We start from the raw sequence: 57112 nt of genomic DNA, 5'->3' as shown, positions 1-57112 counted from the left end.
TTTCCATGCCGCCTCCGGCGGGAGTATTGGGCCAAGATGAAACGAGGGGGGCGCGTCATGGCGACCGGGATCAATATCCGCACATATTTCGAGGGCCGCTGGCATGAGGGCAGCGTGCCGCTGATGCGGTCGGCCGATCATGGTATGTGGCTGGGCAGCGCGGTGTTCGATGGCGCGCGTCTGGCGCATGGGCTGGTGCCGGATCTGGACCTGCACTGCGCGCGCATCAACGCCTCGGCCCGCGCGCTGATGCTGGAGCCGACGGTTGACGCGGGTGACATGGTGCAGATCATTCGCGACGGCCTGCGCGCCTATGCGCCGGGTGCGGCGGTCTATATCCGGCCGATGTATTGGGGGCAGGATACCGGGTATATGGCGATCGTGCCGAACGCGGCGTCGACCGGGTTCGCCATTTGCCTGGAGGAGATCCCGATGCCCTCGGCGGATGCGTCGACCACGCTGACGCGCACCCGGTTTCGGCGCCCGGTGATGGCAGATGCCGTGGTGAACGCCAAGGCCGCCTGCCTTTATCCCAACAACGCCCGGATGCTGGCCGAGGCGCGGGCCAAGGGATTTGGCAATGCGCTGTGTGCCGATGCGCTGGGCAATGTGGCCGAAAGCGGGACGGCCAACGCCTTCCTGGTAAAGGATGGCGAGGTGTTCACGCCCGTGCCGAACGGCACCTTCCTGGCCGGGATCACGCGGGGGCGGCATATCATGAACATGCGCGCGGCCGGGATGACGGTGCATGAGACGGTGCTGAGCTTTGATGATTTCCATGACGCGGACGAGGTGTTCCTGACCGGCAACATGGCCAAGGTCACGCCGGTCACGGCGTTCGACGAGACCACCTATGAGGTTGGCCCCGTGACCAAGCGCGTGCGGGAAATGTATTGGGATTGGGCGGCGTCCAGCCCTCTTTAGGCCAGCACGGCCTGCCATGGGATGCGCCGGGCCTTGCGAGGGGCCCGGCGTTTTCGTTTCAGAGCGCCGCGCGCTCGGTCGGGGTCATGCGCAGCATCGGCAGCTGGCGCAGCACAACCGGCGAGATCAGGGCAAGGCCCACCAGCGTCGCGTAGAGGTTCGGCGCGACCAGCAGGATCGCCGCGACCGCCAGCAAAGCGCGCTCATAGGCGCGCATCGGACCGATCAGCCAGTCGGCAAAGGCCGCCGACAGCATCCAGATCCCCGCCATCGCGCCGCTGACGCCGATGATGAACTGCGTCCATGTGAAGCCATCGACCACCAGCAGCAGTGACGGCGAGAAGACGAAGACGAACGGCACCAGCGCCTTGCCCATTCCAAGGCGGAACGCGGTGTTGCCCGTCTTGAACGCATTGGAATCCGCGATGCCCGCTGCGGCATAGGCGGCCAGCGCCACGGGCGGCGTGATGTCGGCCATGACGCCGTAATAGAAGACGAAGAAATGCGCGACCAGCGGCTGCACCCCAAGCATCCCCAGGATCGGCGCCGCAACGGCGATCATGATCAGATAGTTGGCCGTCGTCGGGATGCCGCAGCCCATCAGGATGCAGACCACCGCCGTCATGATCAGCGTGAACATCAGCGTGAGGGCCGAGACCGACATGACCTCGAACGGCAGGAACGACAGGAAATCCCAGACATTCCCGGCCCAGTCCGCGGCGATGGATGTCACCATGTAGGCGATCTTGAAACCGACGCCCGTCAGGGTGACGACGCCGATGATGACGCCGACAAGGGCCGCCGCCGCCGTCACCGCCAGCGAGAACTTGGCGCCGGTGACGAAGCTGTCCCACAGCTCGGACATGGACTGTTTCGCGGCGGCCATGATGTCGGATCCGTGGCGCAGCAGGTTCTGGATCACCAGCACGATGATGCAGGACAGGATGCCGTAGAACGCCGCAAGGTAGGGCGTCTTGCCCGACAGCAGCGTCGCCACCAGCACGAAAAGCGGCAGGGTGGTCAGCCAGCCGGCCTTGAACACGGCCCATGCGACGGGCAGCTCGTCCTTGGTCATGCCGCGCAGGCCCCGGCGACGCGCCTCAAGATGGACCTGCACAAGCACGCCGAAGAAGTGCATGAACGCCGGGACCAGCGCCGCGGTCAGGATCGTGGTCAGCGGCACGCCGAGATATTCGATCATCAGGAAGGCGACCGCGCCCATCACCGGCGGAGTGATCTGCCCGCCGGTGGACGATGCCGCCTCGACCGCCGCGGCGAAATGGCGGGGGTATCCGATGCGGATCATCGCCGGAATGGTCAGCGAGCCGGTGGTCACGGTGTTGGCAATCGACGAGCCCGAGATCGAGCCGAGCATCGCCGAGGACACAACCGACACCTTGGCCGGCCCGCCCGCAAAGCGGCCCGCAAGCGCCGAGGCGAGGTCGATGAAGAGTTGGCCCAGCCCGATGCGCGTGGCCATGACGCCGAACAGCACGAAATGGAACACGTAGGTTGCAATCACGCCCAGCGCGGTGCCGTAGATGCCCTGGGACGTCAGGTAAAGATGGTTGACGATGTTGGTCCAGCTGGCGCCGGGATGGGTCAGAACGCCGGGCATGGACTGACCGAAATAGGCGTAGGCCATGAAGAGGATCGCGATCACCGGCAGGGGCCAGCCCATCGCACGGCGCGTGCCCTCCATCAGCACGACGATCAGGATGGTGCCCATGAGCACGTCGATGAAAAGCGGATTGCCGACACGGAACGCCAGATCGTTGAAAACCCACGGCACATAAAGCGCCGAAATGACGCCCGCGATCGCCAGCACCCAGTCATAGATCGGCACGCCCATCGGCGTCAGGACCGTGTTGCGCGGCTCGGGGCGGGCACCGAATATCGTGAACGAGAAAAAGATCAGCCCCAGCGTGAATGCCAGATGCGCGCCGCGGTGCAGGGTGGCCTGCGGGATACCGTATCCGGCGGTGTAGAAATGATAGCACGACAGCACGAACAGAACGCCGCTGACAGCCCAGGCCATGCCGGGCAAAAGCGGCCGGAAACGAACCTCCGGGTCGTATTTCTCTTCCAGAGCCTTCATTTCCGCGTCGGTCAGTTCCTTGACCCGTTCGGATTCGGTTGTCTGGGACATCTTGCCTCGCTGCCGTCATGGGGGATCGGAAAAACCGGCCCGCGCATGGCGGGCCGGTCGGTGGTCTGATTACTCGATCAGGCCCTTTTCACGATAGAACTTCTCGGCACCGGGGTGCAGCGGGATGCCGACGCCGTCCAGCGCCGTCTCGAGGGTGATGGCCTGGCCCTTCTGGTGGCCCGAATCCAGCAGCTTGCGCGTGCTGTCATTCCACAGCGCGGCGGTGATGCCATAGATCAGGTCTTCGGGCTGATCGGCGCTGGTCACCCACTGGGCGCCGACCGACAGCGTGCTGACATCGTCTGCAACGCCTTCATAGGTGCCGCCGGGCACGGTGTTCTGGGCGAAGAACGTGTAGTCGCCGATCACGGCCTCGGCCTCGGCGCCGGAGATCGGGACCAGCGTGATGTCTTCCTGGCTGGCCAGTTCGGCGATCGCGCCCGCGGGGAAGCCGCCGACAAAGAAGAACGCGTCCATCGCGCCATCGCGCATGCGCTCGGCCGCCTGATCGGGCTTGAGGAACGATGCGTCGATGTCATCCTCGCCAAGACCGTAGGCGCCCAGGATGATGCGCGCGTCCACCAGCGTGCCGGAGCCCGGCTCGTCCAGCGATACCTTCTTGCCCTTCAGGTCCGCCACGGACGCGATGCCCGAAGAGGCGGACGCGACCAGGTGGATCGTTTCGGGATAGAGATTCGCGATCGCGCGCAGCTTCTCGACGGGCTCGCGGCCCTCCCAGATGCCGGTGCCGGTCTGCGCCCATGTGGCGACGTCGGATTGCGAGAAACCCGATTCCAGCGTGCCGCCGGCAATCGCGTTGATGTTGGCGACCGAGCCGTTGGCCGACAGCGCCGAGGCGATCAGGCCGGGGTGGCCGCAGGATCCGCCCTCGTCGCAGGGGCGCGAGCCGGGGGGCGCCGAGATGGCGTTCGCGATCAGGCCACCGATGGGATAATAGGTGCCGGCGGTGCCGCCCGTGCCGATGCGGAAAAATTGCGGTTCCTGCGCCGTGGCGGCGGAGCCGACCGCGATCATCGCGGCGCCGACCGTTGCGGCGCGGATGAAGCGTGCAAAACTCTTTTTCATCAGGGTTCCTCCTTGAACTCTTTGGTGATGTGAGACGAGACTAAACAACACCAAGCCTTTCAATGCAATGCGCAAGCGCGGCGCGCCTTGCCCGCCCGCCGCCGCGCGCAACGAAAAACCCCGCGGGCCGATGCGCGGCTCGCGGGGTGATTTTTTGCCTTATGGCTCGGTCAGGGTCAGCCGCGCGCGGCCACCGCATCCTCGACCGTGCGCAGCCCGGTGCGGGGCGATTGCACCAGCACCGCCATGTTGCCCGGCTTGTGCTGGTTGCGCAGCATTTTCATGTGCGCCTGCGGGATTTCGGCCCATGGGAACACTTCGGACATGCAGGGATCAAGGCGCCGCTCGACCATCAGGTTGTTGGCGGCGCTGGCCTGCTTCAGGTGGGCGAAATGCGACCCCTGAAGGCGCTTCTGATGCATCCACATATAGCGCACGTCGAAGGTGCAGTTGAATCCGGTGGTGCCGGCGCAGATCACGACCATGCCGCCCTTTTTGCACACCAGCGCCGAGACAGGGAAAGTCGCCTCGCCGGGATGTTCGAACACCATGTCGACATTGTTGCCCTTGCCGGTGATCTCCCAGATCGCCTTGCCGAACTTGCGCGCCTCTTTCAGCCACGCGTTGTATTCGTCGGTATTGACCTTGGGCAGCTGGCCCCAGCAGTTGAAATCCTTGCGGTTGATCGCGCCCTTGGCGCCCAGATCCATGACGAACTGGCGCTTGTCCTCCTCGGAGATGACCGCGATCGCGTTGGCGCCCGCCGTGTTGATCAGCTGGATCGCGTAGGAGCCGAGGCCCCCCGACGCGCCCCAGACCAGCACGTTCTGGCCCGGCTTCAGGTCATGCGGCTCGTGCCCGAACAGCATACGATAGGCGGTGGCCAGTGTCAGGGTGTAGCAGGCCGATTCCTCCCAAGTCAGATGCTTGGGGCGCGGCATCAGCTGCTGCGCCTGCACGTTGGTGAACTGGGCAAAGCTGCCATCGGGCGTCTCATAGCCCCAGATCCGCTGCGAGGTCGAGAACATCGGGTCGCCGCCGTTGCACTCCTCGTCGTCGCCGTCGTCCTGGTTGCAGTGGATCACCACCTCGTCGCCCACCTTCCAGCGGCGCACCTTGTCGCCCACGGCCCAGACGATGCCGGCCGCATCCGAGCCTGCGATGTGATACTCGGCCTTGTGCACGTCAAACGGGCTGATCGGCTGGCCAAGGCCCGCCCAGACGCCGTTATAGTTGACGCCTGCGGCCATCACCAGAACCAGCACCTCGTTGCTGTCCAGCACCGGAACGTCGACGACCTCTTGCTCAAAGGATTTGTCCGGCTCGCCGTGGCGTTCGCGGCGGATGGTCCATGCGTACATTTGCTTGGGGACGAATCCCATCGGGGGCATCTCGCCCACCTCGTAGAGGTCCTTTTCGGGTGCGTCGTAGCGCGCGATGCCTGTGTCCATGTCGGTGTCCAAAGCCATGAGGGGCCTCCCTTCGCATATCATTGCCGCGATGCAGAATCGCAAATTTCACCACTTGGAATACGCATCAACGCGCAATAATGCAATGCCCGGAACATAAATTTTGTAACTTTATGACCCAGCAGGCGCAGAAATTTCCTGTGCACCCGCAGCATTCTGCGTGCCTGCATCCTCCGGCGCACCGCCGGGCAGAAGATGCGCGATCGAGTTGGCGTAAAACGTCAGCAGCGCCGCGCCGTCAGGGGCGATCTGCCAGCCGCCCGCAGCCTGCAATATTGCGCCGCGCTTGGCCAGTGCCGCGCAGGCCCGCGCGATGCCGGCGGCGGGATCGGCCACGACGCTGCCGCGTTCGGACTGCGCCATGTCGGCGGCGGCGCGGCCAAGGGCGGCCTCGTCCAGCGGCGTGCCGCTGCGCAGGATCAGGCGCGCCACCATGGGCACGTAAAGCAACGGCATCGCATCCTCGATCCGGCCCATCAGGTCGCGGCCCAGATCGCCCAGCGACGGCGCGTCGCCATAATCGCTCAGCCGCACGGGCTGTGCGAATGCGACGGCGGCATCGCCGAACCCGGCAAACCGGCCGCGCAGGCGCCGCCAGACGATCCGCACCGCCGAGCGCATGATGACCGACGCACGCGCATGAAACCGGCGGTCGCCGCGCGCGCCCGCGGCAATCAGCACGCGGTCCTCCAGCACCCGGTCGTAATTTATCGCCACCGGCACAAAGACCACGTCGCGCCCGCCGGGCTTCCACCCTTCGACCACATAGGACAGCAGGCCCAGCTTGGCCGGCTTGACGATGCCATCCACCGTCAGCCCGCCCTCGGGGAAAATCGCCTGCGTCACGCCGCCCGTCGTCGCCATCTGCACATACCGCGCCAGCACCGCGCGATAGAGCCCCCCGCGCGACCGGCGGCGGATGAAATAGGCGCCCATCGCCTTGATCAGACGGCTCAGCGGCCAGACCCGCGCCCATTCGCCCACCGCATAGCTGAGCGCCGAGGATTGCGCGGCCAGCATCGTGACCAGCACGTAATCCATGTTGCTGCGGTGGTTCATGATGAAGATCAGCGTCGCATCCTTGTCGATGCCCTCGATGATCTCGGCGTTATGCGGCCCCGTGCGCACATCATAAAGCAGGTTGGCCAGCCATTTGGCCACCCGCGTGCCGAAGCTGAAATAGGCAAACGCGCTGAAGCTGGGCACGATCTCGCGCGCATAGCTGCGGGCCTTTTCGAACGCGACGTCCTCGCGCACCTTATGCTTGGCGGCATAATCGACGATGGCCTGCGTCACGTCGGGATCATACACCAGCCGCTGGATCATGTCGTGACGCCGGGCCAGCTTGAACGGCTCGATCGGGCGGGTGAGGCGGGTGTTGAGCCGCGCCACAGCCCGCTCCAGTCGGCGGCGAAAGAACCAGCGCACCGAGGGAAACAGGAAATGCGAGGCAAAGGTGACGGCGGCAAAGGCCAGCAGCAAGAGCAGCAGCCACAAGGGCATGTGAACGGTGGACGTCATCGCGGCACGTCCGGTACGGCGCCCCGCGCGAGGGCAAGAGGGCGCCGCATATCCGTCATTTCGCCTTCATCGAATCCAGCAGGGCGGCCAGTGGCCTCTGGTCCACCTCGATCAGTCCGCGGCGGGGCCGGTCCAGATCAATGATCATGAAGACCAGCAGCACGATCAGCCCCAGCATCAGGTAAACGGGCGTTGCCGGCCTCGCCGCGGCAAGCCCCGATGAAAAGCCCAGCATCGCCCCCGACAGGATGAACGTGCCGAACAGCATGAACAGCACGATTTCCGGCACATGCCGTTCAATCGCCGCATCTCGCGCGCCCAGCGCGTCGATCATGTCGTTCAGCGATGCGGCATAGCTGACGGCGGCGGGCCCGCCCTTGTCCGCCGCATGCGCCGCGGCCTGCTCCCAAAGCTCGCCAAAGGCGCCCTCGGCGTTGGCAATCAGACGCTTGCGGCGCTGGTGCTGATCGGCCGAAACCTCGGCAGCCTCCAGCCGCAGGCGGGTATAGCGGCGCAGATCGTCCTTTGCGGCGGCGCGCAGGTCGTCGGGCAGGTAATCGGCGCGCAGCCATGCGGTGCCGATGGCGTTCGCCTCGCTGACCACGGCGGTGGAACGCGAATCATGCCGCGACAGACCCAGCGAAAAGGTGAAGCCCAGCAGCAGCGCCAGCAGGCCCAGCATCGACCCCTGAACGGCGGTCGTCTGGCTGCGCCCCTCCTCGGTCCTGTTGCGCTGGTTGCGGGTTCCGATCAGGTAGGCGCCGAACATGGCAAGCAGCATCGCGGCCAGCAGGCCCAGTGCAATGACGGCAGAAGGGATATCGTAGAGCAATTCGCGCGGTCCTGACATTCGGCCCCTCATGGCAAAGGCGCCACGGGCACCTTGGGTGTGTGGTTTTCACGGCTTTTACGGCAAGCGGGGGGGCGGGACCAGCGTCAAGAGGGCCGCGCGCGCGTTGGTGGAACGATGCGGCATCGATGCAATAGACGAGGGCGGCACCGCGCCGCCCTGCAAATGTCATGCGTTTACTTCGGCAGGCAGAAAAGCTCGCCCTGTTCGGTGGTCAGCGCGGCATAGTAGCCGCCCGATGCGTTCTCGCAAACGGCGGTGCCGCGTGGAAATTCGGTCTTGGCGGCGCGGCTTTCGCGTGCGGCGTTCACGGCCGCTGCGCCGCCCCTGACGGCCAGCTTGCCCGCGCCGATCACGGCCTTGCCGGCGGTCTTGGCGACGAATACCGTGCCGTCAAACGTGTTGTCGGCGATGTTCTCGCGCGAACAGGCTTGCAGTGCGAGGCCCGAGCAGACCAGCACGAGAAGAGACTTGCGAATAGAAATACCCATATCAGCATCCTTTCCAGAAGCAGGGTTTCGAATGGCGTGAATTTGTATGCGCGCGGCCACCGGACAAGATGCGTCGCATCGAAATGTCGGCAGCGGGCCTGTTAGCGCTAAAATTGCCACAGGCAGGGCCAGCCGCCGCAAAATGCCGCGATGCAGCGAATTGACAATGGCTCAATCTTTCGCCTATCCAAGCATTAGCGCAATAATGTTACCACCCGACCGCATGAGGCCGCCCCGATGTCACAACCGCAAAAAGACCGCCCCTGGCTGATCCGCACCTATGCCGGCCATTCGACGGCGACGGCCTCCAACGCGCTTTACCGAGCGAATCTGGCCAAGGGGCAGACCGGCCTGTCAGTGGCTTTCGATCTGCCGACGCAGACGGGGTATGACAGCGATCACGTGCTGGCGCGCGGCGAGGTCGGCAAGGTCGGCGTGCCGATCTGCCATCTGGGCGACATGCGGCAACTGTTCGCGGACATCCCGCTGGAGCAGATGAACACCTCGATGACGATCAACGCGACGGCGCCATGGCTGCTGGCGCTTTATATCGCCGTGGCCGAGGAGCAGGGCGTTGACCCGAAGGCATTGCAGGGCACCGTGCAGAACGATCTGATCAAGGAATACCTGTCGCGCGGCACCTATATCTGCCCGCCGAAACCGTCGCTGAAGATGATCGGCGACGTGGCCGAATACTGCTACAAGAACATCCCCAAATGGAACCCGATGAACGTGTGTTCCTACCACCTGCAAGAGGCCGGTGCGACGCCGGAGCAAGAGCTGTCCTTTGCCCTTGCCACCGCCATCGCCGTGCTGGACGAATTGCGCCCCCGCGTCCCCGAGGCCGATTTCCCGGTTCTGGCCGGGCGTATCAGCTTCTTCGTCAATGCCGGTATCCGGTTCGTGACCGAGATGTGCAAGATGCGTGCCTTCGTCGATCTGTGGGACGAGATCGTGCATGAACGTTATGGCATCGAAGACCCGAAGGCGCGGCGTTTCCGCTATGGCGTGCAGGTCAACTCATTGGGTCTGACCGAGCAGCAGCCGGAAAACAACGTCTATCGCATCCTGATCGAAATGCTGGCCGTGACCCTCAGCAAAAAAGCCCGCGCCCGCGCCGTGCAGCTGCCCGCCTGGAACGAGGCGCTGGGCCTGCCCCGCCCCTGGGATCAGCAATGGTCGATGCGCATGCAGCAGATCCTGGCCTATGAGACCGACCTTCTGGAATTCGACGATCTTTTCGACGGCAACCCGGCGGTCGATCGCAAGGTCGAGGCGCTGAAGGAAGGCGCGCGGCATGAACTGGCGACGCTGGAAAGCATGGGCGGGGCCATCGGCGCCATCGACTACATGAAGGCGCGGCTGGTCGACAGCAACGCCGAGCGCCTGAACCGGATCGAGCGGAACGAGACGGTCGTCGTCGGCGTCAACAAGTTCACCACCGGCGAGCCGTCGCCGCTGATGGACGAGGAGGGCGGCATCATGACCGTCGATCCCGCCGTCGAGGCCGAGCAGATTGGCCGCCTGAATGACTGGAAGGCCGCGCGCGATGCCGCCGCCGTCAGGGATGCGCTGGCCGAGCTGCGAACCGCGGCGACCGAGGGGCGCAACATCATGCCCGCCTCGATCAAGGCCGCGCGTGCGGGCGTCACCACCGGCGAATGGGCGCAGCAGATGCGCGCCGTGCATGGCGAATATCGCGGGCCGACCGGCGTATCCTCCAGCCCCTCGAACAAGACCGAAGGGCTGGAGGAGATCCGCGAAGAGGTGAACGCCGTCAGCACGCAGCTGGGGCGGCGCCTGAAATTCCTCGTCGGCAAGCCGGGGCTGGACGGCCATTCCAACGGGGCCGAGCAGATCGCCTTTCGCGCGCGCGATTGCGGCATGGACATCGACTATCAGGGCATCCGCCTGACGCCGGAGGAACTGGTGCGCGCGGCGCTCGATGACGAGGCGCATGTCGTGGGCCTGTCGATCCTGTCGGGCAGCCACATCCCGCTGGTCGAAGAGTTGATGCAGCGGATGAAGGATGCGGGCCTTACCCATATCCCCGTCATCGTCGGCGGCATCATCCCCGAGGAGGACGCCAAACGCCTGCGCGCGATGGGCGTGGCCCGCGTCTACACCCCCAAGGATTTCGAGCTGAACACGATCATGCGCGACATCGTCCGGCTGGTCGATCCCGGCCCCGTCGCCGCCGAATAGCGGCAGGCAGGGGCTGGCGCGGGCGGGCGGCGCGGCCCTATCATTGCATCCGAATCACCGCAAGAGGCCCGCCATGTCCCAGCCCGTCACGATCCGCCCTCTGAGTCCACATGACGAGGCTGCGTGGCGCCGCCTTTGGACAGGATATCTGGAGTACTACGAAACCTCGGTGTCCGAGGAGGTCTATCAGACCACGTTCCAGCGCCTGCTGAGCGCCGATCACCCCAAGCAGAACGGCCTGATCGCGCTGCACGGGGACCAGCCCGTGGGGCTGGTGCATTACATCTATCATCCGCATAACTGGAAGATCGAGGATGTGTGCTATCTTCAGGATCTTTATGCCGATCCTGCGGCCCGTGGCACCGGCGTGGGGCGCGCGCTGATTGAAGCGGTCTACAAGGCGGCTGACGCGGATGGCTGCCCGTCGGTTTACTGGATGACGCAGGATTTCAATCAGACGGCCCGCAGGCTCTATGACCGTATCGCCACGCTGACGCCCTTCATCAAGTATAGCCGCTAGGCCGCGTGCATGGCGAACCGAGGCATTTGACAGCCGCCGACGGAGAATCACTTTTCACCGCTGCGGACCGCCTTAGATTGCACGCCATGCCCTACGAGTGGACCCCTCCCTCCAGCGGTACGACACCGCAGCGCCTTGACCTCTGGCCGCACCGGTCGCTTCCGCGGCGAGGGTTCGCGTGGGTGATCCTTGCCACCAGTCTTTTCATATCGCTGCCGCTGTTTCCCCTTCTGGGGACTGCCGTGCTCTGGGGTCTGCTTCCGTTTCTTGCGGGCGCGGTGGTGCTGCTGTGGTGGGCGTTGGAGCGCAGCTATGCCACCGGCAACCTGCATGAGGCGCTGGTCATCGGCCCCGACGAGGTGACGCTGACCCGGACCGACCCGCGCGGCGACGTGCAAAGCTGGGATTGCAACAGCTATTGGGCGCAGGCGCAAATGTATCCGACGGGCGGGCCGGTGGCCTATTACATCACCCTGCGCGGCGCCGGGCGAGAGGTCGAGCTCGGCGCGTTCCTGTCCGAGGACGAACGCAAGGCCCTCTATGGCGAGCTGCGCGACGCGCTGGGCATGGCACGCGCCAAGAATTGAGCGGGCCGCGAGCGGCTCGCCGGGAGTTCGAGTATCTGAGCCAAGATGAAAAAGGGGGCTGGGCGCGGGGCAGCCGATGCTACGCAAGCCGGTCCTTGATGCGTGGACCGACCTCGCCGAAATCCATCTGGCCGGTGTATTTTGCCTTGAGCACGCCCATGATCTTGCCCATGTCGCGGATCGACGTCGCGCCGGTATCGGCGATGGCCTGATCGATCGCGGCCTCGACCTCGTCATCGGGCAACTGGCGGGGCAGGAATTCGGCGATGATGGCAACCTCGGCCTGCTCACGCTCGGCCAGGTCGATGCGCCCGCCCTCTTCGTAGGCGCGCACCGATTCCTGGCGCTGCTTGGTCATCTTGCCCAGAATGGCCAGCACGTCATCATCGCTCAGCCCCCCGTCGCCGCCCTTGCCGCGGCCGGCAATCTCCTGGTCCTTGATGGCGGCGTTGATCAGGCGCAGCGTCGCCAGACGCTCGGAATCGCGGTCGCGCATGGCCTGTTTCAGGGCTGCTTCGATCCGGTCGCGCAATGTCGTTTCCATGTCCGTCCTCACAACAGATGCCCGCGCCGTCACTGCGGCGCCGGGTCCAGCCTTCGGTCCCTATAGAATGCGGAGCCCGCTGGCAACCGACGCGCCCGGTGCCGCAGCGTCAGGCACCGCCGCGCGGGCCGTGCTTGGCCCTTGACCCCCTTCAGGCGCGCCCTTAGGTTCGCGCAGATTTTGCCCCCGCATCCCCAGCCCTTCGGAGAGCCGCCATGCCCCATGAGCCCCAGCCCCGCCCCACCGCCTGCCTCGCGCTGGCCGATGGCACGCTGATCTACGGCCGCGGATTCGGCGCCGCGGGTCAGGTGGTGGCCGAGCTGTGCTTCAACACCGCGATGACGGGCTATCAGGAGATCATGACCGACCCCAGCTATGCGGGCCAGGTGGTCACCTTTACCTTTCCGCATATCGGCAACACCGGCACCAATGACGAGGACGACGAGACCGCCGATCCCGTCGCGGCCGGGATGGTGGTCAAGTGGGATCCGACCGAGCCGAGCAGCTGGCGCAGCACGCAAACGCTGCAGGACTGGCTGGCACGGCACGGGCGCATCGCGATCGGCGGCGTCGACACCCGCCGCCTGACCCGCGCGATTCGCCAGCAGGGCGCGCCGCATGTCGCGCTGGCCCATGATCCGGACGGCAATTTCGACACGGGCGCCCTGATCGCCGCGGCGAGCGGATTTGCCGGGCTGGAGGGTCTGGACTTGGCGCGCGATGTCACCTGCGCGCAATCCTATCGCTGGGACGAAATGCGCTGGGCCTGGCCGGACGGCTATCCGCGCCAAACGAATGCGCGCCACAAGGTGGTTGCGATCGACTATGGCGCCAAGCGCAACATCCTGCGCTGCCTTGCCTCGGCGGGCTGCGATGTGACGGTGCTGCCGGCCACGGCCACCGCCGAGGAGGTACTGGCACATAAACCGGACGGCGTGTTCCTGTCCAACGGCCCCGGCGATCCGGCGGCAACGGGCGCCTATGCCGTGCCGGTCATCCAGGATCTGCTGAACGCGGACCTGCCGATCTTCGGCATTTGCCTCGGCCACCAGATGCTTGCCCTCGCGCTGGGCGCCAGGACGGTCAAGATGAGCCATGGCCACCACGGCGCCAACCACCCGGTCAAGGATTACACCACCGGAAAGGTTGAAATTACCTCGATGAATCATGGGTTTGCCGTGGACGGGCAGAGCCTGCCCGATGGGGTGGAGGAGACACATGTGTCGCTCTTCGATGGGTCCAATTGCGGCATAGCGCTGAAGGACCGGCCGGTGTTCTCGGTTCAGCATCACCCCGAGGCCAGCCCGGGCCCCCATGACAGTTTTTATCTCTTTGAACGCTTTTCCACGTTCATGGATCAAAAAACTCCCGTTTCATAACAATCCGTTAACCTTTTCTTCACGTTCTGTTAACCGTTATGAACGAAACTTTTCGCCGGGACAGAAGGCGAAAGGTAACGTATGGGCATGTCGGAGCTGCGGCAGCTGGACGCGCAGGTTTGGGAAACCGCTCGTCCGCGTGCGAACATGGTGCACACGTCCAAGCTCTGCGATCTGGGGCGCCATCTGGTTCAGGCGGGCGCGATTTCGCGCTCCGATGCCGAGCTGGCGCAGATCGTGCAGGAACATTGCGATGCGCCGCTGGACCGCGTTCTGCTGGCCGAAGGGCTGATCGATGCGCCGACGATTCTGCAGGCGCAATCCGCGCGCGCGGGGCTGCGGCTGGCCAGCACCGAAGAACTGGCGCGAGGCGCCGATTTGCCTGCGGGTGTCGACGCCCGCCATCTGATCAAGGCCGCTGCCGCGCCGCTGCGCGGCAAAGACGGCCAGCTGCGGCTGGCGGTCGATAGCGCCGACACCGCGCAGGTCGGCGATGCGCTGCCGGCCGAGTTGACGGCTCTTCCCCGGATCATCGCGCGCCGCCGCGACATTCAGGCCAGCATCGCCGATAACGCGCGCGCGCGCCTGACCGCCGATGCGCAGTCGCGCACCCCGGAATCCGAAAGCTGCCGGACCTGGCGCGCATCGCCTGCGCGGCGCATCGCAGCGGTGCTGGCGGTGATGGCGGCCTTCGTCGCGCTGACGGTGATCTATCCGGCCCCGGTCTTTGCCATGTTCATCGGCTGGGCCACCCTGACGCTGATAATCTCGACGCTGTTCAAGATGGCGGCTGTCTGCGCGCGCATCGCCACCGGCGCGCCGGAGAGCGTGCAGCCACCGATGCAGATAGGCGCGAAACTGCCCAAGGTGTCGGTGCTGGTGCCATTGTTCCGCGAAACCGAGATCGCCCATGCGCTGATCACGCGGCTGACGCGGCTGACCTATCCCAAATGCCTGCTGGACATCATTCTGGTGCTGGAGGAGAACGACGACACCACCCGCCAGACGCTGGCCGAGATCGATCTGCCGCCATGGATGCGGGCGGTGGTTGTCCCGGACGGCCAGCCGCGCACGAAACCGCGCGCGATGAACTATGCGCTGGATTTCTGCGAGGGCGACATCGTGGGCATCTTCGATGCCGAGGACGCGCCCGATCCGGACCAGATCACGCAGATCGCGCGCCGTTTTCAGGCCGCGCCGCCCGATGTGGCGTGCCTTCAGGGCATTCTCGACTATTACAACTCGCGCCAGAACTGGCTGGCGCGGTGTTTCACCATCGAATACGCCACCTGGTTCCGCGTCATGCTGCCGGGGCTGGCGCGACTGGGGTTTGCCATACCGCTGGGCGGCACCACGCTTTATTTCAAGCGCGATGTGCTGGAGCGGCTTGGCGGCTGGGACGCGCATAATGTCACCGAGGATGCCGATCTGGGCTTTCGGCTGGCGCGGCATGGCTATCGCACCGAGATGATCGGCACCGTCACCGGAGAAGAGGCGAATTGCCGCCCCTGGCCGTGGATCAAGCAGCGCTCGCGCTGGCTGAAGGGATACATGACGACATATCTGGTGCATATGCGCAGGCCGCGAGTGCTGTACCGCCAACTGGGCGCGTGGCGCTTCATCGGGTTTCAGGCGCATTTTCTCACCGCCCTGTCGCAATTTATCCTGGCGCCGTTCCTGTGGTCATTCTGGCTGGTGCTGCTTGGTCTGCCCCATCCGCTGGACACGCTGCTGCCGCAGACGGCCCTGCTGTGGTTCGGACAGCTTTTTCTGGCGGCCGAGGTTCTGAACATCAGCTTTTACATGATCGGCGTGTCCGGTCGGCGGCACCGACATCTTTTGCCATGGGCACCGACGATGCATTTCTACACGCCCTTGGGCACCATCGCGGCGGGCAAGGCCCTTTATGAGATGATCGTGGCGCCGTTCTACTGGGACAAGACCAGCCATGGACACTCGCTGCAAAAAGGCGCGGCGCAGGTCGCGGGCCTGCCGCCAATCAAAGGATCGCGGTAACCTCGCCTGATTCCAGCTTCAGACGGGTCACGAACGCCTTTGATATATGCGCCTTGAGCGCGTCATGAGCGGCGGTTGCGTCATTGGCCTCGATCGCGGCGACGATCGCGTCATGCTCGGCAATGGCCACTTCGCCGCGGCCCTCGGCGGCCAGCGACGTGGTGGCCATCAACGCCATCGAGCGATGCACAAGGTCCAGCTGCTGCACCAGAAACCGGTTGTGGGAGGCCAGATGTATCTGCTTGTGAAAGCGGCGATTGGCGCGCGCCATCAGGTCGGGACGGCCGATCAGGGCGCGATCCTGCTCGACCATGTCGCGCAGGACGGCGACCTCTTCGGGCGTGGCGTGGCGCGCGGCAAGGCCGGCGGCCAGCCCCTCCAGCTCGGCGCGCACGACATAAAGCTCGGCGCGCTGATTGTGATCCAGTGAGGCCACGATCAGGCTGCGCCCGTCTCGCGCCAGCAGGGATTGCGTCTCAAGCCGCTGCAACGCCTCGCGGATGGGGGTGCGGGACACGCCGAACCGCTCGGCCAGATCGCTTTCGACAAGCCGATCGCCGGGCTTGAAGATGCCCATGTCGATCGCCTCGAGGATCAGCGAATAGGCGTCGGAAGGGGCGGGTTTCATGGCAGCATGTCCGTTTTCCTGAATGTCGCGCAGACCGTAGGGGCGCGCGCCCGGCCAATCAAGCCCGCGTATATTGACACCGGCGCCCCGCAGCCTACCCTGAGATCATGCCAAAGCAGGATTTCAGCCATGTGGATACGTGGGTCTTTGATCTGGACAACACGCTCTATCCACCCGAACTGCGCCTCTTCGATCAGATCGAGGTGAAGATGACGCAATTCGTCATGGACACGCTTGCCGTGGACCGGACCGAAGCGGACAGGTTGCGCAAGCAGTACTGGCACGAACACGGCACCACGCTGGCCGGATTGATGCGCGTGCACGGAATGGCACCCGACGCTTATCTGGAGGCCGTGCACGACATTGACATGAGCGTTCTGACCGCCGATCCGGATCTGCGCGCGCGCATCAACGCCCTGCCCGGCCGCAAGATCATCTATACCAACGGCACGGCGCCCTATGCCGTCCGCGTTGCCGCCGCGCGCGGTCTGGACGGCATATTCGATGCCGTCTACGGCGTGGAGCATGCGGGATATGCGCCCAAACCTGACGAGGCCGCCTTTCGCGCCGTTTTCACGGCGGACGGTCTGACCGGCGCCCGTGCGGCCATGTTCGAGGATGACGAGCGCAACCTCGCCGTGCCGCACGCGATGGGTCTGCGCACCGTCCACGTGGCGCCCCAGCGGCGGAGTGCGGCGCATATCCACCACCATACCGATGATCTGTCCGGTTTTCTTGCGGGGCTGATCTGACGGCCTGCGACACTTCGCGCAGGTCTTGGCGGGTGAAACAACTGCGCCGGGCGGCTATCTAGGCCCTACCCGACGCCCAATGAAGGACAGCTCAGATGACGCAAGACGCCGCGGCCACCGACACCCATGACGACGCCCGACCCAGCGCCGAGACAGGCTCGTCCGAAAACGCCGTCGCCACACGGATCCTGCTGACGATCCTCGTTGCGCTGGTGCTCTGGGGACTGTGCGTTTTCTTCTGGGGCGTGCCGGGCCTTTACCTGCCTGCGCTGGCGCTGGTCCCGGTGGTGTGGATCGCGCTGATTGCGATCACCATCGGCCGCTAGGCGCAACTGGCGCGCGGCTCGGCATGGGACTATGTTGGCCCGGACGATACCAAGGCGATGACAAGGCGACCGAGCGACATGGCTGATTTCGACATCCTGATTTCGGGCGGCGGCGTGGCCGGGCTGACCGCGGCGTGCATTTTCGGCAATGCGGGGTTCTCCGTCCTCTGCGTGGACCCTGCCGCCCCCATCACCGACCGCGAGGCCGAGGGTTCGGACCTGCGCAGCACGGCGTTCCTGCAACCCGCGCAAGCGCTGCTCCAGCGCGCCGGTCTGTGGGACCGCCTTGCGCCCCATGCCATGCCGCTGGAGACGATGCGCATCATCGACGCGGGCGGCGCCGATGGCGCGGCGCGGTTGACCAAATCCTTTGCCGCAAGCGAGCTGTCACAGCTGCCCTTCGGCTGGAACCTGCCCAACTGGCTGCTGCGCCGCGAGATGCTGGCCCGGATCGACGAATTGCCCGGCGTCGAGTTTCGCCCCGGCACCGGCACGGCGGGCCTGCTGACGCGCGATGATGAGGCCATCATCACGCTGTCCGGCGGCGCCCGCGCCACCGCGCGTCTGGTCATCGCCGCGGATGGGCGCAACTCGCCGATCCGCCACGCGGCGGGCATCGGCGTGCGCACCACGCGATATGGGCAAAAGGCGCTGGCCTTTGCCGTGACGCACCCGATCCCGCATGAAAACGTCTCGACCGAAATTCACCGCAGCGGCGGCCCTTTCACCCTGGTTCCCCTGCCCGATCACGAGGGCATGCCCTCGTCTGCCATCGTGTGGATGGAGCGCGGGGCCGAGGCGTTGCGCCTTGCCGCGCTGGAGGAGGCGCCGTTCGAGGCGGCGATGAACGCGCGCAGCTGCCACATCCTCGGGCCGCTGAAACTGGCCAGTCGGCGCACGGTCTGGCCCATCATCACCCAGCGCGCCGAGCGCATGAGCGCGCAGCGCGTCGCGCTGATCGCCGAGGCCGCCCATGTGGTTCCGCCCATCGGCGCGCAGGGTCTGAACATGAGCCTTGCGGACATCGCCGCGCTGCTGGATCTGGCCGAAAAATCGCGCGAAACGCTGGGAAGCGGCGCGATGCTGGACGCCTATAGCCGCGCGCGCCACGCTGATATCGTCATGCGCACGACGGGCATCGACCTGCTCAACCGCGCGTCGATGGCGGGCGCCCAGCCCCTGCGCGATGCGCGCGCGATGGGGCTGAACGCGCTCTATGCCTTTGCGCCGGTGCGCCGCGGCCTGATGCGGCTGGGCCTTGGCGCACGCGGCTGAAGCGGCGCAGCTTAAAGCACCTTGTCCAGCACGCCTTCCAGACGCGCCAGCGCGCCATCGACGTCATAGAGCTTGTCCAGACCGAACAGGCCCAGCCGGAACGTGGTGAACCCTTCGGGCTCGCCCACCTGAAGCGGCACGCCGGCGGCGATCTGCATGCCTGCGGCGGCAAATTTCTTGCCGTTCTGGATGTCGGGGTCGTCCGTATAGCTGACTACGACGCCCGGCGCGCCAAAGCCTTCGGCGGCCACCGATTGCACGCCGCGCGCCTTCAGCATCGCGCGCACCCCGTCGCCCAGCGCCCACTGCGCCTCGCGCAGCCGCTCGAACCCGTAATCCCTGGTCTCCAGCATGGTGTCGCGGAACGCGCGCAGCGCATCGGTGGGCATGGTGGCATGATAGGCATGACCGCCATTCTCGTAAGCCTGCATGATCTGACGCCATTTTTTCAGATCAATGGCGAAGCTGTTCGACTGCGTTCCCTCCATCCGGTCCTCCGCGCGCTGAGACAGCATCACCATTCCGGCCGAAGGCGAGGCCGACCAGCCCTTTTGCGGGGCCGATATCAGGACATCGACGCCGGTCGCCCTCATGTCCACCCAGGCGCAGCCCGACGCGATGCAATCCAGCACGAGCAGCGCGCCCACCTCATGCGCGGCTTCGGCCATCGCTTTCAGATAGTCATCTGGCAGGATGATGCCTGCCGATGTCTCCACATGCGGGGCGAACACCACGTCGGGCTTGTCCTCGCGGATCTTTGCCGTCACCTCCTCGATCGGCGCGGGGGCGAAGGGCGCGCGCGCCGCGTTGCCGGACTGGCGCGCCATGCAGACGGTCTGATCGGCGGTGAATTTGCCCGCATCGAAGATCTGCGTCCAGCGGTAGGAAAACCACCCGTTGCGCACGATCAGCGCATGCGCGTCATTGCCGAACTGCCGCGCGACCGCTTCCATCGCATAGCTGCCACCACCGGGCACAAGGGCGACGGCATCGGCGTTGTAGACGTCCTTGAGCATGCCGGAGATGTCACGCATCACCTGCTGAAAGGCCGCTGACATATGGTTCAGCGAGCGGTCGGTGAACACCACCGAATATTCCAGCAGGCCATCGGGATCGACAGTATCGAGAAGGGCATTCATGAGACATCTCCGGGATTGGGTTTGCCAACTGTTAGCGCGCAACAATTGCAAAGGCAACGCATACATAGGCATACGATTATTACCCGATCGGGCCCGGCCTGCGCTCTTCGCTCAGCAGCACGTTTGCCTCGACATCGCCGACGCCGGGCAGCGTCATGATCCGGCGCCGCAGGACGCGCTCGAAATCGCTGATGTCGCGGGCCACCACCCGCAGGCGATAGTCAAAAACGCCCAGGATATGCTCGACCGACTGCACCTCGGGGATGGCTGAAACCGCGCGCTCGAAATCCTCCAGGCTGACGCGCCCCTTGGTGGCCAGCTTCACCCCCAGAAAGACGCTGACGCCAAAGCCCAGCCGCTCGCGGTCCAGATCCAGCCGCTGCCCCTTGATCACGCCGGTGTCATAAAGCCGCCGCACCCGCCGCCACGTGGCCGGCTGCGACAGCCCCAGCTTGCGCCCCAGCGCAGAGGCGCTTTGCGTCGCATCCTCCACCAGTTCGCGCAGGATCAGCCTGTCGGTCTCGTCCAGTTCGATCACAGCGGCAGCCCCTCGTCCGACTTGATCCGCGCCATATGCATCAGCGCCTCGATCTCGGTGATATGCGGCAGGGTCAGGATCGCGCTGCGATAGATATGCTGGTAGTGCGCCATGTCCCGCGCGATGACATAAAGGCGCAGGTCCACCCGGCCCAGAAAGGTCTGGATCTCGATCACTTCCGGCACCTCGCGCGCCGCCGCGGTGAACTCGTCAAAGGCGCGCGGATTGGTCTTGTCCAGCTGCGCCCGCAGACTGACCTCCACCTCGTATCCCAGCCGCGCCCAGTCGATCACGGCACGGTTGCCAAGGATGACTCCGCCCGTCCGCAACCGCTCCAGCCGCCGCGCGCAGGTGTTGGCGGTCACCCCCGCGGCATCGGCCAGATCCGTCAGGCCCAGCGCCGGATCATGCTGATAATGGCGCAAGATGCGGCGATCCGTATCGTCCAGCATGATTTTCTCACGTATTATTCATCTTGGTTATAAATACTCAAAATATCCGCGCCATCAACGTGGTTTTGTATTTCCTCTCGGCCACGAACCTGTAGTTTCCGCATCAACACAGCAACGAAAGGACACCATAATGCGCGTTTATTACGACCGCGATTGCGACATCAACCTGATCAAGGACAAGAAAGTGGCCATCCTCGGCTATGGCAGCCAGGGCCACGCCCACGCGCTGAACCTGCGCGATTCGGGTGCGAAGAACCTCGTCGTCGCCCTGCGCGAAGGTTCCAAGTCGGCCAAGAAGGCCGAAGGCGAGGGGCTCAAGGTCATGGGTATTGCCGAGGCTGCCGCCTGGGCCGACCTGATCATGTTCACCATGCCCGACGAATTGCAGGCCGAGACCTACAAGAAATACGTGCATGACAACATTCGCGAAGGCGCCGCCATCGCGTTCGCCCACGGCCTGAACGTGCATTTCGGCCTGATCGAGCCGAAAGAGGGCATCGACGTCATCATGATGGCGCCCAAGGGCCCCGGTCACACCGTGCGCGGCGAATACGTCAAGGGCGGCGGCGTGCCCTGCCTCGTGGCTGTTGACACAGATGCATCCGGCAAGGCGCTGGAACTGGGCCTGTCCTATTGCTCCGCCATCGGCGGTGGCCGCTCGGGCATCATCGAGACGAACTTCCGCGAGGAATGCGAGACGGACCTCTTCGGCGAACAGGCCGTTCTGTGCGGCGGTCTGGTCGAGTTGATCCGAATGGGGTTCGAGACGCTGGTCGAGGCGGGATATGCGCCCGAAATGGCCTATTTCGAGTGCCTGCACGAGGTCAAGCTGATCGTCGACCTGATCTATGAGGGCGGCATCGCCAACATGAACTATTCGATCTCGAACACGGCCGAGTATGGCGAATATGTCTCCGGCCCGCGCGTCTTGCCTTACGAGCAGACCAAGAAGGAAATGAAGGCGATCCTGCACGACATCCAGTCGGGCAAGTTCGTGCGTGACTTCATGCAGGAAAACGCGGTCGGCCAGCCGTTCTTCAAGGGCACGCGCCGGATGAATGACGAGCACCAGATCGAGGAAGTCGGCAAGAAGCTGCGCGGCATGATGCCGTGGATCTCCGCGGGCAAGCTGGTTGATCAGGACAAGAACTGATCGCGGCGTCATAACCTTTCAAAGGGGGCATCCATAGGGGTGCCCTCTTTCATGTCCGAGCAAGGCATCCGCCATGACACCCATCAGCCCGATCAACTGGGTCCGCCTATTCATATTGGGCGCCATGCTGGGCGCTGCGTTCATGTTCACCAAGCTGGCGCTGGAGGGGGTCGGCCCGCGGCTCGTGGTTGCCGCGCGCCTCGGTCTTGGCGCGGCGCTGCTGCTGGGCATCGCCTATGCGCGCGGCACCGGCCTGCCGCCGATGCGCGGCAAGAGGGCGGGAATCGTCTGGGCCTTTGCGCTTGGCATGGGGATCTTTACCAACGCCTTGCCGTTCTTCCTGCTCAGCTGGAGCCAGCAGTTCGTTGCGTCGGGCTTTGCCGGGGTCTGCATGGCGGTGGTGCCGCTCCTGATCCTGCCGCTCGCGCATTTCCTGGTGCCGGGCGAGCGGATGAACCTGCGGCGGCTCATCGGCTTCATGATCGGCACGGCGGGGGTCATCGTGCTGATCGGCCCCTCGGCCTTTGCGGCCACCGGGGCCGAATTCGAGCTGACGGCGCGCATAGGCTGTATCGCGGCCGCGTTCTGCTATGCCATCGGCGCCATTCTCACGCGGCTGTGCCCTGACGTGGACATGATATCCCTGGCAGCCGCCGCGCTGACCATCGGCGCGGTGCTGTTCGTGCCTTATGCGCTGGCGGTTGATGGCATCCCCGCCAGCGTGCCCGCCACCAGCCTGCTGGCGCTGCTCTATCTTGGCACGCTGCCCACCGGCATGGCGCAACTGCTGCTGGTCAAGGTCATTCGCAGCGCCGGGCCTGTCTTCATGTCATTGCTGAACTACCAAGTGCCGCTGTGGTCAATGATGCTGGGCATCGCGTTTCTGGGCGAAGAGCTGCCGCCGAATATCTATTGGGCGCTGCTGCTGATCCTCTTTGGTCTCGCGCTCAGCCAGGCAAGCGCGCTGCGGCGTCTGTTCTCAGGCCGCCGCCGGGCCTGAGGCGAGCGTCAGGCGCGCCCCGACGTCGCCGCCTGCCATAACGCGATGGCCGAGCGTGTCGCGGCCACGTCATGCGCGCGGATGATCTGCACGCCCTGCGCGATGCCCGCCAGCGCCACGGCGACCGAGCCGGGCATGCGCGCCGCGGCCTCCGGCGCCGCGCCGATGGTGCCGATGAACTTCTTGCGCGACGCGCCCAGAAGGACAGGACAGCCGAGGCCGTGAAAGATGCTGAGCCGACTCAGCAGCGTCAGGTTATGCGCCTGCGTCTTGCCAAAGCCGATACCGGGATCGACGATGATCCGCGCCCGGTCCACCCCTTGCGCGACCAGCGCATCGACGCGCTCCGCGAGGAAATCGAAGACATCCAGCGTGACGTCGTCATAGACCGGATTTTCCTGCATCGTCTGTGGATCGCCCTGCGCGTGCATCACACAGACAGGCGCGCGCGCATCTGCGCAGAGCGGCGCCAGATCGGGATCATAGGTAAAGCCCGAAACATCGTTGACCAGATCCGCCCCCGCCTTCATCGCCGCGCGGGCCACCGGGGCCTTGCGCGTGTCGATGGACATCGGCGTCTGAAGCCTTGCGCGGATGGCCGCGATGACAGGCGCGGTGCGCTCGATCTCCTCTTCCACCGGGACCGGCAGCGATCCGGGGCGCGTGGATTCGCCGCCCACGTCGATCATGTCCACCCCTGCGCCCGCCATCGCATGCGCTTGGGCAAGCGCAGCCTGCGGCGCGTTGAACTTGCCGCCGTCGGAAAAGCTGTCGGGCGTCACGTTGAGAATACCCATGACGCGCGGTGCATCCATGACAAGGCCCGCAACCGGCGCGCGCGGCGCGGTCAGCCGGGCGCGAATGTCGTCGGGGATGTCGCTGGCCGGGACAATGTCGCCGGCGCCATCGCGCGTGATCCGCTCGGCGCGGTCGAACCATGTCCAGCCGCCCGCCAGCGGCAGCGCGCCCGCCGGGCGGCAGGGGTCCGTCTGCGCAATCGGGCGATAATAGACGCGGCCCATCCTACAGCCCCGATTGCGCGATGTCCTGCGTCAGGATCGGCACGCGCGCCCCGTTTTCGGGCGGCGCCTCGCCGATCAGCAGCAGATCGGACGCGTCCATATGCCCGGCGAACCACGCGGCCAATGCAACAGGCTTGTCCGGTCCGACGGTCGGCCCGTCGACGGCGTCCAGCACGATCTTGGACGGCGCCCAGACGCTGATCCGGCCGTGGCGCATGGCCCAGTCCAGCTCGGTCCGCGTATCGACCACGACAAAACGGTCGTCGCGTCCGGCCAGAACCCATGCGTTCTGCTCAATGGCCAGCAGATCAACGCGGCGCTGGGTCATGCGGTGGCCGGTCTGCGGCGGCATCACATCGGCGCGCCCGACACACAGGATCACCGGCTCGGCCCGCTGCTCCAGCTGGTCCAGCCAGCGGATGAGATTGGCCGATTTCACCGCCGCGTTGCTCAGATACACCACATGCGGGCGCGGGGCGGTCGCGTCATGCGCCGCGGCGGGTTTCGTCGCCAGATCATCGACCGAGCGGACGATCTCGACCCCCAGCGCACCGGGGCCGCGATCCAGCTTTTCGATCCGCACAAAAGCACGCACGGCCTGCGGTTCGGCGAGGATCCGTTCGGCCACGTTCTCGGCCAGCGTTTCCAGAAGGTTCAGACGCTCCTCGGCCAGTTCGGCGGCGATCGCCTCGGTCACGCGGTCATAGCTGAGGATGCGGTCAACGTCATCGTCCAGATCCTCGGCCACGGGGCGCACCTCGACCACGACGTTGAAACAGATCCGCTGCGTGATGCCCCTCTCGGCCTGAAAGGCGCCGATCTCGACCTCGACGATGTGATCGCGCAGCGAAATGCGGTCCAGCGGACCATCGGGCGCGGTCGCCTCGGCACGGGCGTCCGGATGCCCGAAGGCCAGTGAGATTTCATCGCTCATGGCGTGCCCCTGATGACTGCGCGGCGCGGACGGTTCCGCATCTGCGGCGGCTTAGCATGGTGGTGGGCGCTGCACAAATCCGCAAAGCGGTGCTGAGCGTCAGTTCTGCGACAGGCGCGTCGGTTGCTTGTAGAAATAATGGGTGCCGATCGTCGCCGTGCGCGGGAAGCTGCGCGCCCATCCGGGGCTGACGGATTTGGTGTGATAATGCGTCGCGCCATCGGTCAGTGGGCGGCTGGCGCCGCTGACCATGATATCGGCGATCTTGCCGACACGCTCGAACGCGCGCGGCTCGGCGATGACCTCGGCGCGGCCATCGCAGGTATAGGTGAACTGGCAGGCGTATTTCTGACCCGTGCCTTGCCGGATGACGCCACAGACGGTGTTGGGATAGCGCGGGCTGTCGACGCGGTTCAGAATCACTTCGGCCACCGCGAACTGGCCTTTGACGGTCTCGCCGCGCGCCTCGAAATACAGCGCCTCGGACAGGCAGCGCCAATCGTCGCCGCCCTTCGCGGGGCCTTGCGCATCGAGCCATTCGCGCGTGTATCCCAGCGTCGCGGCCGGCGCCTTGAGATAGCTGGCAACGCGCGTCTGGGACATGGCGTTCAGGCCGCGCCGCTCCTGGCCCAGCAGCTTGGTGATGGCGGTGTCGGCCCCTGCGGGCATCGCCGCGGTCACGGCCAGGGCGAGCGAAGATGCGATACAGCGAAAACGGCGCGTCATGTGTCCACCTGCGAATGGCGAGGGGCCACGCCCCCCAGGATCAGGGCGACATATAGTTTTCGTGCCGTATCGTCCAGTCCGTGCCGATTTCTGCCCATTTTGTGACGTATTCCGCCTATGGCTGCCGCGCGAATCCGGGCGCAAGCACCCTGCATATAGTGGCGCGGCGGCGCGCGGTCAGCCGATCTTGTCCCTCACCGCCAGCTGTGCGGCAGCTAGTCGCGCCACCGGAACGCGGAAGGGGGAACAGGACACATAATCGAATCCCGCGGCCCGGCAGAAGGCTATCGATTCGGGGTTGCCGCCATGTTCACCGCAGATCGACAGGGTGATGCCGGGGCTGGCTTCGCGCGCGCGCTCGGCGCCGATGCTCAGCAGTTCAGCCACGCCGTCCAGATCCAGTGTGTGAAACGGATCCTCGGGGTAAACGCCCTGCTTGACATAATCGGACATGAACCGGCCCGCGTCGTCGCGGCTGAGCCCGTAAGTCATCTGCGTCAGATCGTTGGTGCCGAAGCTGAGGAACGACACCTGCGGCGCGATGTCCCCGGCGCGCAGCGCGGCGCGCGGCGTTTCGACCATCACGCCAAGGAGATAGGCGAAATCCTGGCCGGTCTGGCTGCGCACCGTGGCCGCGACGGAATCGACGCGCGCCTTGACCAGCTCGACCTCGCGGCTGGCAGACACCAGCGGGATCATGATTTCGGGCACGATCTGCACACCCTCACCCGCGACCTTGATGGTCGCCTCGAATATGGCGCGCACCTGCATTTCGTAGATTTCGGGCACCGTGATGCCCAGCCGCACGCCGCGCATGCCCAACATGGGGTTATATTCCGACAGCGCCTCGACCCGCCGGGTGACGGTGCTCAGCGGCAAATCCAGCGCCTCGGCCAGCGCGCGGTGGCCGGCGCGGTCGGAGGGCAGGAATTCATGCAAGGGCGGATCGAACAGGCGGATGCAGACAGGTTGGTCCTGCATGATGCGGAACAGATCGGCGAAATCGTCGCGCTGCATGGGCAAGAGCCGCTCCAGCGCCGCGGCGCGGTCAGGGCTGGAGCCTGCAAAGATCATCTCGCGCATGACGCGCAGGCGGCCTTCTTCGAAAAACATATGCTCGGTGCGGCACAGGCCGATGCCATGGGCGTTGAAATTGCGCGCCATCTTGGCGTCCATGGGCGTGTCGGCATTGGCGCGCACGGCAATGTCGCGCACATCGTCGGCCCAGCCCATCAGCACCTGAAAACTGTCATCATGGCCGGCATCCAGCAGCGGCGCCTGCCCGAACAGAACCTCGCCATTGGTGCCGTCGATGGTGATCTGGTCGCCCTCCTTCAGCACCCTTCCATCCGGCGCCGTCAGCTTGCGCGCCGATGTCTGGAACCGGATCGAGGATGCGCCGACCACGCAAGGCAGGCCGATGCCGCGCCCGATCACGGCCGCGTGGCTGGTCATGCCGCCGCGCTCGGTCAGAACGGCCACGGCGGCATGCATGCCGCGGATATCCTCGGGGCTGGTCTCGCGCCGGACCAGAACGCAGGCCTCGCCGCGGGCAGCCGCGCTTTGCGAGGCTTCGGCGGAGAACACGATCTTGCCGGTCGCGGCGCCGGGGCTGGCGGCGACGCCGCGCGCCAGCACGTCGCGGCTGGCCTCGGGATCGACCTGCCGGTGCAAAAGCTCGTTCAGGGCGCGCGGCTCGATCCGCATCAGCGCCTCTTCGCGGGTGATGATGCCATCCTCGGCCAAGGCGACCGCGATGCTGACCGCGGCGCGAGCATTGCGCGCCACGCGCACGCCGTCCAGCAGGTGCAGCTTGCCATTCTCGATGGTGAATTCGGCCTGCATTTCCTCGCGCAGCTTTTCCCGCATCAGGAACAGATGCGACTTCAGCTCGGCGAACGCGTCCGGCGCCAGCTCCTCCAGCGAAGGGCCGCGCGCATCGCGCTCCAGATACAGCGCGCCCTTGGCATCGCTCAGCGCATCGCGTCCCTGGCTTTGGCTCAGGTAACGGCCGGTGATCTGGCGCGCGCCCGATTTGCTGTTGACCAGCTGCATGACGCCGCTGCCCGACTCGCCATTGCCCAGCCCGATGGCCATTTCCTGCACCACAAGGCCCAGCCCCGCATCCGCCGGCGCGCCCTTGGCCTGGCGCAGAAGGCGCGCGGTCGTGCCGTCCCAGGCCCGCGCCATCGAGCGCAGCACCTCGGCCAGTTGCACGGCGGGGTCCTGGGGAAACTCTTCCTCGGTTTCGTCCAGATAGACGCGCAGCGCGAAGGCCAGCGCATCCTCGGGCGCATGGGGCATATCGTCCAGCATGTCCGGGTCCAGCCGCGCCACGTGGATCGAATAGCTCTCGACGAAGCGCAGATAAAGCCGCGTGGCGGCGGCCGAGCCGATCCGTTCGGCAAGCGCGGCGCACATGGCATCCGACATGCCGATATTCAGCACCGCCCGCGGCCCGCCCCAATCGCTGTCCTCCGAGGACGGGCGCACGCAAAGCAGCGCGGTATCGCCCAGCATCGACAAAAGCGCGCGCAGATCCGGCATGTCGCCCGCCGCGATCGCCTGAACCGTGCGAAAGGACAGCGCGACGGTGGGCGGCACCGGCAGGTTCAGCCGCGCCAATCGCTGCAGGCATTTCGCGCGCCCGCCATGCGTATGCGCGCCGATCGGCGCACCGGGGGTGATGAGGGTGATGTCGGTATCGCGATGCTGCACTGCGGCGCCTTCCATGTGTGGGCGCAGCATAGGCGTGATCGCGCGCATGGCAAGGAAAACTGCGGGGCGCGGGCGCAACGTCAACCGCGCGCCCGGCTCAGCCTTCGATGCGCGTCAGGTCCGCCGCCGCCAGCCCGATCTTGCGGATCTGGCCCAGCATATTCAGCCGGTTGCGCCGGACGATCTGGTTGTCCGAATTCACCTGCACCGCCTCGAAGAATGCGTCGATGGGCGCGCGCAGCCCCGCCAGCGCGGACATGACGGCGGCGAAATCCTCGGATTTCAGCGCGGCAGCCACCTGCGGTTCGGCTTTCGTCAGCGCGGCGAACAGCGCACGCTCCTCGCCCGTCTCGGCGAATTTGGCATCGGCGCCAAAGGAGTATTCGACACCGTCGTTTTCCTCGGCCTGCGTCAGGATGTTGTTGGCCCGCTTGAACCCCTGCAGCAGGTTTTCCCCGTCTTCGGTCTTCAGGAAATCGCTGAGCGCCGTGGCGCGTTTGACCAGCAGTGCGAGGTCGTCATTGCCCTCCATGGCAATGCAGGCGTCGATGACGTCATGGCGGACGCCTTGGTCCTTGAGGTAGACTTTGAGGCGGTCGTGGAAGAAGGAGAGGAGGTCGTCACGGGCCGGAACAAATATCGACCGCCATTCTATGCCGCTTCGTTGATTGACGTACATGTCAGCAATACTCTGTGCTGCGTCGCTGATATGTCGTGCCTTTATGGATGGCTGCAAAGGAACTGCAGAGTTAATTTTCTCGATTTCCTCGAATGCCTGATTGCCAAGAGCCTGCGCAATCTCTTCTGCAACTTCTTGCCCCCGGTCAAAATCATTAAGTATTTCTTGGTAAATCTGTTCTCTAGTGGTCTCAAGACTAGGCTGTCGATGGAACTCGAACCCTTCTTCAATCCTGTCAGAAACTCTAAGGCCAAGCTCATTCTCCAACACCAACCGAATAACCCCCAGCGCCGCCCTCCTCAGCGCAAACGGATCCTTGCTGCCGGTCGGCTTCTCGTCAATCGCCCAGAACCCCGTCAGGATGTCCAGCTTGTCCGCCAGCGCCACGGCCACGGAGACCGGCGCGGTCGGCACGTCATCGGACGGCCCCAGCGGCGCGTAATGCTCTTGCGCAGCCGCGGCGACTTCGGCGGGCAGGCCAGCGGCATCTGCATAATAGCGCCCCATCAGCCCCTGCAATTCGGGGAATTCATAGACCATTTCCGAGGGCAGATCGGACTTGGCCCAGCGCGCGGCCTGCTCGGCCAGATCGGGGTCCGCCCCCACCACCGGCGCGATTTCGCGGGCCAGTGCGGCGATGCGGTTCACGCGGTCGGCCTGAGACCCCAGCTTGTTATGGAAGGTGACGTTTGCCAGCGCGTCCTGCCACGCCTGCCCGCCCGCCTCGGCGATGCGCAGGTCATTCTCCCAGAAGAATTTCGCATCCGACAGCCGCGCGAACAGCACCTTCTGGTTGCCCGCCAGAATGGTCGCGCCATTGTCCGCCGTCTCGCGGTTGGCCACTGTAATGAAACGTTCAATCCGGCCCGTTTTCGGATTGCGCACCGAAAAGAACTTCTGATGCTCTTTCATCGAGGTTTGCAGCACCTCGGGCGGCAGGCCCAGAAACGTCTGGTCAATCGTGCCCATCAGAACGACCGGCCATTCGACCAGCCCCGCCACCTCGGCCAGCAGGCCGCGATCCTCGGCCACTTCCAGCCCGGCGGCAAACGCCTGATTGGTCGCGTCCTGCCAGATCGCATCGGCCCGCTCGGCGGCGTCCAGCACGACAAAGCGTTTCTTCAGCTTGGCGCAGTAGTCGTCAAAGCCGGTGACGGCAAACCGCCCCGGCGCCATGAAGCGATGGCCCTCGGTCGTGTTGCCCGCGGTGATGCCGTCCACGTCCAGATCGACGACCTGCGCCTCGCCCGCGTCATCGGTGAGGATACACAGGATCGAATGCAGCGGGCGCACCCAGCGCAGACTACCGTCGCCCCAGCGCATGGATTTGGGCCAGGGGAAATTGCGGATGACGCTGTCCAGCACCTCAGCGACGATCGCATCGGCGCCCCGCCCGGCCTTGGTGATGCGGGCGTAATAGACCTGCCCCTTCTTTTCGTCGCGGATCTCCAGATCGTCGCGGGTCACGCCCGCACCGCGCAAAAACCCCTCGATGGCCTTGTCGGGCGCATCGGTGCGGGGGCCCTTGCGCTCTTCCTGAACGGTGGGCGAGGACGCGGTCAGCCCGCCAATCGCCAGCGTCAGGCGGCGCGGTGTGCAAAAGGCGGCGGCGCCTGCATAGGTCAGCCCGGCCTCGACCAGACCGTCCGTCACGCGGGCCTTCAGATCATCGGCCGCGCGGACCTGCATCCGGGCCGGGATTTCCTCGGAGAAGAGTTCGATCAGCAGATCGGGCATGGCTCAGTATCCTTCGGGGGCTGGCGGGCAATCGTCGGGGGCGGGCTGGCCGTCAAACACGATCTCGCCGCAGCGGTTGATCTGGTCCCAGACCCAGCCGCGCCCGTCCTCGTGAATGGCGACCACGCGGTCGATGCCGTATCGTATGTTTTCGGTGCCCAGATACGCCCGCGCACGGCCTTCCTCGATCTCGGCGCCGATCTGCTTGGCGTCAAAGCACTCGAACCAGCCGGGGGCGGTCAATGGCACGCCGGTCTGGTCGGCCACATAGGCGTCCGAGGCGCTCTCAAGGCTCAGCCGCGTGGTAAAGCACGCACGATACCGGATGGGCGAGCTGTCGGCGTCGATCGCCTCAAAGGCGTCATATTCCACCGCTTCGGGCGCGCCGCTGGAAAGCGAGGTCATTTGCACGTCACTCGTGCCGTTCGGCTCCACCTCGTAGTAATAGGCATAGACCTGCTGGTAATACATCAAGATGCCGCCGCCGATGGCGCAAACCGCCAGAATGATGGTCAGGATCTTGCCCATTACGCGGCCCGGCCCCCGGCGGTGGTCTGCACGAACGCATCGGCGCATTGCTTGGCCAGCGCGCGGACGCGTCCGATATAGGCCTGACGTTCGGTCACGGAGATGACGCCGCGCGCGTCCAGCAAGTTGAAGATATGGCTGGCCTTGATGCATTGATCATAGGCCGGATGCGCCATGACGATGCGCTTGCCGGTTTTCGGGTCGGCCTCGGGGGCGTCCAGAATGGCGCGGCACTCGGCCTCGGCCTCCTCGAAATGGCGCAGCAGAACCTCGGTGTTGGCGATGTCGAAATTCCAACGGCTGAATTCTTCTTCGGTCTGGCGAAAAACGTCGCCATAGGTCAGCGGAATGGGCGCGGCGGGGTCGTTATAGGGCATGTCCATGACGTGACCCGCGCCCAGCACATACATCGCCAGACGCTCCAGCCCGTAGGTCAATTCGCCCGATACTGGCGTGCAATCATGCCCGCCGACCTGCTGGAAATAGGTGAATTGGCTGACTTCCATGCCGTCGCACCAGACCTCCCAGCCCAGACCCCAGGCGCCGAGCGTGGGAGATTCCCAGTCATCCTCGACAAAGCGGATGTCGTGGAGGGCCATGTCGATGCCGATGGCCTCAAGGCTGCCCAGATAGAGCGCCTGCAATTCCGGCGGGCTGGGTTTGATCAGCACCTGATACTGGTAGTAATGCTGCAAACGGTTCGGGTTCTCGCCATAGCGCCCGTCGGTGGGGCGGCGCGAGGGCTGCACATAGGCCGCAGACCACGGGCGCGGGCCAAGGCTGCGCAGCGTGGTCGCGGGGTGGAACGTGCCGGCGCCGACCTCCATGTCGTAGGGCTGCATGATGGCGCAGCCCTGGGCGGCCCAATAGCTTTGCAGCCGCAGGATGATGTCCTGAAAGCTGCGCGGTTTGGCGGTCGTTGCGGTCATGCGGGGCCTCTTTGAGGATGTCATCGGGCAGGCCGCCCCTGAAATCGCCCCCTACCTACGGCGGGGCGCGCGACGGGTCAATCGGGCGGGCGGCGCTAATTTGGCCGGTGCCCGCGCCGCCGGGATGCGTGCGGGGCGCGCGAGAAGGGCATATTTTAGGTGCATGTTGCGGGTTTTTTGCTAGAACACGGCAAACGCAATGGAATTTGCGTAATGATGCAAGGGTAGCGGATAGAATGATACGGACTTTTCTGGCGGCAATTTTCGTGATTGTCGCGGGCTTGGGCGCGGCCAATGCGCAGCAGACCGGCGACGCCCGAAATCTGGTTTGGGTCCAGATCGAGGCGCAGCCGAACCTTGCCGCCATCAACGAGGCATTGCGCCGCCGCGCCGCGTCGCTGCAGGACGTCAACGGGTTCGATCTGGACGGATCGGGCTGGTTCGTCGTGGCGCTGGGGCCGTATGACCCCGTCACGGCCGAGAATGTGCTGCGCACGCTGCGCGCGAATGGCCGCATACCCGCCGACAGCTATATCGCCGAAAGCGCCGATTACGCGCGCCAGATCTGGCCTGTGGGCGCCAACCTGCTGGGCGCGGGCAGCCCGGCCGCCAGCGGCGGGGCGCAGCAGACGGACCCTGAGCCGCAGGGCACCACCACCCTGGCCGACGCGCTGAACGAGGCCCTGACGACACAGCGCGATCCCGCACCGGAGCCAGAGCCGGAGCCGCAGATCATGGACGAAACCCCGCGCGAGGCCCGCGCAAGCGAGGCGCAGCTGACCCGCGACGAACGGGCCGACCTGCAGATCGCGCTGGAATGGGCCGGGCATTACCAAGGCCGTATCGATGCGCAATTCGGCGCCGGCACGCGCCGGTCCATGGCCAGCTGGCAGGGCGCGAACGGCTATGAAAGCACGGGCATCCTGACGACGATGCAACGTGCGGCCCTGCTGAAGCAGTATAACGCCGTGCTGGAGGGTCTGGGCCTGGAACGCGTCGCCGACCCCAAGGCCGGTATCGCCATGCAGATCCCGCTGGGCGTCGTGAAATTCGCCAAATACGAGCCGCCTTTCGTGCATTTCGATGCCACGGGCGACATTCCGGCGCGCGTGTTGATGATCAGCCAGGAAGGCACGCAGGACACGCTGTTTGGTCTTTATGACATCATGCAGACGCTGGAAATCGTCCCGCAGGACGGCCCGCGCGAGCGTGGCAGCAACAGCTTTACCCTGACGGGCGCCAATGCGCGGATCGTCTCGCACACGCAAGCACGTCTGGAGAACGGGCAGATCAAGGGCTTCACGCTGATCTGGCCCGCGGGCGACGAGGAGCGGCGCACGCGCCTTCTGGCGCTGATGGAGGGCAGCTTTACCCGGACCGAAGGGGTGCTCGACCCCGGCGCAGGCTATAATGATGCGCAAAGCATCGACCTGATTTCCGGGCTGGAGATCCGCAAGCCGAAATACACGCGCTCGGGCTTTTACATCGACGGGCGCGGCACGGTCGTCACCACGTCGCAGATTGCCGATGGCTGCGGGCATATCACCATCGAGGACGGCCACGAGGCGGACATCGCCGCGACGGACGCGGATCTGGGCGTTGCGATCCTGCGCCCCCGGGACACGCTGGCGCCGATCAGCGTCGCGGCGCTGCGCCGGTCGCCGCCGCGCATCCAGTCCGAGGTGACGCTGGCCGGATATTCCTATGGCGGTGTTCTGGGCGCGCCGTCGCTGACCTTCGGGACATTGTCCGATGTGCGCGGCCTGAACGGCGAGGACGGGATCAACCGGCTGGAGATGTCGGCGCTGGAGGGCGATGTCGGCGGGCCGGTGATGGACCCGGCGGGCGCCGTTCTGGGCATGCTGTTGCCGCGCGAGGATGGCGCGCGCAACCTGCCGGACGATGTGGCATTCGTTGCGGGCGCCGGCGCGCTGGGCCGTGTGCTGGCGCAGGCGGGCATGAATGTGGCCACCGCATCGGGCACGGGGGGCGCATTGGCGCCCGCGCAGATGGCCGACCGCGCAAGCGGCATGACCGTTCTGGTCAGTTGCTGGGAGTGATGCGAATTCGGCGGCGATGCGTGACGCCGCCGCCGAAACGCTTTAAGAGCGGGCCAAAGACCCAAACCCAAGGCACGGCCCGCCCATGACCCACGCCCCCAAGACCAAACGCGCCCCGCTCTATACCGAGCGCGACCGCGAGAACCTGCGCTGGCTCTGGACGCGCTACCTGCGGCAAAAGGCGCCCTGGCTGCTGTTGGTTCTGGGCATGATCCTGGTGCAGGGCCTTGTCTATCAGCAATTCCTGTCGATGACCGAAAGCGGCCTGCGCGTGATCTTCGACAGTGGCAGCGTCGGCGATCTGGTGATGGTCTGCATCGTGGTGTTCGTGCTGTTCGCGGTGCGCGGCCTCATGTCCTATCTTGTGCCGCGCATCACCGTCTGGGTCAGCAACGACGCGGTGTTCCAGATGCGCCGCGACCTGATTGCGCATATGATGGCGCTGGACCTTGCCTATTTCGAGCGCACCAAATCAGGCGAGATCATCCAGCGGCTGGTGACGCAGACGCAGGCGCTGGGCGTCTTCGTCGGGCAAGGCGTGGCCAACGCGGTGCGCGACGCGGTAACGGTCATCATCGTCTCGGGCTACCTGATCTGGAAGAACCCGATCCTGTTCAGCACCGCGGTCGTGGTCCTGCCCTTCATCATCTGGATCATGAACTTCGTCTCGGACCGCGTGAAGATCACCCAAGGCGAGGCCGAGACGGCCATGGGCGAGTACATGAACGGCATCGAGGAGACGGTGCATGGCATGCGCACCGTCAAGATCGCAAGCCAGGAAGGCGTCGAGACGCACCGCCTGATGAAGGGCACCAGCGCGATCCGCGACCTGATGAACCGCGTGCAGATCACGCAGGCGCTGGTGATGCCGTCGATCGATCTGTCCTCGGCCTTCGTCTATGTGCTGGTGATCGGCGGCGGCGGCTACATGGTGCTCAGCCCCGATTTCGACATGGACGGCGCCGGGATCATCACCTTCCTGCTGGGGATGGTGATGGTGTTCGATCCCGCGCGCCTGCTGGCGATGTTTTTTGGCAGCCTGCAATCCAACATGGTCCTTCTGGACCGCATCCGCCGCCTTCATGACGTCGTGCCCAGCATCACCGACAAGGAGGGCGCGGTGGCCGAATTCGACACTGGCGGCGATATCGTGCTGGAGGATGTGCATTTCGCCTACAGCGCCGATCAGCCGCTGTTTCACGGCCTCGACATGACGTTCCGGGGCGGCCAGGTGTCGGCCATCGTCGGCTCGACCGGGTCGGGCAAGACGACGATCCTGTCGCTGCTGACGCGGCTTTATGACACGCAGGGCGGGCGCATCACCATCGGCGGGCAACCCATCGACCAGCTGACCGTCAGCGCGCTGCGCGGCGCCTATTCGGTGGTGGCGCAGGATATCGTCATCTTCAACAATTCGATCTGGGAAAATATCCGCTACGTGCGCCCGGAGGCCAGCGACGAAGAGGTCTGGCAGTCCGCCGAGGATGCCGAGATCGCGGACCTGATCCGCGCGCGCGGCGCCGCGCCTGTAGGGCCGAAGGGCGCGCAGCTGTCGGGCGGTCAGAAACAGCGCATCGCCATCGCGCGCGCCTTCCTGACCAACGCGCCGATCCTGCTGCTGGACGAGGCGACCAGCGCGCTGGACCAGGCGACGGAGGCGCGCATCAAATCGGCGCTGGATCGGCTGACGCGCGGCAAGACCACCATCGTCGTCGCGCACCGCCTGTCGTCGATCGCCGATGCGGATCGCATCTTCGTGCTGGAGTCCGGCCAGCTGGTCGAGGAGGGCCGCCACGCCGATCTGTTGCGTCAGAACCGGCTTTACGCGCAGCTTTATCAGGCGCAAAAGCAAGGATACGACAAGAAATAGCGCCGCCGCGCGCCCCTTGCCCCGGCGCGCGCCAGCCCATAGTTTCGCCCCGATCACCTGATCCAAGGAGCCATCCATGACCCAACGCCTTCATCTTGTCTTTGGCGGGGAGCTGACAAACCCGTCGAAAAATGTGTTCAAGAACGTGGACGATCTGCACATCGTCGGCATCTATCCCGATTACGAATCCGCCCATCACGCCTGGAAGGCCGAAGCGCAGCGCACGGTCGACAACGCGCATATGCGCTATTTCATCGCCCATCTGCACCGGCTGCGGGACGAGGAAACGCCCGCCTCGCCCACCGAAGAGCTGGGGTAACGCAGCGCCATGGCCTCCTCGCTCAGCCTGGCGGCCTATCTGGCATGGGCGCGGCGCGGCAACGCGGGGGTCGGCGCGCCCTTCGTGCCCGCCTGCGAGCGTCCCGCCGGCGCGGTGATCTGGGGCCACGCCACCAGTCTGGAGCACGCCAACGCGCTGGTTCAACTGGTCGAGCGTCTGTCGGCGCAGCGCGGCAATACGCCCGGCGTGTCGGGGGGCGGGCTGCACCTGCTGTTGACGACCGGCGCGGACGTGCAATTGCCCGCCCACGCCCGCGCGCTGACCATCCACCAGCCGCTGGAGGGGGATGCCGCCGTCACTGCCGACGCGTTCCTTGGGCACTGGCGCCCCGATGTCTGCTTGTGGACCGGCGGCGATCTGCGCCCCGCGCTGCTGACTGCCGCCGATGATGCCGGCGTGCCGCTGATCCTGGTCGATGCCGAGGCATCGCTGCTGGAACGCTCCAGCTGGCGCTGGCTGCCGGATGTCACCCGCCTGCTTCTGGGCCGGTTCCGGACCATCATGGCCCGGTCCGAGCCCACCGCGCGCGCCTTGCGCCGGATGGGCGTCAGCGAGGACCGGCTGACCGTCACGGGCCTGTTTCAGGAGGGCGCGATCGCCCTGCCCTATGACGAGGCGCTGCGCGACGAGATGGCCGTCACGCTGCGCGGGCGGCCCATCTGGCTGGCCGCCATGCTGCATCACGCGGAGCTGGACATCGTGCTGGCCGCCCATCGGCAGGCCAGCCGCCTGTCGCACCGCCTGATCCTGATCGTGGTGCCCGAGGATCTGTCCGAAGCCGAGGCATTTCGCGACACGCTGCGCCAGGGCAAATGGCGCCACACCATATGGTCGCAGGGCGGCATGCCTAACGAGGCGACGCAGGTCTTGCTGGCCGACACGCGCGGCGACATGGGCCTGTGGTATCGGCTGGCCACGATTTCGCTCATGGGCAGCTCGCTGAAGCCGGGGATGAGCGGCAGCGATCCCAACGAGCCTGCCGCCCATGGCTCGGCCATTGTCTACGGCCCGAATGTGGGTCGCTACCTGCCCAGCTACAAGCGCTACGCGGGCGCGGGGGGCGCGCGGATCGTGCGCGACGCCGATACGCTGGCGGCTGCCTTGGCGCATCTGATTGCCGCCGACCGCAGCGCCACGATGGCCCATGCGGCGTGGGAGGTGGCGACGGCCGGCGCCAAGGTCACCGACCACATCATCGACATGCTTCAGGACATGCTCGACGATCTGGAGTTTGGCTGATGCGCGCGCCGGATTTCTGGCTGCGCCCGGCCGCGGCGCCGGGTCTGCGCGCGCGGCTGCTGTCGCCCTTGGGCGCGCTTTATGCGCGCGCCACGGCACGGCGGCTGGCGCGGGGCACGCCGTGGCGTGCGCCGGTGCCGGTGATCTGTGTCGGCAACCTCAACGCAGGCGGCACCGGAAAGACGCCGACGGTGATCGCGCTGGTTCAGCATCTGTCCGCCCGCGGGCGCGCCGTTCATGTCGTCAGCCGCGGCCATGGCGGACGACTGGAGGGCCCCTTGCAGGTGGACCCGCGCCAGCATACGGCGGCCGAAGTGGGCGACGAGCCGCTCCTGGTGTCGGCCTTTGCGCCTGTCTGGGTGGCCCGTGACCGCGCCGCCGGGGCGCGTGCGGCGGCCGATGCGGGGGCGGAGGTGATCGTGCTGGATGACGGGTTCCAGAACCCGGCGCTGCACAAGGACATCTCGCTGATCGTGGTCGATGCGGTGGTCGGCTTCGGCAATGGCCGCTGCCTGCCCGCCGGGCCGCTGCGCGAGCCGGTGGATGTGGGCCTTGGCCGCGCCGATCTGCTGCTTTCCATCGGCGGCAGCGCGGCGCAGGACGCCTTTGACGCCGCCTGGGGCAGCGCGATAGACCTGCCGCATCTGCGCGGCGCGCTGGCGCCGCTGCGGACCGGCATGGACTGGACCGGCACGCGGTGCCTTGCATTCGCGGGTATCGGCCATCCGGAGAAATTCTTTGCCAGCCTGCGCAGCATGGGCGCCGATCTGGCCGGGGCCGAGGCGCTGGACGATCACCAGCCCTTCACCCCTGCCCTCCTGAAACGGCTGGAGAGCGAGGCCGCGCGCCTTGGCGCGCAGCTGGTCACGACGGAAAAGGACGCGGTGCGCCTGCCCGCGGAATTCAGGCCCAAGGTGCTGACGCTGCCCGTGCGGCTGGAGATCGCCGACTGGACCGCGCTGAACGCGCGACTGGAGGCGCTGGGGATCTAAAGCGCCTCGCCCAGTTTCGGCGATGCCTTGTCCAGCGACAGATCGGCATCCGAAAAGCGGATCGGCGTGCGCACGCCCGGCACGCCGTCCGGATCGATGCGCATGCCGCGGGCGATGATCTGCGGATCGGCGTAAACCTCGTCCATGTTGTTGATCGGACCCGCCGGCACGCCTGCGCCTTCGCAGGCCGACAGCAGCGCATCCTTGGTAAAGGTCTGCGTCCGCTCGGTCAGGCGCGCGCTCAGCTCGTCCTTGCGCGCCACGCGGTCGGCGTTGGTCGCATATTCCGCAGCGCCTGCCAGTTCGGGCAGGTCCAGAAGGCCGCAAAGCCGCTGGTATTGCGCGTCATTGCCAACCGCGATGATGATATAGCCATCGGCGCAATCGAAAACCTGATAAGGCGCCAGATTCGGATGGAAATTCCCGATCCGCCCCGGCGCCTGCCCGGTGGTCAGATAGTTCATCGACTGGTTCGCCGTCACTGCAACGGCAACATCCAGCAGCGCCATGTCGATCTGCTGGCCCTTGCCGGTCTGGCTGCGCTGGTGCAGCGCCGCAAGGATCGCCGTGGTGGCATAAACGCCGGTAAAGACATCCGTGATCGCAACGCCCACGCGCTGCGGCTGGCCCTCGGGCGCGCCGGTGATCGACATCAGGCCAGACATGCCCTGGATGATATAGTCATAGCCCGCGCGATGCGCATAGGGGCCGTCCTGCCCAAACCCGGTGATCGAGCAATAGATCAGCCCCGGAAAATCCCTGGCAAGCGAGGCATAATCCAGCCCGTATTTGACCAGCCCGCCGACCTTAAAATTCTCGATGACGATATCGGCCTCCGCGATCAGCGCGCGCACCTTTTCCTGCCCTTCGGGCGTGCGGAAATCGGCGGTGACGCTGCTCTTGCCACGGTTGCAGCCATGGAAATAGGCGGCGGTGCGGTCGCCCTCGCGCTCGACGAAGGGGGGGCCCCATCGGCGGGTATCATCGCCTTCGGGGCTTTCGACCTTGATCACCTCGGCGCCCAGATCGGCCAGCGTCTGGCCCGCCCAGGGGCCGGCCAGAATGCGCGCCAGTTCGACGACCTTCAGGCCGGAAAGGGGTGCGGAGGTCATTGGTTCAGCTTCTCGTCCAGAACCGCCTTCAGATCGTCATAGGGCGGGTTGCCGTATGCCTGACCGTCAACCAGAACGGTGGGCGTCGAGGTGATGCCATCCTCGGCCGCGTGCTGGCGGAACCATGCCTCCAGCACCTGCGCCTTGTCCTGATCCTCAAGGCAGGCCGTGATCTGGTCATCGCTCAGGCCCGCGACCTTGCCGATGGTGCGCAGGTTGTCCATCACATCGCCCATCGTCTTGGCGTCCAGCCATTCGGCCTGCCGGGTATAGAGCAGATCGTTGATGCCGAAGAACCGCGTCGGCCCCGCGCAACGCGCCAGAAGCGACCCGCGCAGGCCCGCGCCATCAAAGAACACGTCGCGATAGACATAGCGGATCTTGCCGGTGTCGATGAAGTCGCGCTTGAGCTCCTGAAAGGTGGTCTTGTGGAAGTCGGCGCAATGCGGGCAGGTGAGCGAGGCGTATTCCGTCACCGTCACCGCGGCGTCCTCCGGCCCCATCGTCATCTCGACGATGCCCGATGTGTCGACATCGGCGAATTCGGCCGGAACGTCGTCGCTGGCGGCCTCGGCGGTGTGTTGTCCGCCCAGTTGCCACCACAGGGCCGCCCCCAGAATGGCCAGCGCGGCAGCCGCGATCAAGATCTTGCGATTCATGTGATATTCCTTTTCGCCTCAGCGTTTCGGTCTGGATAGAACATTTTGCGCCAGGGCTTCAAGCGCGGCGCGCAGTTCGGTGTCGGCCACGGGCGCGGCGATATGGCGCGCCTCATGGGCGGTCTCGGGATCGGGCGGGCGCGGCGCCTTTGCAGGCGCGCGGTGCTGAAAGCTAGCCTGCCCCTCGGCAAAGCCTGTGGGCGCGGTCTGCGTGATGGTGATGCGCGAGATGGCGTTATAGCCGTAAACCGCGTTCACGCGGGCGCGCAGCCCCTCTTTTTGCATCTCCAGCATCGGCGCCTGTGCGCCGGTGGTCAACAAGCTCAGCGTGGCGCCCATGCCGCCGCGCCCATAGCTGACCTTGACGGGCCGCGCGATGGCGGCAGTTTCGGCGCCCACGATCTCGGCCCATTGCGTCAGCAGTCGCGATTCGGCAAAGCCCCGGCTTTCGGACGCCTTGCGAATCCGCTCTTGCAGCAGGGTGCTGGAGCGGGTGAAACCCTTGGTCGTGGGGCGGCGCGGCGGCATTGGTTGATCTCCTGCGGTCGGGCGCCATTTTAGGGCATGTGGATTTCCATGCCAGCAGATAGCACGAAAGAGGCATAAAGAATGCGTGAGACGGCGAAGGCGGCCGATTTGCTGGACTGGTATGACGTCCATGCCCGCGACATGCCGTGGCGCGTCGGCCCCGCGCGCCGGGCCGCGGGCGAGCGGCCCGATCCCTACCGCATCTGGCTGTCCGAGGTGATGCTGCAACAAACCACCGTTGCCGCCGTGACGCAGTATTTCAACCGCTTCACCGCCCGCTGGCCGACGGTGGCCGATCTGGCGGCCGCCGAAGATGGCGAGGTGATGGGCGAATGGGCCGGCCTTGGCTATTACGCCCGCGCGCGCAACCTGCTGAAATGCGCGCGGGCCGTGGTGGCCGAGCATGGAGGGCGCTTCCCTTCGGATCATGCCACGCTGCTGACACTGCCGGGCATCGGGCCTTATACGGCCGCCGCGATCGCGGCCATCGCGTTCGATGCGCCCGAAACGGTGGTCGATGGCAATGTCGAGCGTGTCATGGCGCGCCTGCACGACATCCACACCCCCCTGCCCGCGGCCAAGCCCGCGCTGACCGCCGCCTCCGCCGCGCTGACGCCCGCCGCGCGCCCCGGCGATTACGCGCAGGCGGTGATGGATCTGGGCGCCACCATCTGCACCCCCCGCAGCCCCGCCTGCGGGATCTGCCCGTGGCGCGCCCCTTGCGCCGCGCGCGCCGAAGGCACCGCGCCCGAGCTGCCGAAGAAAAGCCCGAAAAAGGCCAAGCCCGTCCGCCACGGCATCGCCTATGTCGCCCAGCGCAGCGATGGCGCGCTGTTGCTGGAGCGGCGCGAGGATCGGGGCCTCTTGGGCGGCATGCTGGGCTGGCCCTGCAGCGACTGGACCGAAGGGGCGACGGCGGACGCGCCCCCGCTGCACGCCGATTGGCAGACCCTCAACGAGGAGGCGCGCCATACCTTCACGCATTTTCACCTGCGCCTTCGCATCGACGTGACGCAGGTCGACATGACCGCCGCCCCGCAGCGCGGCCGGTTCATCCCGCGCGCCGAATTCCAGCCCGGCCAGCTGCCGACGGTCATGCGCAAGGTTTTTGATCTGGCGCGTGTGAGTCTTGTCAATTTCGGCTAAAGGAATTTCGTGTAACCCGCTATTGAAACGGCACGCACCATGCGCACATCACGGAGCCGCCCGATGTCCACCGCCGCCCATATCAGGCAAGCTATCCCGTTCTGGATGTCCCTGTTTCTGGTCCCGATCGCCGTCCTCGGCGCATTGCAGGGCGGCTGGACGGTGATTCTGCTGCCGGTCTTCACGTGGTATTTCTTTTCGCTGCTGGATGCGTTTTTGGGCCTCAATCTGGATGATCTGGACCTTGGCACCGACATCACATGGTATCGCGCGATCACGCTGATCTGGGCGCCGGTGCAGTTCGCGCTGCTGTTCTGGATGATCTGGTACGTGCCGCAGGCGGCGCATCTGGGCAGTCTGGAAAAGATCGTGCTGTTCTTTGGCGTCGGCGTCATCACCGGCACGATCGGCGTCAACTATGCGCATGAGCTGATGCACCAGAAACCCCGGATCGAGCGCTGGATGGCCGATATCCTGCTGGCGATGGTGCTCTATTCTCATTTCCGGTCGGAGCATCTGCAGGTCCATCACCGCCATGTCGGCACCCCGCGCGACACCGTCACGGCGCGTTATAACGAGGGGTTTCATCGCTTCTTCGCGCGCGTTCTGCCCGGCGAGGTCGCATCGGCCTTTCGCGCCGAGGCGGCGATGCAGGCGCGCCGGGGCCGCAATTGGAGCCATCCCAGCAATCCGTTTTTCCGCTACTGGGCGCTTCAGGGCGCGATGCTGGCGCTGGCGCTGATCCTTGGCGGCTGGACCGGGCTTGCGCTGTTTCTGTGGCAGGCGCTGGTCGCCGTCTGGCAACTGGCGCTGGTCAATTACGTCGAACATTACGGCCTGACGCGCGAATATTTGGGCGATGGCCGCTACGAGCATGTCAAACCGCGCCACAGCTGGAACGCGGCGCACAAGGCGACGAACTGGCTGCTGATCAACCTGCAACGTCATTCGGACCATCATTACAAGCCCGATCGCCGGTTTCCCCTGCTGCAAAACCATACCGAGGACGAGGCGCCGCAACTGCCCTATGGCTATCCCGTCATGACGATGGCGGCGATGGTCCCGCCCCTCTGGCGCCGTGTGATGAACCGCCGCGTGCGCGCGTGGCGCAAGACATATTACCCCCAGATCACCGACTGGAAGCCCTACAACAAGGCCGCGCACCCGCCTCCGGCTTGAAGCCGTGGCACCGGGGCGGTAGCGTGGCATCGCATACCAGCCGAGGGGCCAGCCCATGCCACAGACATCGCAGCTATTCCCGCAGCTTTTCAGCCCGCTGTCCATCGGCGGCGTGGAGATCGCGAACCGCATCCTGTCGACCGGGCATGACACGTCGATGGCGGCAAACGGCCATGTCACCGATGCGATGATCGCCTATCACGAGGCGCGGGCGCGCGGCGGCGCGGGCCTGATCGTCAGCCAGGTGGTCGGCGTGCATGAAACGGCGCGGTATACCTCGCATGTGCTGATGGGGACCGACGATGATTGCCTGCCGGGGTTCGCACGACTGGCGCAGACGGTCCACGCCCACGGCACCCGCATCTTTGCCCAGCTGTTCCATCCGGGCCGCGAGATCATGGAGGTCGCCGACGGCACCGCGCCCGTGGCATGGTCGGCCTCCGCCACCCCCTCGGACAGGTTCCACGTGATCCCCCGCGCCATGCCTCTGGCGATGATCCGCGAAGTGGTGGAGGGCTATGCCGCCGCCGCCCGGCGCATGCAGCGCGCCGGCCTCGACGGGGTCGAGATCGTGGCGAGCCACGGCTATCTGCCCGCGCAATTTCTCAGCCCGCATGTCAACCGGCGCGAGGATGCCTATGGCGGCAGTGCCGAGGGCCGCATGCGCTTCCTGCGCGAGGTGATCGAGGCGGTGCGCGGCGCAACCGGCGATGGCTTTGCGGTCGGACTGCGCATCTCGGGCGACGAACATACGCAGGGCGGGATGCAGGGCGCCGAAAGCCTTGAGGTGATCCGCGCGCTGGCGCCGACGCTCGACTACGTCAGCGTGATTGCCGGCACCTCGGCCACGCTGGGCGGAGCCATCCACATCGTGCCGCCGATGTTCGAGGAAAACGCCTATCTCGCCCCGTTTTCCCATGCCGTGAAACAGGCTGTCGACATTCCCGTGATGGTCGCGGGGCGCATCAACCAGCCGCAGGAGGCCGAAAGCGTCATTGCCTCCGGTCAGGCCGACATGTGCGGCATGACCCGCGCGCTGATCTGCGATCCGGCCATGCCGGGCAAGGCGCGCGAAGATCGCCCCGACGATATCCGCGCCTGCATCGGCTGCAATCAGGCCTGCATCGGCCATTTCCACAAGGGCGTGCCGATCTCCTGCATCCAGTTCCCCGAAACCGGGCGCGAACTGCGGTATGGCACAAGGCGCAAGGCAGATCGGCCGAAATCCGTCATGGTGATCGGCGGCGGCCCCGCCGGAATGAAGGCCGCCGCCACCGCCGCCGCGCTGGGCCACGAGGTGACCCTGCGCGAAGCCGCCGCACAGCTGGGCGGTCAGGCGCTGCTGGCGCAACTCTTGCCGGGCCGGGCCGAATTCGGCGGCATCGTGACCAACCTCGCCCGCGAGATGGAGCAATCCGGCGTCACCGTGCATCTGAACAGCGAAGTGACGCTGGACCGGATCGAGGCGGCCGAACCCGATGCCGTCATCGTGGCCACCGGCGGCACGGCGCGGCACCCGCAAGGGATGGAATTCAGCGATGACGCGCATATCGTCACCGCCTGGGATGTGCTGCGCAGCCACGCGAATGTCGGCGGCTCCGTCACCATCGCCGACTGGCGCGCCGATTGGGTCGGGCTGGGCGTGGCCGAGCTTCTGGCCAGCGCGGGGCGCCGCGTGCGCCTGTGCGTCAACGGCACCCACGCGGGCGAGATGCTGCAAACCTATGTGCGCGATACGATGGTGGGGCGCGTGCAAAAGCTGGGGGTCGAGATCATCCCCTACGCGCAGCTCTACGGCGCCGATGACGACACCGCCTATTTCATCCACGCCGCCAATGGCGAGCCGATCATCGTCGAGGACACCGAAACGCTGGTGCTGGCGCAGGGAACCGACGTGTCCGACGCGCTGCTGACCGCGCTGGATGGCTATGCGGGACAGGTCATCGGCATCGGTGATTGCATGGCGCCGCGAACCGCCGAAGAGGCGGTGCTGGACGGGCTCAAGGCAGCCTGGTCCCTGTGACGCCACCGGGTGATTGAGTATTTGCACCAAGATGAAGACGCGTGGGATGAGCCTTCATCTTGGCGAAAATACTCAAGATGCGACGCATGAGGCATTAAAAAACGCCCCACCGCAGGGCGGCAGGGCGCAGTTGAGGTGGTGCCTAGCGTCAGACCACAGGCACCGGCGGTGTTCTTGTTTGTCCGGGGGTAGATCTCAGTTGGGCCGCTCGGCCATTTCGGCGCGGATCTGCTGGCGCAGAAGGTCGATGGGCACGCGCTTGCCGTCCTTCTTGAAATGCCAGTAGGTCCAGCCATTGCAGCTGGGCGCGCCTTCCAGATGGGCGCCGACCTGGTGGATCGAGCCCTTGATATCGTCGCCGATCAGCGTGCCGTCGGCGCGCACCTTGGCCTTGTGGCGCTGGTTCATCGAATAGAGCTCCTCGCCCGGGCGCAGCATGCCGCGTTCGACCAGCTGGCCGAAGGGCACGCGCGGCTCGGCGCGTTTGGAGGTACTGACCTGCAGTGCCTCGCGGTCGAACTTGCGGATCGCCTTGAGCCGTTTTTCGGCAACCTTGCGATATGCTTCCTCGCGCTCGATGCCGATATAGTCGCGGCCCAGCATCTTGGCCACCGCGCCGGTGGTGCCGGTGCCAAAGAACGGGTCCAGCACGACATCGCCGGGATTGGTGCTGCCCACGATGACGCGGTGAAGCAGGCTTTGCGGTTTTTGCGTCGGATGGGCCTTGTCGCCGGCCTCGTCCTTCAGGCGCTCGTGGCCGGTGCAGATCGGCAGCACCCAGTCGCTGCGCATCTGCACGCCGTCGTTCAGCGCCTTCAGCGCCTCGTAATTGAAGGTGTATTTCGCGCCCTCGGATTTCGATGCCCAGATCATCGTCTCATGCGCATTGGTCAGGCGTTTGCCGCGAAAATTCGGCATCGGGTTGGATTTGCGCCAGACCACGTCGTTCAGGATCCAGTAACCGGCATCCTGCAATGCCGCCCCGACACGAAAGATGTTGTGGTACGATCCGATCACCCAGATCGCGCCATTCGGTTTCAGCAGACGGCGCGCGGCGGCCAGCCATTGCTGCGTGAACTTGTCATAGGCGGCAAAGCTGTCGAACTGGTCCCAGGCATCGTCGACCGCGTCGACCTGGCTGTTATCGGGGCGATGCAGATCGCCCTTGAGTTGCAGATTATAGGGCGGATCGGCAAAGATTAGATCGACCGAATTCTCGGGCAGCGCATTCATCGCCTCGATGCAATCGCCGTCAATGATCGTGTTGAGGGGCAAGGTTCGGGCCCCCTTGATGTTGGTCATCTTTGTCATGTCTTGCCTCTGTCCCGGCGCGTTTTTGCGCTCTGTCTGCTTGAGCACAAGGATCGTCCATAGGCGAATCGTCGTCAAATTCTTTTTTGAATCAGAGGCTTAACTATTTATCTTGATACAAGATATGGTGCACCGGCTTGAACGAACGTCTATGGTGAGGGGTCACGCCCAGATTTTGAAGCGCTTCCTTGTGGCTTTTCGACGGGTATCCGGCGTTCGTCTCCCAGCCATATCCGGGATAGTGTTGCGCCAAATCCCGCATGACATGATCCCGACATATTTTCGCCATGATTGAGGCCGCCGAGATGGACAGTGACAGCGCGTCGCCCTTGATGATGGCGCGGCCCGGCACGCACAGGCCCCGCGGAATCATGTTTCCGTCGATCAGCGCCACGCAAGGGCGGCGCGGCAGGCCCGCCACCGCACGCTCCATCGCCAGATGCGAGGCGCGCAGGATGTTCAGCGCGTCGATCTCCTCCACGCTTGCATGGGCAATGCTGATGTCGGCGCAGGCGGCGATCGCGTCATGGAGCGCGCGGCGCTTCGCGGCCGTCAACGCCTTGGAATCGTTCAGCCCCTTGGGAATGCGCGCCATGTCGAGAACCACAGCCGCGGCGGTGACCGGCCCCGCCAGCGGGCCGCGCCCGACCTCGTCCACGCCTGCAACGAGTCGCGCGCCGGCGTTCAACGCCTCTGTCTCGTATGAATAATCCGGGGCTGACATGGCAAAGTGTCAGACCACAGGATGCCGCCAAAGGAAAGGGCCCGCGACGGGGCCCCTGCCAACGCTGATCCGCTTTTGCGCGTCAGTTGCCATAGCGGCGCGGCCGTGCGCTGTAGCCGTGTTGAGATCCGTGCCGGCGCTCCGCCCGGCGCGGGCGCGTATCACGGCGATGATAGTTATAGCCGCGACGATAGGCCCGCTCCCTGATGGCCTTGCGGCGATGATGGCGCTTTTCCGCGCGATAGGGGCGGTGCGTCTTATAGACCGGGCGCGGATGGTGCCGGGCTTCGGCGCGGCGCTTGTTTTTTTGGGCGTCGTGGATGACGGCGCCGACGATGGCGATCCCGGCGATCGCGGCAAGGGCGCGGGCCACGTCGCGGTCCGCGGCCCGCGCGGGTGCTGCGGTCAAGCCGGTGACGGCAACGGACGCCGCAAGGACAATCGAGATGAATTTGCCAGCCATGATGGTGATCCTTTTCTGAAAATTGGCGAAGACGTATCCTCGATGGTTCGCCACCCGGCCATGGCCGCACAATAACGCGGCGCGGTTATCCGATAACAACCCGGCGCCGCGCCTTTGGTTATTGAATAGCGGCGCCGCCCCGGCCATGGTTCGCACATGATGAAAACACTCGCCTCCCTCGCGCTTGCCGCGCTTGTTGCCGGACCCGCCGGCGCCGCATGTATCGCCGAATACAAGGCCAAGCGGGACGATCCGCTGAAACTGTTCTACGGCACCGCCGAGATCGCCGGGGCATGCACCCTTGCGGCGGCCCGTGCCCAACTGGAGGCGCAGCTGGCGTCAGAGGGCCTGACCCTGCTCAAGGTCTTGTCCGTGAGGCAGGAGTAATGGTGCCCGGCGATGTGACGGCAGCGGGCGCGCGGCGGTCGGGCAGCCGCGTTGTCGTGTTCGGCGTGGCCGCCATCGTGGCGATACTGGCGCTGGCCGCGATCTTCCTGTTCCTGTCGCTGCCCGATGCCGGAGCCTTCAACGCGCGGGTCGAGCGGATATTCGTCGAGAACGACACGCTGACCAGCGATGCCGAGATCAAGCTGCTTGAGATCCTCGCCCTGTCGGGCACGGCGTTCAGCGAAACGCTGGTCAGCTACCGGATGGTCATATTCGTGCTGCTGGTGTTCAGCGCGGCGCTGCTGATATCGGCGCTCATCTTCCTGCTGATGCTGGTCACGCTGAACCGCCGCATGGCCCAGATCGAGCGGTCGGGGATCGAGGTAAACTCGCTGCTCATCAGCCGCGCCGAGAAGTCTGTCTATCTCAACAACATGGGGTTCAAGCTGACCGATGCTGCGATGGAGACGCTCTCGGTCCTGGCCGAGGCGCGGATGGACGGCGATATCCTGACCGGCGCGCAGATCGAGGGGATGATCTCGGGCCGCGATTCCAGCGACTGCGACGAGGCCGCCGGCGCCACGCGCATCAAACGGCTGCGCGACACGCTGGGCAACCAGATGGTCAGCGAATTGCTGGTGCGCAACATCGCGCGGCAAGGCTACGTGCTCGCCATCGACAAGGATGTGATCCGCGTCATCTGACCCGCTCGCCCGGCTTCTTCTTGCGTCAAATATCCTGGGGGAGCCGCCCGCAGGGCGGCGGGGGCAAAGCCCTCCTATCGCAGCGCCGCGTCAACTGCCGGTCATGGCCTGATCGCGAAACGCCCGCGTCGTCAGGATCAGGCCAGCAAGCGATTGCATCTTGGCCAGCGCCGCGTCCATGTCCTGCGGCGCGATGGCGGCCTCCGCCAGAAGGTGGCGGGCGGCGTAATCCACCTGGGCCACCCCCTCGGCGCCGTCCATCGGCGCGATCTGGAAACTGGCGCGCAGCCATATGCCATCCATCACCGTGCGCAGCTGAAACGCGACGCGCGGCGCATCGCGCACCCCCAGCGGGCGCAGCGCGCTCATCAGGTTGCTGCGCATGCGCGCATGCACCACCGCCTGGATGCGCTGGCTTTGGCGGTTATGCGGCACGTCCGAGCAAAGCGAGATCCACGCGTGACAGATTTCCTGCTGAAAGACCGGCGCGGCGAAATTGCCGACGATGATCGCATATAGCCGCTCCAGCGGCGTCTCGGCGTGGCGCAGCAATTCCGTCACGCATATGCGCAGGACGGTATTCGCCTTGCGCTGCACCCCTTCGAACAGCGCATCCTTGTCCTTGAAGTGATGCAGCACGACGCCCTTGGACACGCCCGCAATCTTGGCCACGCGTTCCAGCGTGGTGCCGCGGATCCCGTGCAGCACCAGCGCGTCGAAGGCTGCTTGCGAAAGTTCCGCGCGCCTGATGTCCCGGATGGTTTGCCGTGCCATATGCCTGCCGCCCTGTTGCAGGCCCACCCTAGCGTCGTAGATGCAGGGTCACAATATTTACCTTTTGACCTAAAAACTGACCAATGGTAAGTATTTCGGGAATCTGCTTGAAAGGGAACAGTCATGAACGCCGATTTCGTCATTATCGGATCCGGATCTGCCGGGTCGGCCATGGCCTACCGTCTGTCCGAGGACGGGGCGCACAGCGTTCTGGTGCTGGAATATGGCGGCACCGATGCCGGGCCGTTCATCCAGATGCCCGCTGCGCTGAGCTATCCGATGAACATGGCCCGCTATGACTGGGGCTATCGCACCCGGCCCGAGCCGCATCTGAACGGCCGCACGCTGGCCGCGCCGCGCGGCAAGGTTGTCGGCGGTTCGTCCTCGATCAACGGGATGGTCTATGTGCGCGGCCACGCATGCGATTTCGATCATTGGGAGCACAGCGGCGCCGACGGCTGGGGCTATCGCCACGTGCTGCCCTATTACCAGCGGATGGAGCGTTGGTCCGACGGCGGCCATGGCGGCGATCCGTCCTGGCGCGGCACGGACGGGCCCTTGCATGTGACGCGCGGCGCGCGCGCCAACCCGCTGTTCGACGCCTTCGTTCAGGCGGGCAGGCAGGCAGGCTATGAGATGACGGACGACTATAACGGCGAAAAGCAGGAGGGCTTCGGCCCGATGGAGCAGACCGTGTTCCGGGGCCGCCGCTGGTCTGCGGCCAACGCCTATCTGCGCCCCGCGCTGAAGCGCGCCAACTGCGACATGCTGCGCTGCTTCGTGCGCCGCATCATCATCGAGGGCGGGCGCGCGACGGGTGTCGAGGTAGAGCGCGGCGGCAAGATCCAGATCATCCGCGCGAATCGCGAGATCGTGCTGGCCGCGTCGGCCTTCAACTCGCCCAAGATCCTGATGCTGTCAGGCATCGGCCCGGCCGCGCATCTGGCCGAGCATGGCATTGACGTGGTCAGCGACCGGCCCGGCGTTGGCGGCAACCTTCAGGATCACCTGGAGCTTTATATTCAACAGGCCTGCACGCAGCCCATCACGCTTTTCAAGCATTGGAACCTGTGGTCCAAGGGAATGATCGGCGCGCAGTGGCTGCTGCGCAAGAACGGGCTGGGCGCGTCCAACCAGTTTGAAAGCGCGGCTTTCCTTCGGTCGAAACCGGGGGTGGAGTATCCCGACATCCAGTATCATTTCCTGCCGATGGCCGTGCGTTATGACGGACAGGCCGCCGCCGAGGGGCATGGGTTTCAGGCGCATGTCGGCCCGATGCGGTCGGCCTCGCGCGGGCGGGTGCGCCTTGCGTCGCGTGATCCGATGGCGGCGCCGGACATCGCGTTCAACTACATGGCGCATGACAGCGATTGGGAAGATTTCCGCCGCTGCATCCGCCTGACCCGCGAGATTTTCGGGCAGGCGGCCTTCGATGACTATCGCGGCAAGGAGATTCAGCCGGGCGCGCATGTCCAAAGCGACGATGCGCTGGACGCTTTCATCGCCGAGCATGCCGAAAGCGCCTATCACCCGTGCGGCACCTGCAAGATGGGCGCGGCCGATGATCCGGCGGCGGTGGTCGATCCCGAGTGCCGCGTGATCGGCGTGGATGGCCTGCGCGTCGCCGACAGCTCGATCTTTCCGCGCATCACCAATGGCAACCTGAACGCGCCCAGCATCATGGTGGGGGAAAAGGCATCAGACCTTATCCTTGGCCGCGATCCCCTGCCCGCCTCGAACCGCCAGCCGTGGATTCATCCCGGCTGGCGCGAGACAGTGAAAGCTGCCGTTCCCGCGTGACGCAAATCTGCCGCGACGCGGCGCGTCAATCCTTGCTACGCTTCGGTGCGGCGCTGCCGCCCTTGGCCGCCGCGCCGCGCGGTTTGCCACCGGGTTTCGCGCCGGGTTTGCCGAATGGCTTGCCTGCGGGTTTCGCACCCGGCTTGCCGGGTTTGCTGGTGTATCCTTCGGCCGCTTTGGCCGCCGCGCGGGCGCGGTTCTTCTTGCTGCTGGGCTTGCCCACAGCAGGCGCGCTGCCGGGGCCGGATGGACCCGGCTTGCCCTTCCATTTGGGTTTCGGCGCCGTGCCGCTGACCGCGCCGTCGCGGGTGAAGTCGGGCTTGGGCCCCGTGCGATGCGGCTTGTTCGGTGCATCTGCCTTGGGCTTCTTGTGACGCGGCGCGGGCGCGTCGTCATACTGCACCGGCGCAGTGCTTTTGGCGCGCGGCTTGCGCTCCGGCTGCTCGGCCTGCGGCAGGATGGCGGGCAGATCGTCCATCTGGCTGGCAGGCGGCGGGCCTTTGGGCGCCGGTTTCTTCCATTCGGGCTTGGGGCCGGGGCGCGGCTTGGCGGCGGGGCGCTGAGCGATTGCCGGGGGCTGTGACAGCTCGGTCACCTCGGCGCCGTCCTCGACGCGCATATTCTCGCCAATCGACGCCTTGAACCCGGCGACCGCAGGTTTGCGCAGTTCGACATAGCTCTCACTATCGCCCACGCGGATCGCGCCGATATCGTCGCGGGTGATCCCGCCCGCCTTGCACAGCATCGGCAGCAGACGGCGCGGCTCGGCGCCCTTGTCACGTCCACCCGAGACGGAGAACCACACCGACGGGCCGAACGCGGCGCGCGGGATGGGTTTTTCGCCCGGATCGCCCAGATCCTCGGGCGCTGAATGGCGGCTGTGATACTGGCGCAGATAGGCGGCGGCGATCTGTTCGGGTGTGAACCGCTCGATCAGCTTGGCGATGGCGGGCGCCTCACTTTCGGTGATCGCCTCGGCCCACGCCTCGTCATTCATCATGCGCTCTTCGTCCTTGGCCGACACCTCGTCAGCGGAAGGAGCAGGGCCCCATTCGGCGCGCAGCTTCGCCCAGTTCAGGATGCGCTCGGCCTTCTTGCGGGCCACCGGCGGCACGATCAGAACGCTGACGCCCTTGCGCCCCGCGCGGCCCGTGCGGCCGGAGCGGTGCAGCAACGTCTCATGGCTGCCGGGCAGTTCGGCATGCACCACCAGATCGAGGTTGGGCAGGTCGATGCCTCTGGCTGCCACATCGGTGGCGACGCAGACGCGGGCACGCCCGTCGCGCATGGCTTGCAGCGCGTGGGTGCGCTCGGACTGCGTCAACTCGCCCGACAGCGCCACCACGGCAAAGCCGCGATTGGACAGACGCGTGGTCAGGCGGGCGACCATGGCGCGGGTGTTGCAGAACACGATGGCGTTGGGCGATTCGTAGTAGCGCAGCACGTTGATGATGGCGTTTTCGCCGTCGCGGGGCGAGACGTTCATCGCGCGGTATTCGATATCGGCGTGCTGGCCTGCCTCGGCATTGGCCGTGCTGACGCGCACGGCGTCCTTTTGAAACCCCTGCGCCAGCTTGGCGATGGCGGCGGGGACGGTGGCCGAAAACAGCAGCGTCTGCCGCTCGTCCGGCGCCTCGCCCAGGATGAACTCCAGATCCTCGCGGAATCCGAGGTCCAGCATCTCGTCCGCCTCGTCCAGAATCACGGCGCGCAAGGCGCTCAGGTCAATCGAGCCGCGCATGATATGATCGCGCAGGCGCCCCGGCGTGGCGACGACGATATGCGCGCCGCGCGCCAATGCGCGCCGCTCGTCGCGCATGTCCATGCCGCCGACGCAGGACGCCAGCACCGCATTCGCCCCGGCATAGAGCCATGTCAGCTCGCGCTTGACCTGCAAGGCCAGCTCGCGGGTCGGCGCGATGACCAGCGCCAGCGGCGCGGCGGCCTCGTCGAATTTCTCGGCCTCCCCCAGCAGGGTCGGCGCGATGGCCAGGCCAAAGCCCAGCGTCTTGCCCGATCCGGTCTGGGCGGACACCAGCATGTCGGCGCCGGTCAGATCGGGATTTGTCACCGCCTCCTGAACAGGGGTGAGCGTGGTGTAACCACGGGCGGCAATGGCATCGGCAAGAGCTGTTTTCACGGGATCTGGATTTTCTGCTGTTTCAAGGGCGCGCGCGAATACGGCGGCGCAAGTTGCCGCATCTAACCGCTATGGCGCACAATGTATAGCCTTAGCGCGGCGGCATCTGCGCGCCCGTCTCGGCCAGCACATTATCCAGAACGTGCAGGATCATGTCGATCCCCTCCGCGTCGATGGTCAGCGGTGGGCGGATTTTCAGGATGTTGTCGTCCGGCCCCTCGCGCCCCATCAGGATGCGGTGCTCGCGCATGCGGTTCATCACATAGGCGGCGATGCCGGTCGCCGGGGTGCGGCCCCGGCGGTCCGTCACCAGCTCGACCCCCACGAACAGCCCCATGCCGCGCACATCGCCAATCGCCTCGTGCCGGTTCATCAGCGCCTTCAGACCCGCCATCAGGCGCGCGCCCATGTTGGCAGCGTTCTGTGCCAAACCCTCGTCGTCGACGATATCCAGCACCGTCTTGCCCACGCGGCAGGACAGGGTCGACCCGCCGAAGGTCGAGAAAAACTCTGGGCCCTGCGCAAACGCCTCGGCGATCTGCGGGGTTGTCACCACGACGCCAAGCGGGTGGCCGTTGCCGATGGGTTTGCCCAGCACGACCATGTCGGGCGATGCGCCCAGCGCCTCAAACGCAAAGTAATGCTGGCCCAGACGGCCCAGCCCGGTCTGCACCTCGTCGGCGATGCACACGCCGCCGGCGGCGCGGATGCGCTTGTAGACCTCGCTCAGATATCCCGGTGGCGGGATGATCTGGCCGCCGACCGACGGGAACGTCTCGGCAATGAACCCGGCAAGGGTGTGGCCGCGTTTCTGCAGCGCTTTGATCGCCACCTGCACCTGCGCGGCATAAAGCCCGCCCGCCTGCGGATTGTCCCGGCGATGGGGTCCGCGATAATCATCGGGCAGGTCCACCAGCGCCACGTGATCGGGCCGCCCGATGCCGCCCTTGGCGTTGAATTTATAGGCGGATATGTCGATCGCGCCCGTGGTGTTGCCATGATAGCCATGATTGGGCGTGACGATCCCGCGCCCGCCGGTCGCAGCGCGGGCAAGGCGCAGGGCCAGCTCGTTGGCCTCGCTGCCCGAATTGACGAAATAGCAGACGGACAGGTGCGGCGGCATCTTGGACAGCAGTTTTTCGGCAAATTCCGCCTGCGTGGGGTGCAGGTAACGGGTGTTGGAGTTCATGCGTAGCAACTGATCCGCCACCACCGCCTGAATGCGCGGATGCGCATGGCCGACATGCGGCACGTTGTTGTAGGCATCCAGATAGGGACGCCCCCAATCGTCGAACATGTGATGCCGCCAGCCGCGCAGCAGCATCACCGGATCGGTATAGCTCAGCTTGAGGTTGCTGCCGAAATGCTGTTGCCGCATCTCCAGAACAGCCGCCTTGTCGGGTGGACTGTAGGTCACCTTGGCATCCGCGAGGTTCATCAGCGCGGCGGGGTTCGGGCAGATGGCGCGCCACAGCTCGGCCTCGTCCGGGTCGGCGACGCCGGGCCAGTCATTGCCCATCCCCGCCAGCGTCAGCGCCAGTTGAAAATGCAGGTGCGGCGCCCAGCCGCCGTTGCAGGTATCATCGCCAAGGCTGGCAAATGCCTCGCCCGCCGCCAGCGTCTGGCCTTCGCGCAGATGGGCGAAACTGGCAGGGTCCAGATGACCGTAAAGCGTGTGGAATTCATCGCCCTCGGGCGTGACATGCGCGAGGATCACCATACCGCCGTAATCCAGCGGCGTGTCGCGCTTTTCGGTGAAATAGACCGTCGCGGCCAGCGGGGTGAAGACGGCGCGGCCGGCGGGCGCGAACACGTCGATCCCCATGTGAACGGTGCGCCGGTTCGATGCGTTCCAAGGCCCCTTGCGGAACGCGGGCGCGGTGTAGATCAGACGCGGCTCGCCGTAATATCCCAGCCACAGATCATCCGAGCCGAAGCGGTCGCTGCCGATGACCGCCGCCTCCGGCTGACTCAGGTGAAATGGATCGCGCGGCACCGCGCATGCCTCGACCGACAGCGCGCCCATGGGGGCGGCGGCCAGATCGCCCTCCATCACCGGCGCGAAACTGCCGCGGGCGCCCTCCAGCCACGCCATGATGCGCGTCGCCGCATCGCTGATCGGCAGGCCGCAGACCGCGCGCAGGCGGTAGGCGAGCAGATCGCCGCCCGGTTGCGGCCCCTCAAGAAACCGCCACGCAGGTGCCTGCGAGATCGTCACATAGGGATCGTCCGGGTTCTCCTGCGCCATAAGCGTTGAATTGACCACGCTCACCGCCAGCCGCATCTGCAGCAGCGGCAATAGCATGTCCAGCTCCGGCCCGGTCAGCGGGTTGGCGCGGTGATAGCCGCGCACCAGCGCCTCCAGCGCCGCTTCGGGCGCGGGGTGGTCCAGCACGACATAGGCCGCGGCGATGGCCAGATCGCAGATCCGCGGCGCGGCGCACATATCGCCCATGTCGATCAAGCCGGACACCACGGGCCGCGTGCCATCCAGCGACACGAGGATATTGTAATCATTCACGTCATTGTGGATCGCCTGAACCGGCAGCGCGCCCAGGGCGCCGCCAAGCCCTTCGAACCGCTGGACAATGCCCTGCAGGATCGCGCGGCGCGCGGAATCGGTGATGGCGTCCAGATGGCCCGCGATCCAGCCGCCCTGTATCAGGTTCCACTTGAAATCGCGGGCGAGGCCGGGATGCTCGAACCCGTTCAGCGCGCCCGCCAGCGCGCCGATTTGCGCGCCCAGATCCTCGATCAGCGCGGGCGAATGCGGGCGGAAATCGGCATAGCACACACCCGGCAGCGCCTCCTGCAGCCAGATCACCCGCGCCTGCCCGGCCGCATCCTGCGCCGTCACCGCCTGCGCGCCGCTCAGTGCCGGGATCGCGCGCGGGATCGGCAAATCGGGCGCCGCCGCCAGCGCGTGGTTCAGCGCCCCCACCTGCATATCGACAAAGCCCGCCTCACAGCCCGCGCGCATCACCTTGAGGATATAGGCGCCCTGTCGGGTTTCGGCGCGAAAATTGAGGTCGTATTCGCCGTCCAGCCGCGTCAGCCGCGCGTCCATACCCCATTCATCCCGAAGTATCTGGGACCAGTCATCATGCATTGCGCAACCCCCGCCATTTCGCCGCATTTTTGGGAAATAAGTGCCCGAAAGACAAGCGGTATCGGCGCAGCCACGCAGCCCGGCGGTGCAAACCGCCCTGTCGGCGCGCCCGTTAACCGATAATTTGGCAACACTGGGCTAGGCTCGGAATTGCCGCAGGAACCTTTTGCGGTCCGCGTCGGTTGGGACGGCAACCATTACCTGACGTCGGCGGGGCAAGCGCAGAAGCGCCGCACAGAGTGTAGGGCAGATAAAATGATGAGCATGATCGAAAC

The 57112-nt window shown here is 65.7% G+C and carries 50 protein-coding genes (1 of these 50 cut by a window edge); 23 read left to right on the top strand and 27 right to left on the bottom strand.

The window, feature by feature from the left end:
- Positions 1–57: 57 nt before the first annotated feature.
- Complete coding sequence (locus tag DC366_RS10580; protein ID WP_108692173.1) at positions 58–924, top strand: branched-chain amino acid aminotransferase; 867 nt, start codon at positions 58–60, stop codon at positions 922–924.
- Between the two features lie 58 nt (positions 925–982).
- On the opposite strand, the gene DC366_RS10575 is transcribed toward DC366_RS10580, so the two are convergent.
- The 6 genes from DC366_RS10575 to DC366_RS10550 all read right to left on the bottom strand — a co-directional run bounded on the left by DC366_RS10575 (position 983) and on the right by DC366_RS10550 (position 8490).
- Positions 983–3073: a TRAP transporter permease gene (locus tag DC366_RS10575; RefSeq protein ID WP_108692172.1), complete on the bottom strand. Its 2091-nt coding sequence runs from the start codon at positions 3071–3073 to the stop codon at positions 983–985.
- Between the two features lie 69 nt (positions 3074–3142).
- The gene (locus DC366_RS10570) at positions 3143–4159 is read right to left on the bottom strand and encodes a TAXI family TRAP transporter solute-binding subunit (protein ID WP_108692171.1); all 1017 of its coding nucleotides are present in this window, start codon (positions 4157–4159) and stop codon (positions 3143–3145) included.
- 176 nt (positions 4160–4335) lie between these two features.
- Complete coding sequence (gene ccrA / locus DC366_RS10565) at positions 4336–5628, bottom strand: crotonyl-CoA carboxylase/reductase (protein ID WP_108692170.1); 1293 nt, start codon at positions 5626–5628, stop codon at positions 4336–4338.
- A 111-nt stretch (positions 5629–5739) separates the two neighbouring features.
- Positions 5740–7149 carry a 1-acyl-sn-glycerol-3-phosphate acyltransferase gene (locus DC366_RS10560; protein WP_108692169.1) on the bottom strand — a complete coding sequence of 470 codons (1410 nt, stop codon included), beginning with the start codon at positions 7147–7149 and terminating at the stop codon, positions 5740–5742.
- 55 nt (positions 7150–7204) lie between these two features.
- Positions 7205–7999 (bottom strand): bestrophin-like domain, encoded by a 795-nt coding sequence (locus DC366_RS10555; RefSeq protein ID WP_108692168.1) that lies wholly within the window; start codon positions 7997–7999, stop codon positions 7205–7207.
- A 176-nt stretch (positions 8000–8175) separates the two neighbouring features.
- On the bottom strand, positions 8176–8490 hold the full coding sequence (locus DC366_RS10550; protein WP_108692167.1) for a hypothetical protein: 315 nt from the start codon (positions 8488–8490) through the stop codon (positions 8176–8178).
- A 237-nt stretch (positions 8491–8727) separates the two neighbouring features.
- Between DC366_RS10550 and DC366_RS10545 the strand changes: the two genes are divergently transcribed.
- The 3 genes from DC366_RS10545 (at position 8728) to DC366_RS10535 (ending at position 11802) form a co-directional block, all read left to right on the top strand.
- Positions 8728–10695, top strand: a complete 1968-nt coding sequence (locus DC366_RS10545; protein ID WP_108692166.1) for a protein meaA — start codon at positions 8728–8730, stop codon at positions 10693–10695.
- Positions 10696–10768: 73 nt separating this feature from the next.
- Positions 10769–11215, top strand: a complete 447-nt coding sequence (locus DC366_RS10540; protein ID WP_108692165.1) for a GNAT family N-acetyltransferase — start codon at positions 10769–10771, stop codon at positions 11213–11215.
- 86 nt (positions 11216–11301) lie between these two features.
- Positions 11302–11802, top strand: coding sequence for a DUF2244 domain-containing protein (locus DC366_RS10535; RefSeq protein ID WP_108692164.1), 501 nt, complete (start codon positions 11302–11304; stop codon positions 11800–11802).
- A gap of 79 nt (positions 11803–11881) precedes the next feature.
- Here DC366_RS10535 and DC366_RS10530 read toward each other — a convergent pair whose 3' ends face one another.
- Entirely contained in the window at positions 11882–12346 is a 465-nt protein-coding gene (locus DC366_RS10530; protein WP_108692163.1) for a GatB/YqeY domain-containing protein, read from the bottom strand.
- Between the two features lie 215 nt (positions 12347–12561).
- On the opposite strand from DC366_RS10530, the gene carA reads away from it, so the two are divergent.
- Both carA and DC366_RS10520 read left to right on the top strand, forming a co-directional pair.
- Positions 12562–13725 (top strand): glutamine-hydrolyzing carbamoyl-phosphate synthase small subunit, encoded by a 1164-nt coding sequence (carA, locus tag DC366_RS10525; protein WP_108692162.1) that lies wholly within the window; start codon positions 12562–12564, stop codon positions 13723–13725.
- An 87-nt stretch (positions 13726–13812) separates the two neighbouring features.
- Positions 13813–15741 (top strand): glycosyltransferase, encoded by a 1929-nt coding sequence (locus DC366_RS10520; RefSeq protein ID WP_341476692.1) that lies wholly within the window; start codon positions 13813–13815, stop codon positions 15739–15741.
- Here the strand turns inward: DC366_RS10520 and DC366_RS10515 are convergent.
- On the bottom strand, positions 15725–16369 hold the full coding sequence (locus tag DC366_RS10515) for a GntR family transcriptional regulator (RefSeq protein WP_108692160.1): 645 nt from the start codon (positions 16367–16369) through the stop codon (positions 15725–15727). The genes DC366_RS10520 and DC366_RS10515 overlap by 17 nt on opposite strands.
- Before the next feature lie 107 nt (positions 16370–16476).
- On the opposite strand from DC366_RS10515, the gene DC366_RS10510 reads away from it, so the two are divergent.
- The 3 genes from DC366_RS10510 to DC366_RS10500 all read left to right on the top strand — a co-directional run bounded on the left by DC366_RS10510 (position 16477) and on the right by DC366_RS10500 (position 18722).
- On the top strand, positions 16477–17121 hold the full coding sequence (locus DC366_RS10510) for a pyrimidine 5'-nucleotidase (protein ID WP_108692159.1): 645 nt from the start codon (positions 16477–16479) through the stop codon (positions 17119–17121).
- A gap of 95 nt (positions 17122–17216) precedes the next feature.
- The gene (locus tag DC366_RS10505) at positions 17217–17447 is read left to right on the top strand and encodes a hypothetical protein (RefSeq protein ID WP_108692158.1); all 231 of its coding nucleotides are present in this window, start codon (positions 17217–17219) and stop codon (positions 17445–17447) included.
- 78 nt (positions 17448–17525) lie between these two features.
- Entirely contained in the window at positions 17526–18722 is a 1197-nt protein-coding gene (locus DC366_RS10500; RefSeq protein ID WP_108692157.1) for a UbiH/UbiF family hydroxylase, read from the top strand.
- A gap of 11 nt (positions 18723–18733) precedes the next feature.
- Here the strand turns inward: DC366_RS10500 and DC366_RS10495 are convergent, their stop codons facing one another.
- From DC366_RS10495 to DC366_RS10485, 3 genes are all read right to left on the bottom strand, one after another.
- The gene (locus DC366_RS10495) at positions 18734–19861 is read right to left on the bottom strand and encodes an aminotransferase class V-fold PLP-dependent enzyme (RefSeq protein ID WP_108692156.1); all 1128 of its coding nucleotides are present in this window, start codon (positions 19859–19861) and stop codon (positions 18734–18736) included.
- Between the two features lie 79 nt (positions 19862–19940).
- Positions 19941–20399: an Lrp/AsnC family transcriptional regulator gene (locus tag DC366_RS10490; RefSeq protein ID WP_108692155.1), complete on the bottom strand. Its 459-nt coding sequence runs from the start codon at positions 20397–20399 to the stop codon at positions 19941–19943.
- Entirely contained in the window at positions 20396–20851 is a 456-nt protein-coding gene (locus DC366_RS10485) for an Lrp/AsnC family transcriptional regulator (RefSeq protein WP_108692154.1), read from the bottom strand. Before DC366_RS10485 ends, DC366_RS10490 begins: the two co-directional genes overlap by 4 nt.
- On the opposite strand from DC366_RS10485, the gene ilvC reads away from it, so the two are divergent.
- On the top strand, positions 20826–22004 hold the full coding sequence (gene ilvC / locus DC366_RS10480) for a ketol-acid reductoisomerase (RefSeq protein WP_439331658.1): 1179 nt from the start codon (positions 20826–20828) through the stop codon (positions 22002–22004). The two genes, DC366_RS10485 and ilvC, sit on opposite strands and share 26 nt — an antisense overlap.
- 73 nt (positions 22005–22077) lie before the next feature.
- Positions 22078–23004: a DMT family transporter gene (locus tag DC366_RS10475; RefSeq protein ID WP_108692152.1), complete on the top strand. Its 927-nt coding sequence runs from the start codon at positions 22078–22080 to the stop codon at positions 23002–23004.
- A gap of 8 nt (positions 23005–23012) precedes the next feature.
- Here the strand turns inward: DC366_RS10475 and folP are convergent, their stop codons facing one another.
- The 7 genes from folP to DC366_RS10440 all read right to left on the bottom strand — a co-directional run bounded on the left by folP (position 23013) and on the right by DC366_RS10440 (position 32277).
- Complete coding sequence (folP, locus tag DC366_RS10470) at positions 23013–24026, bottom strand: dihydropteroate synthase (RefSeq protein ID WP_108692151.1); 1014 nt, start codon at positions 24024–24026, stop codon at positions 23013–23015.
- Position 24027: 1 nt separating this feature from the next.
- Complete coding sequence (locus DC366_RS10465; protein ID WP_108692150.1) at positions 24028–24960, bottom strand: dihydroneopterin aldolase; 933 nt, start codon at positions 24958–24960, stop codon at positions 24028–24030.
- Between the two features lie 99 nt (positions 24961–25059).
- Positions 25060–25686 carry a cell wall hydrolase gene (locus tag DC366_RS10460; protein WP_108692149.1) on the bottom strand — a complete coding sequence of 209 codons (627 nt, stop codon included), beginning with the start codon at positions 25684–25686 and terminating at the stop codon, positions 25060–25062.
- A gap of 177 nt (positions 25687–25863) precedes the next feature.
- Positions 25864–28434, bottom strand: coding sequence for a putative PEP-binding protein (locus tag DC366_RS10455; protein WP_207768695.1), 2571 nt, complete (start codon positions 28432–28434; stop codon positions 25864–25866).
- Between the two features lie 67 nt (positions 28435–28501).
- Positions 28502–30820, bottom strand: coding sequence for a glycine--tRNA ligase subunit beta (gene glyS, locus DC366_RS10450; protein ID WP_108692148.1), 2319 nt, complete (start codon positions 30818–30820; stop codon positions 28502–28504).
- Between the two features lie 3 nt (positions 30821–30823).
- Positions 30824–31348, bottom strand: a complete 525-nt coding sequence (locus DC366_RS10445; protein WP_108692147.1) for a DUF6446 family protein — start codon at positions 31346–31348, stop codon at positions 30824–30826.
- Positions 31348–32277, bottom strand: a complete 930-nt coding sequence (locus tag DC366_RS10440) for a glycine--tRNA ligase subunit alpha (RefSeq protein WP_108692146.1) — start codon at positions 32275–32277, stop codon at positions 31348–31350. Before DC366_RS10440 ends, DC366_RS10445 begins: the two co-directional genes overlap by 1 nt.
- A gap of 236 nt (positions 32278–32513) precedes the next feature.
- On the opposite strand from DC366_RS10440, the gene DC366_RS10435 reads away from it, so the two are divergent.
- From DC366_RS10435 to lpxK, 5 genes are all read left to right on the top strand, one after another.
- Positions 32514–34337: a serine protease gene (locus DC366_RS10435; RefSeq protein ID WP_108692145.1), complete on the top strand. Its 1824-nt coding sequence runs from the start codon at positions 32514–32516 to the stop codon at positions 34335–34337.
- Between the two features lie 85 nt (positions 34338–34422).
- Entirely contained in the window at positions 34423–36207 is a 1785-nt protein-coding gene (locus DC366_RS10430) for an ABC transporter ATP-binding protein (RefSeq protein ID WP_108692144.1), read from the top strand.
- 76 nt (positions 36208–36283) lie between these two features.
- Positions 36284–36526, top strand: coding sequence for a DUF4170 domain-containing protein (locus tag DC366_RS10425; protein ID WP_108692143.1), 243 nt, complete (start codon positions 36284–36286; stop codon positions 36524–36526).
- A gap of 9 nt (positions 36527–36535) precedes the next feature.
- Positions 36536–37786, top strand: coding sequence for a 3-deoxy-D-manno-octulosonic acid transferase (locus DC366_RS10420; RefSeq protein WP_108692142.1), 1251 nt, complete (start codon positions 36536–36538; stop codon positions 37784–37786).
- The gene (lpxK, locus tag DC366_RS10415) at positions 37786–38778 is read left to right on the top strand and encodes a tetraacyldisaccharide 4'-kinase (protein WP_207768694.1); all 993 of its coding nucleotides are present in this window, start codon (positions 37786–37788) and stop codon (positions 38776–38778) included. The genes DC366_RS10420 and lpxK overlap by 1 nt, the downstream gene beginning before the upstream one ends.
- Here the strand turns inward: lpxK and DC366_RS10410 are convergent.
- Genes DC366_RS10410 through DC366_RS10400 form a run of 3 tightly spaced genes read right to left on the bottom strand, consistent with a single transcriptional unit; the run spans position 38775 to position 41077 of the window.
- On the bottom strand, positions 38775–39890 hold the full coding sequence (locus DC366_RS10410) for a CaiB/BaiF CoA transferase family protein (protein WP_108692141.1): 1116 nt from the start codon (positions 39888–39890) through the stop codon (positions 38775–38777). The two genes, lpxK and DC366_RS10410, sit on opposite strands and share 4 nt — an antisense overlap.
- Positions 39887–40549 (bottom strand): DsbA family protein, encoded by a 663-nt coding sequence (locus DC366_RS10405; RefSeq protein WP_108692140.1) that lies wholly within the window; start codon positions 40547–40549, stop codon positions 39887–39889. Before DC366_RS10405 ends, DC366_RS10410 begins: the two co-directional genes overlap by 4 nt.
- An 18-nt stretch (positions 40550–40567) precedes the next feature.
- Entirely contained in the window at positions 40568–41077 is a 510-nt protein-coding gene (locus tag DC366_RS10400) for a DUF721 domain-containing protein (RefSeq protein ID WP_108692139.1), read from the bottom strand.
- A gap of 81 nt (positions 41078–41158) precedes the next feature.
- Here DC366_RS10400 and mutY point away from each other — a divergent pair, with 81 nt between their 5' ends.
- From mutY to DC366_RS10385, 3 genes are all read left to right on the top strand, one after another.
- On the top strand, positions 41159–42223 hold the full coding sequence (mutY, locus tag DC366_RS10395; protein WP_108692138.1) for an A/G-specific adenine glycosylase: 1065 nt from the start codon (positions 41159–41161) through the stop codon (positions 42221–42223).
- Between the two features lie 63 nt (positions 42224–42286).
- Entirely contained in the window at positions 42287–43402 is a 1116-nt protein-coding gene (locus DC366_RS10390; protein ID WP_108692137.1) for an alkane 1-monooxygenase, read from the top strand.
- Positions 43403–43457: 55 nt separating this feature from the next.
- Complete coding sequence (locus DC366_RS10385; protein ID WP_108692136.1) at positions 43458–45425, top strand: oxidoreductase; 1968 nt, start codon at positions 43458–43460, stop codon at positions 45423–45425.
- Between the two features lie 195 nt (positions 45426–45620).
- Here the strand turns inward: DC366_RS10385 and DC366_RS10380 are convergent, their stop codons facing one another.
- The 3 genes from DC366_RS10380 to DC366_RS10370 form a co-directional block, all read right to left on the bottom strand.
- Positions 45621–46736: a site-specific DNA-methyltransferase gene (locus DC366_RS10380; RefSeq protein ID WP_207768693.1), complete on the bottom strand. Its 1116-nt coding sequence runs from the start codon at positions 46734–46736 to the stop codon at positions 45621–45623.
- A 103-nt stretch (positions 46737–46839) separates the two neighbouring features.
- Complete coding sequence (gene rnhB, locus DC366_RS10375) at positions 46840–47460, bottom strand: ribonuclease HII (RefSeq protein WP_108692135.1); 621 nt, start codon at positions 47458–47460, stop codon at positions 46840–46842.
- 82 nt (positions 47461–47542) lie between these two features.
- Complete coding sequence (locus DC366_RS10370; RefSeq protein ID WP_108692134.1) at positions 47543–48070, bottom strand: NAD(P)-dependent oxidoreductase; 528 nt, start codon at positions 48068–48070, stop codon at positions 47543–47545.
- A gap of 9 nt (positions 48071–48079) precedes the next feature.
- On the opposite strand from DC366_RS10370, the gene DC366_RS10365 reads away from it, so the two are divergent.
- Together DC366_RS10365 and DC366_RS10360 are read left to right on the top strand one after the other, a co-directional pair.
- Complete coding sequence (locus DC366_RS10365) at positions 48080–48310, top strand: hypothetical protein (protein ID WP_243405100.1); 231 nt, start codon at positions 48080–48082, stop codon at positions 48308–48310.
- Positions 48310–49014 (top strand): winged helix-turn-helix domain-containing protein, encoded by a 705-nt coding sequence (locus DC366_RS10360; RefSeq protein ID WP_108692133.1) that lies wholly within the window; start codon positions 48310–48312, stop codon positions 49012–49014. The genes DC366_RS10365 and DC366_RS10360 overlap by 1 nt, the downstream gene beginning before the upstream one ends.
- A gap of 90 nt (positions 49015–49104) precedes the next feature.
- On the opposite strand, the gene betI is transcribed toward DC366_RS10360, so the two are convergent.
- Positions 49105–49788: a transcriptional regulator BetI gene (gene betI / locus DC366_RS10355; protein WP_133176194.1), complete on the bottom strand. Its 684-nt coding sequence runs from the start codon at positions 49786–49788 to the stop codon at positions 49105–49107.
- A gap of 123 nt (positions 49789–49911) precedes the next feature.
- On the opposite strand from betI, the gene betA reads away from it, so the two are divergent.
- Entirely contained in the window at positions 49912–51588 is a 1677-nt protein-coding gene (gene betA, locus DC366_RS10350) for a choline dehydrogenase (RefSeq protein WP_108692131.1), read from the top strand.
- Positions 51589–51613: 25 nt separating this feature from the next.
- Here betA and DC366_RS10345 read toward each other — a convergent pair whose 3' ends face one another.
- Both DC366_RS10345 and DC366_RS10340 read right to left on the bottom strand, forming a co-directional pair.
- Positions 51614–53728 carry a DEAD/DEAH box helicase gene (locus DC366_RS10345; RefSeq protein WP_108692130.1) on the bottom strand — a complete coding sequence of 705 codons (2115 nt, stop codon included), beginning with the start codon at positions 53726–53728 and terminating at the stop codon, positions 51614–51616.
- A gap of 91 nt (positions 53729–53819) precedes the next feature.
- Positions 53820–56837, bottom strand: coding sequence for an aminotransferase class III-fold pyridoxal phosphate-dependent enzyme (locus DC366_RS10340; RefSeq protein WP_108692129.1), 3018 nt, complete (start codon positions 56835–56837; stop codon positions 53820–53822).
- A gap of 264 nt (positions 56838–57101) precedes the next feature.
- Here DC366_RS10340 and DC366_RS20465 point away from each other — a divergent pair, with 264 nt between their 5' ends.
- Positions 57102–57112: the beginning of a hypothetical protein gene (locus DC366_RS20465; RefSeq protein ID WP_279305758.1), read on the top strand. 118 nt of this gene lie beyond the right edge of the window; 11 of the gene's 129 nt are visible here — the first part of the coding sequence; it begins with the start codon at positions 57102–57104; its stop codon lies beyond the right edge, outside the window.

The sequence above is a fragment of the Pelagivirga sediminicola genome (genome assembly GCF_003072125.1).
GTDB lineage: Bacteria > Pseudomonadota > Alphaproteobacteria > Rhodobacterales > Rhodobacteraceae > Roseovarius > Roseovarius sediminicola.
This window is presented reverse-complemented; position numbering and strand designations above follow the sequence as displayed.

Bases quoted from the DNA above. Each gene is read 5' to 3' on its own strand.
- mutY (WP_108692138.1), top strand. From the start codon at position 41,159: ATGCGTGAGACGGCGAAGGCGGCCGATTTGCTGGACTGGTATGACGTC.
- ilvC (WP_439331658.1), top strand. From the start codon at position 20,826: ATGCGGCGATCCGTATCGTCCAGCATGATTTTCTCACGTATTATTCAT.
- DC366_RS10405 (WP_108692140.1), bottom strand. From the start codon at position 40,549: ATGAATCGCAAGATCTTGATCGCGGCTGCCGCGCTGGCCATTCTGGGG.
- DC366_RS10435 (WP_108692145.1), top strand. From the start codon at position 32,514: ATGATACGGACTTTTCTGGCGGCAATTTTCGTGATTGTCGCGGGCTTG.
- DC366_RS10465 (WP_108692150.1), bottom strand. From the start codon at position 24,960: ATGAGCGATGAAATCTCACTGGCCTTCGGGCATCCGGACGCCCGTGCC.
- DC366_RS10540 (WP_108692165.1), top strand. From the start codon at position 10,769: ATGTCCCAGCCCGTCACGATCCGCCCTCTGAGTCCACATGACGAGGCT.
- DC366_RS10505 (WP_108692158.1), top strand. From the start codon at position 17,217: ATGACGCAAGACGCCGCGGCCACCGACACCCATGACGACGCCCGACCC.
- DC366_RS10385 (WP_108692136.1), top strand. From the start codon at position 43,458: ATGCCACAGACATCGCAGCTATTCCCGCAGCTTTTCAGCCCGCTGTCC.
- DC366_RS10475 (WP_108692152.1), top strand. From the start codon at position 22,078: ATGACACCCATCAGCCCGATCAACTGGGTCCGCCTATTCATATTGGGC.
- DC366_RS10340 (WP_108692129.1), bottom strand. From the start codon at position 56,837: ATGCATGATGACTGGTCCCAGATACTTCGGGATGAATGGGGTATGGAC.
- DC366_RS10430 (WP_108692144.1), top strand. From the start codon at position 34,423: ATGACCCACGCCCCCAAGACCAAACGCGCCCCGCTCTATACCGAGCGC.
- DC366_RS10360 (WP_108692133.1), top strand. From the start codon at position 48,310: ATGGTGCCCGGCGATGTGACGGCAGCGGGCGCGCGGCGGTCGGGCAGC.
- DC366_RS10410 (WP_108692141.1), bottom strand. From the start codon at position 39,890: ATGACCTCCGCACCCCTTTCCGGCCTGAAGGTCGTCGAACTGGCGCGC.
- ccrA (WP_108692170.1), bottom strand. From the start codon at position 5,628: ATGGCTTTGGACACCGACATGGACACAGGCATCGCGCGCTACGACGCA.
- folP (WP_108692151.1), bottom strand. From the start codon at position 24,026: ATGGGCCGCGTCTATTATCGCCCGATTGCGCAGACGGACCCCTGCCGC.
- DC366_RS10535 (WP_108692164.1), top strand. From the start codon at position 11,302: ATGCCCTACGAGTGGACCCCTCCCTCCAGCGGTACGACACCGCAGCGC.
- lpxK (WP_207768694.1), top strand. From the start codon at position 37,786: ATGCGCGCGCCGGATTTCTGGCTGCGCCCGGCCGCGGCGCCGGGTCTG.
- DC366_RS10520 (WP_341476692.1), top strand. From the start codon at position 13,813: ATGTCGGAGCTGCGGCAGCTGGACGCGCAGGTTTGGGAAACCGCTCGT.
- DC366_RS10460 (WP_108692149.1), bottom strand. From the start codon at position 25,686: ATGACGCGCCGTTTTCGCTGTATCGCATCTTCGCTCGCCCTGGCCGTG.
- betI (WP_133176194.1), bottom strand. From the start codon at position 49,788: ATGGCACGGCAAACCATCCGGGACATCAGGCGCGCGGAACTTTCGCAA.
- DC366_RS10440 (WP_108692146.1), bottom strand. From the start codon at position 32,277: ATGACCGCAACGACCGCCAAACCGCGCAGCTTTCAGGACATCATCCTG.
- DC366_RS10500 (WP_108692157.1), top strand. From the start codon at position 17,526: ATGGCTGATTTCGACATCCTGATTTCGGGCGGCGGCGTGGCCGGGCTG.
- DC366_RS10545 (WP_108692166.1), top strand. From the start codon at position 8,728: ATGTCACAACCGCAAAAAGACCGCCCCTGGCTGATCCGCACCTATGCC.
- betA (WP_108692131.1), top strand. From the start codon at position 49,912: ATGAACGCCGATTTCGTCATTATCGGATCCGGATCTGCCGGGTCGGCC.
- DC366_RS10425 (WP_108692143.1), top strand. From the start codon at position 36,284: ATGACCCAACGCCTTCATCTTGTCTTTGGCGGGGAGCTGACAAACCCG.
- carA (WP_108692162.1), top strand. From the start codon at position 12,562: ATGCCCCATGAGCCCCAGCCCCGCCCCACCGCCTGCCTCGCGCTGGCC.
- DC366_RS10370 (WP_108692134.1), bottom strand. From the start codon at position 48,070: ATGGCCGGGGCGGCGCCGCTATTCAATAACCAAAGGCGCGGCGCCGGG.
- DC366_RS10380 (WP_207768693.1), bottom strand. From the start codon at position 46,736: ATGACAAAGATGACCAACATCAAGGGGGCCCGAACCTTGCCCCTCAAC.
- DC366_RS10485 (WP_108692154.1), bottom strand. From the start codon at position 20,851: ATGCTGGACGATACGGATCGCCGCATCTTGCGCCATTATCAGCATGAT.
- DC366_RS10390 (WP_108692137.1), top strand. From the start codon at position 42,287: ATGTCCACCGCCGCCCATATCAGGCAAGCTATCCCGTTCTGGATGTCC.
- DC366_RS10420 (WP_108692142.1), top strand. From the start codon at position 36,536: ATGGCCTCCTCGCTCAGCCTGGCGGCCTATCTGGCATGGGCGCGGCGC.
- DC366_RS10515 (WP_108692160.1), bottom strand. From the start codon at position 16,369: ATGAAACCCGCCCCTTCCGACGCCTATTCGCTGATCCTCGAGGCGATC.
- DC366_RS10510 (WP_108692159.1), top strand. From the start codon at position 16,477: ATGCCAAAGCAGGATTTCAGCCATGTGGATACGTGGGTCTTTGATCTG.
- DC366_RS10495 (WP_108692156.1), bottom strand. From the start codon at position 19,861: ATGAATGCCCTTCTCGATACTGTCGATCCCGATGGCCTGCTGGAATAT.
- DC366_RS10365 (WP_243405100.1), top strand. From the start codon at position 48,080: ATGATGAAAACACTCGCCTCCCTCGCGCTTGCCGCGCTTGTTGCCGGA.
- rnhB (WP_108692135.1), bottom strand. From the start codon at position 47,460: ATGTCAGCCCCGGATTATTCATACGAGACAGAGGCGTTGAACGCCGGC.
- DC366_RS10530 (WP_108692163.1), bottom strand. From the start codon at position 12,346: ATGGAAACGACATTGCGCGACCGGATCGAAGCAGCCCTGAAACAGGCC.
- DC366_RS10445 (WP_108692147.1), bottom strand. From the start codon at position 31,348: ATGGGCAAGATCCTGACCATCATTCTGGCGGTTTGCGCCATCGGCGGC.
- DC366_RS10550 (WP_108692167.1), bottom strand. From the start codon at position 8,490: ATGGGTATTTCTATTCGCAAGTCTCTTCTCGTGCTGGTCTGCTCGGGC.
- DC366_RS10400 (WP_108692139.1), bottom strand. From the start codon at position 41,077: ATGCCGCCGCGCCGCCCCACGACCAAGGGTTTCACCCGCTCCAGCACC.
- DC366_RS10555 (WP_108692168.1), bottom strand. From the start codon at position 7,999: ATGTCAGGACCGCGCGAATTGCTCTACGATATCCCTTCTGCCGTCATT.
- DC366_RS10575 (WP_108692172.1), bottom strand. From the start codon at position 3,073: ATGTCCCAGACAACCGAATCCGAACGGGTCAAGGAACTGACCGACGCG.
- DC366_RS10570 (WP_108692171.1), bottom strand. From the start codon at position 4,159: ATGAAAAAGAGTTTTGCACGCTTCATCCGCGCCGCAACGGTCGGCGCC.
- glyS (WP_108692148.1), bottom strand. From the start codon at position 30,820: ATGCCCGATCTGCTGATCGAACTCTTCTCCGAGGAAATCCCGGCCCGG.
- DC366_RS10580 (WP_108692173.1), top strand. From the start codon at position 58: ATGGCGACCGGGATCAATATCCGCACATATTTCGAGGGCCGCTGGCAT.
- DC366_RS10455 (WP_207768695.1), bottom strand. From the start codon at position 28,434: ATGCTGCGCCCACACATGGAAGGCGCCGCAGTGCAGCATCGCGATACC.
- DC366_RS10560 (WP_108692169.1), bottom strand. From the start codon at position 7,149: ATGACGTCCACCGTTCACATGCCCTTGTGGCTGCTGCTCTTGCTGCTG.